The organism is Geodermatophilus sp. SYSU D00697, assembly GCF_054050175.1.
This window is the reverse complement of sequence record NZ_JBJGYV010000004.1, coordinates 1-57,671: the sequence shown is the minus strand read 5'-3', so window position 1 is coordinate 57,671 and position 57,671 is coordinate 1. Positions and strand designations below refer to the sequence as shown.

General features: G+C 75.4%; 43 protein-coding genes and 2 tRNA genes (1 of these 45 running past the window's edge). 32 read left to right on the top strand and 13 right to left on the bottom strand.

Going from position 1 to position 57,671, the window contains the following annotated elements; genetic code table 11:
• From ACI79C_RS05285 to ACI79C_RS05270, 4 genes are all read right to left on the bottom strand, one after another.
• A protein-coding gene (locus ACI79C_RS05285; protein WP_456944574.1) for a sugar transferase crosses the window boundary here: on the bottom strand, nt 1-576 show its 5' portion. Its footprint begins 102 nt before the window's first position; the window shows 576 of its 678 coding nt (coding positions 1-576); its start codon is at nt 574-576; the stop codon falls past the left edge of the window.
• A gap of 152 nt (nt 577-728) precedes the next feature.
• On the bottom strand, nt 729-1,844 hold the full coding sequence (locus tag ACI79C_RS05280) for a DegT/DnrJ/EryC1/StrS family aminotransferase (protein ID WP_456944573.1): 1,116 nt from the start codon (nt 1,842-1,844) through the stop codon (nt 729-731).
• Nucleotides 1,845-1,848: 4 nt separating this feature from the next.
• Nucleotides 1,849-2,925 (bottom strand): Gfo/Idh/MocA family protein, encoded by a 1,077-nt coding sequence (locus ACI79C_RS05275; RefSeq protein WP_456944572.1) that lies wholly within the window; start codon nt 2,923-2,925, stop codon nt 1,849-1,851.
• 245 nt (nt 2,926-3,170) lie between these two features.
• Nucleotides 3,171-6,443: a hypothetical protein gene (locus ACI79C_RS05270; protein WP_456944571.1), complete on the bottom strand. Its 3,273-nt coding sequence runs from the start codon at nt 6,441-6,443 to the stop codon at nt 3,171-3,173.
• A gap of 558 nt (nt 6,444-7,001) precedes the next feature.
• Between ACI79C_RS05270 and ACI79C_RS05265 the strand changes: the two genes are divergently transcribed.
• The 5 genes from ACI79C_RS05265 (at nt 7,002) to ACI79C_RS05245 (ending at nt 14,882) form a co-directional block, all read left to right on the top strand.
• Nucleotides 7,002-7,841, top strand: coding sequence for a hypothetical protein (locus ACI79C_RS05265; RefSeq protein ID WP_456944570.1), 840 nt, complete (start codon nt 7,002-7,004; stop codon nt 7,839-7,841).
• 272 nt (nt 7,842-8,113) lie between these two features.
• On the top strand, nt 8,114-9,892 hold the full coding sequence (locus ACI79C_RS05260) for a hypothetical protein (protein ID WP_456944569.1): 1,779 nt from the start codon (nt 8,114-8,116) through the stop codon (nt 9,890-9,892).
• Nucleotides 9,893-10,063: 171 nt separating this feature from the next.
• Nucleotides 10,064-12,397 carry a bifunctional polysaccharide deacetylase/glycosyltransferase family 2 protein gene (locus tag ACI79C_RS05255; RefSeq protein ID WP_456944568.1) on the top strand — a complete coding sequence of 778 codons (2,334 nt, stop codon included), beginning with the start codon at nt 10,064-10,066 and terminating at the stop codon, nt 12,395-12,397.
• Nucleotides 12,397-13,461 carry a glycosyl hydrolase family 18 protein gene (locus ACI79C_RS05250; RefSeq protein ID WP_456944567.1) on the top strand — a complete coding sequence of 355 codons (1,065 nt, stop codon included), beginning with the start codon at nt 12,397-12,399 and terminating at the stop codon, nt 13,459-13,461. The genes ACI79C_RS05255 and ACI79C_RS05250 overlap by 1 nt, the downstream gene beginning before the upstream one ends.
• Nucleotides 13,461-14,882, top strand: coding sequence for an acyltransferase family protein (locus tag ACI79C_RS05245; RefSeq protein ID WP_456944566.1), 1,422 nt, complete (start codon nt 13,461-13,463; stop codon nt 14,880-14,882). Before ACI79C_RS05250 ends, ACI79C_RS05245 begins: the two co-directional genes overlap by 1 nt.
• 62 nt (nt 14,883-14,944) lie before the next feature.
• On the opposite strand, the gene ACI79C_RS05240 is transcribed toward ACI79C_RS05245, so the two are convergent.
• On the bottom strand, nt 14,945-15,985 hold the full coding sequence (locus tag ACI79C_RS05240; RefSeq protein ID WP_456944769.1) for a PHP domain-containing protein: 1,041 nt from the start codon (nt 15,983-15,985) through the stop codon (nt 14,945-14,947).
• A gap of 8 nt (nt 15,986-15,993) precedes the next feature.
• Nucleotides 15,994-16,542 (bottom strand): DoxX family protein, encoded by a 549-nt coding sequence (locus ACI79C_RS05235; RefSeq protein WP_456944565.1) that lies wholly within the window; start codon nt 16,540-16,542, stop codon nt 15,994-15,996.
• A 143-nt stretch (nt 16,543-16,685) separates the two neighbouring features.
• On the opposite strand from ACI79C_RS05235, the gene ACI79C_RS05230 reads away from it, so the two are divergent.
• Nucleotides 16,686-17,312, top strand: a complete 627-nt coding sequence (locus ACI79C_RS05230; RefSeq protein ID WP_456944564.1) for a hypothetical protein — start codon at nt 16,686-16,688, stop codon at nt 17,310-17,312.
• Here the strand turns inward: ACI79C_RS05230 and ACI79C_RS05225 are convergent.
• Both ACI79C_RS05225 and ACI79C_RS05220 read right to left on the bottom strand, forming a co-directional pair.
• Nucleotides 17,291-18,727, bottom strand: coding sequence for a phosphatase PAP2 family protein (locus ACI79C_RS05225; RefSeq protein ID WP_456944563.1), 1,437 nt, complete (start codon nt 18,725-18,727; stop codon nt 17,291-17,293). The genes ACI79C_RS05230 and ACI79C_RS05225 overlap by 22 nt on opposite strands.
• Before the next feature lie 88 nt (nt 18,728-18,815).
• A complete protein-coding gene (locus ACI79C_RS05220; RefSeq protein ID WP_456944562.1) occupies nt 18,816-19,346 on the bottom strand; it encodes a CGNR zinc finger domain-containing protein in 531 nt (176 codons plus the stop codon).
• Nucleotides 19,347-19,484: 138 nt separating this feature from the next.
• On the opposite strand from ACI79C_RS05220, the gene ACI79C_RS05215 reads away from it, so the two are divergent.
• From ACI79C_RS05215 to ACI79C_RS05205, 3 genes are all read left to right on the top strand, one after another.
• Nucleotides 19,485-20,690, top strand: coding sequence for an MFS transporter (locus tag ACI79C_RS05215; protein WP_456944561.1), 1,206 nt, complete (start codon nt 19,485-19,487; stop codon nt 20,688-20,690).
• Nucleotides 20,691-20,785: 95 nt separating this feature from the next.
• A tRNA-Ser gene (locus ACI79C_RS05210) sits at nt 20,786-20,874 on the top strand.
• A 21-nt stretch (nt 20,875-20,895) separates the two neighbouring features.
• A tRNA-Arg gene (locus ACI79C_RS05205) sits at nt 20,896-20,968 on the top strand.
• Nucleotides 20,969-21,041: 73 nt separating this feature from the next.
• Here ACI79C_RS05205 and ACI79C_RS05200 read toward each other — a convergent pair.
• On the bottom strand, nt 21,042-22,118 hold the full coding sequence (locus tag ACI79C_RS05200; RefSeq protein WP_456944560.1) for a hypothetical protein: 1,077 nt from the start codon (nt 22,116-22,118) through the stop codon (nt 21,042-21,044).
• 77 nt (nt 22,119-22,195) lie between these two features.
• Nucleotides 22,196-24,619, bottom strand: coding sequence for a hypothetical protein (locus tag ACI79C_RS05195; protein WP_456944559.1), 2,424 nt, complete (start codon nt 24,617-24,619; stop codon nt 22,196-22,198).
• 462 nt (nt 24,620-25,081) lie between these two features.
• Here ACI79C_RS05195 and ACI79C_RS05190 point away from each other — a divergent pair, with 462 nt between their 5' ends.
• The 9 genes from ACI79C_RS05190 to ACI79C_RS05150 all read left to right on the top strand — a co-directional run bounded on the left by ACI79C_RS05190 (nt 25,082) and on the right by ACI79C_RS05150 (nt 39,126).
• Nucleotides 25,082-27,835: a hypothetical protein gene (locus ACI79C_RS05190; RefSeq protein ID WP_456944558.1), complete on the top strand. Its 2,754-nt coding sequence runs from the start codon at nt 25,082-25,084 to the stop codon at nt 27,833-27,835.
• A 1-nt stretch (nt 27,836) separates the two neighbouring features.
• Entirely contained in the window at nt 27,837-29,105 is a 1,269-nt protein-coding gene (locus ACI79C_RS05185) for an ABC transporter substrate-binding protein (RefSeq protein ID WP_456944557.1), read from the top strand.
• 11 nt (nt 29,106-29,116) lie between these two features.
• Nucleotides 29,117-31,138, top strand: a complete 2,022-nt coding sequence (locus tag ACI79C_RS05180; protein ID WP_456944556.1) for a protein kinase domain-containing protein — start codon at nt 29,117-29,119, stop codon at nt 31,136-31,138.
• Between the two features lie 18 nt (nt 31,139-31,156).
• A complete protein-coding gene (locus ACI79C_RS05175; protein ID WP_456944555.1) occupies nt 31,157-35,551 on the top strand; it encodes an FtsK/SpoIIIE domain-containing protein in 4,395 nt (1,464 codons plus the stop codon).
• A gap of 138 nt (nt 35,552-35,689) precedes the next feature.
• Nucleotides 35,690-35,992 (top strand): hypothetical protein, encoded by a 303-nt coding sequence (locus tag ACI79C_RS05170; RefSeq protein WP_456944554.1) that lies wholly within the window; start codon nt 35,690-35,692, stop codon nt 35,990-35,992.
• Nucleotides 35,989-37,407, top strand: coding sequence for a WXG100 family type VII secretion target (locus ACI79C_RS05165; protein ID WP_456944553.1), 1,419 nt, complete (start codon nt 35,989-35,991; stop codon nt 37,405-37,407). Before ACI79C_RS05170 ends, ACI79C_RS05165 begins: the two co-directional genes overlap by 4 nt.
• Nucleotides 37,404-38,015 carry a hypothetical protein gene (locus ACI79C_RS05160; RefSeq protein WP_456944552.1) on the top strand — a complete coding sequence of 204 codons (612 nt, stop codon included), beginning with the start codon at nt 37,404-37,406 and terminating at the stop codon, nt 38,013-38,015. Before ACI79C_RS05165 ends, ACI79C_RS05160 begins: the two co-directional genes overlap by 4 nt.
• Nucleotides 38,012-38,593, top strand: a complete 582-nt coding sequence (locus ACI79C_RS05155) for a hypothetical protein (protein ID WP_456944551.1) — start codon at nt 38,012-38,014, stop codon at nt 38,591-38,593. The genes ACI79C_RS05160 and ACI79C_RS05155 overlap by 4 nt, the downstream gene beginning before the upstream one ends.
• Nucleotides 38,590-39,126, top strand: a complete 537-nt coding sequence (locus ACI79C_RS05150) for a hypothetical protein (protein WP_456944550.1) — start codon at nt 38,590-38,592, stop codon at nt 39,124-39,126. The genes ACI79C_RS05155 and ACI79C_RS05150 overlap by 4 nt, the downstream gene beginning before the upstream one ends.
• 75 nt (nt 39,127-39,201) lie before the next feature.
• Here the strand turns inward: ACI79C_RS05150 and ACI79C_RS05145 are convergent, their stop codons facing one another.
• Complete coding sequence (locus tag ACI79C_RS05145; protein WP_456944549.1) at nt 39,202-39,498, bottom strand: WXG100 family type VII secretion target; 297 nt, start codon at nt 39,496-39,498, stop codon at nt 39,202-39,204.
• Between the two features lie 153 nt (nt 39,499-39,651).
• Entirely contained in the window at nt 39,652-40,197 is a 546-nt protein-coding gene (locus ACI79C_RS05140) for a hypothetical protein (RefSeq protein WP_456944548.1), read from the bottom strand.
• 99 nt (nt 40,198-40,296) lie between these two features.
• Between ACI79C_RS05140 and ACI79C_RS05135 the strand changes: the two genes are divergently transcribed.
• The 5 genes from ACI79C_RS05135 (at nt 40,297) to ACI79C_RS05115 (ending at nt 45,914) form a co-directional block, all read left to right on the top strand.
• On the top strand, nt 40,297-40,731 hold the full coding sequence (locus ACI79C_RS05135; RefSeq protein ID WP_456944547.1) for a MarR family winged helix-turn-helix transcriptional regulator: 435 nt from the start codon (nt 40,297-40,299) through the stop codon (nt 40,729-40,731).
• A gap of 305 nt (nt 40,732-41,036) precedes the next feature.
• Nucleotides 41,037-41,723, top strand: coding sequence for a hypothetical protein (locus ACI79C_RS05130; protein ID WP_456944546.1), 687 nt, complete (start codon nt 41,037-41,039; stop codon nt 41,721-41,723).
• Nucleotides 41,724-41,866: 143 nt separating this feature from the next.
• Nucleotides 41,867-43,306 (top strand): hypothetical protein, encoded by a 1,440-nt coding sequence (locus tag ACI79C_RS05125; protein WP_456944545.1) that lies wholly within the window; start codon nt 41,867-41,869, stop codon nt 43,304-43,306.
• Between the two features lie 219 nt (nt 43,307-43,525).
• Complete coding sequence (locus tag ACI79C_RS05120) at nt 43,526-44,668, top strand: glycoside hydrolase family 5 protein (protein ID WP_456944544.1); 1,143 nt, start codon at nt 43,526-43,528, stop codon at nt 44,666-44,668.
• A gap of 40 nt (nt 44,669-44,708) precedes the next feature.
• Nucleotides 44,709-45,914 carry a glycosyltransferase family 4 protein gene (locus ACI79C_RS05115; RefSeq protein WP_456944543.1) on the top strand — a complete coding sequence of 402 codons (1,206 nt, stop codon included), beginning with the start codon at nt 44,709-44,711 and terminating at the stop codon, nt 45,912-45,914.
• A 618-nt stretch (nt 45,915-46,532) separates the two neighbouring features.
• Here ACI79C_RS05115 and ACI79C_RS05110 read toward each other — a convergent pair.
• A complete protein-coding gene (locus ACI79C_RS05110) occupies nt 46,533-47,840 on the bottom strand; it encodes an alpha-hydroxy-acid oxidizing protein (RefSeq protein WP_456944542.1) in 1,308 nt (435 codons plus the stop codon).
• 287 nt (nt 47,841-48,127) lie between these two features.
• On the opposite strand from ACI79C_RS05110, the gene ACI79C_RS05105 reads away from it, so the two are divergent.
• From ACI79C_RS05105 to ACI79C_RS05065, 9 genes are all read left to right on the top strand, one after another.
• Complete coding sequence (locus tag ACI79C_RS05105; RefSeq protein ID WP_456944541.1) at nt 48,128-48,832, top strand: hypothetical protein; 705 nt, start codon at nt 48,128-48,130, stop codon at nt 48,830-48,832.
• Between the two features lie 25 nt (nt 48,833-48,857).
• Nucleotides 48,858-49,373 carry a MarR family winged helix-turn-helix transcriptional regulator gene (locus tag ACI79C_RS05100; RefSeq protein ID WP_456944540.1) on the top strand — a complete coding sequence of 172 codons (516 nt, stop codon included), beginning with the start codon at nt 48,858-48,860 and terminating at the stop codon, nt 49,371-49,373.
• Nucleotides 49,374-49,505: 132 nt separating this feature from the next.
• Nucleotides 49,506-51,005, top strand: a complete 1,500-nt coding sequence (locus tag ACI79C_RS05095; RefSeq protein ID WP_456944539.1) for an HAD-IIIA family hydrolase — start codon at nt 49,506-49,508, stop codon at nt 51,003-51,005.
• Complete coding sequence (locus ACI79C_RS05090; protein WP_456944538.1) at nt 51,002-52,024, top strand: glycosyltransferase family 9 protein; 1,023 nt, start codon at nt 51,002-51,004, stop codon at nt 52,022-52,024. Before ACI79C_RS05095 ends, ACI79C_RS05090 begins: the two co-directional genes overlap by 4 nt.
• Nucleotides 52,021-53,013, top strand: coding sequence for a glycosyltransferase (locus ACI79C_RS05085; protein WP_456944537.1), 993 nt, complete (start codon nt 52,021-52,023; stop codon nt 53,011-53,013). Before ACI79C_RS05090 ends, ACI79C_RS05085 begins: the two co-directional genes overlap by 4 nt.
• Nucleotides 53,010-54,269 carry a glycosyltransferase gene (locus ACI79C_RS05080; protein WP_456944536.1) on the top strand — a complete coding sequence of 420 codons (1,260 nt, stop codon included), beginning with the start codon at nt 53,010-53,012 and terminating at the stop codon, nt 54,267-54,269. Before ACI79C_RS05085 ends, ACI79C_RS05080 begins: the two co-directional genes overlap by 4 nt.
• Complete coding sequence (locus tag ACI79C_RS05075; RefSeq protein WP_456944535.1) at nt 54,266-54,946, top strand: D-sedoheptulose-7-phosphate isomerase; 681 nt, start codon at nt 54,266-54,268, stop codon at nt 54,944-54,946. Before ACI79C_RS05080 ends, ACI79C_RS05075 begins: the two co-directional genes overlap by 4 nt.
• Nucleotides 54,943-56,316, top strand: a complete 1,374-nt coding sequence (gene rfaE2, locus ACI79C_RS05070) for a D-glycero-beta-D-manno-heptose 1-phosphate adenylyltransferase (protein WP_456944534.1) — start codon at nt 54,943-54,945, stop codon at nt 56,314-56,316. The genes ACI79C_RS05075 and rfaE2 overlap by 4 nt, the downstream gene beginning before the upstream one ends.
• A 113-nt stretch (nt 56,317-56,429) precedes the next feature.
• Nucleotides 56,430-57,362: a glycosyltransferase family 9 protein gene (locus ACI79C_RS05065; protein WP_456944533.1), complete on the top strand. Its 933-nt coding sequence runs from the start codon at nt 56,430-56,432 to the stop codon at nt 57,360-57,362.
• Nucleotides 57,363-57,671 lie beyond the last annotated feature (309 nt).

Sequence of the window (57,671 nt, the reverse complement as noted above, 5' to 3'; positions counted from 1 at the left end):
CAGCATGTCCAGTGTCCCGACGGTGCTGCGTCCGCTGACCTGCCACAGCCCCGTGATCCCCGGCCGCACCATGAACCGCTCGGCGTGCTCGGCCCCGAACATGTCCGCCTCCCAGGGAAGGCACGGCCGCGGGCCGACGAGTGACATCTCGCCGCGGAGGACGTTGATGAGCTGGGGGATCTCGTCGAGGCTCGTCCTGCGGAGGAACCGTCCCGACGGTGTGATCCGCGCGTCACAGTTCAGCTTGGTGCTGCCGCCCTCGGCCGTGTCCTCGCCGCGCAGCTCGGCCTCGATCAGGAGCCGATGGGCGAGGTCGTCCCCTCCCATGCGCATCGAGCGGAACTTGTAGAAGGTGAACGGTCGGCGCCCGAGCCCGATCCGCTGCTGCCTGAGCAGCGCCGGTCCGGGACTGTCGTGCCTGACCCACAGTCCGATCCCGACCCACACCGGCATGAGCAACCCCAGGACGAGCGCGGACACGACGATGTCGAGCGCCCTGCGGGCGAAGCGCTCGCCAGCCGGTTCCGGGAGCGGCATGCCGTCGGCCGCGATGGCCCCGTGCGGACGAGACTCCACCGCGACCTCCCTCCGCCCCTCGGCACACGCCCCTTGCCGGGCCCGGCCCAGGTCCGCCCCGGGCCGTACCGGCTCCCGGGACGGGAGCGTCGTCTGAGGGGGCTGTGTCCCGAGGCGTTGGCTGGACACCGTGTGGGGCCTGCGGATGGTGGTCATGCGCTCTCCAGTGCGGACAGGACCTCGCAGACGCGGTCCACCTGTTCGAGGGTCAACGTGGGTGACATGGGCAGCGACACGATGTGCTCGGCCGCGCGTTCGGTCACCGGTAGCGGGGCGTCGGCGAACTCGGCGAACGCCGGCTGGCGGTGGCACGGCACCGGGTAGTGCAGGCCCCAGCCGATGCCGGCCGCATCCAGCGCCGTCGTCGTCGCCGAACGATCCGGCACCTGGACGACGGCGAGGTGGTGGACCGCCTCGGCCCGGGGGTGCTCCGCCAGAGGGACGCATGCGCGGGGGAGGCGTTCGCGATACCGCTGCATGAGTGCTCGCCGGCGGCCGTTGTCCTCGTCGAGACGGCACAGCTTGGTCGTGAGCAGGGCAGCCTGGATGGTGTCGAGCCGGCTGTTGCGACCGCGGACCGTGTGCAGGTATCGGCTGTCGCTCGCCCGGCCGTGGTCGGCCATCTGTCGGATCCGGGCCACCAGGGCTGCGTCGTCCGACACCACCGCCCCGCCGTCGCCCAGCGCCCCCAGGTTCTTGCCCGGGTAGAAGCTGAAGGCGGCGGCCACGCCCACGCTGCCGGCGCGGCGACCGCCGAACCGGGCTCCATGGGCCTGGGCGGCGTCCTCGATGAGCACGATGCCGTGCCGCCGCACCACCGGGAGGAGCCGGTCGACGTCGACCATCTGTCCGAACAGGTGCACGGCCATGACCGCCGCCGTCCGAGGTCCGGTCGCTGCGGCCACCGCGTCGGGGTCGACCTCCAGGGTGTCCGGCAGGACGTCGACGAAGCGCGGTCGTGCTCCGACCGCGCACACCGCCTCGACGGTGGCGACGAACGTGTTGGCGGGGATGATCACCTCGTCGCCCGGCCCGATGCCCAGAGCGGCGAGGATGAGCTCGAGTGCGTCTGTCCCGTTGCCGACGCCGACGCACTCCGCGGTCCCGCAGTAGTCCGCGAAGCGGGCCTCGAACCTCTCGACGTCCGGACCGCCGATGAACCGACCGTGGTCGACGACGCGCTCCCAGCACAGGCCGAGGTCCTCCCGGACGCGGTCGTTGAGGCCCTGGACGTCGAGGAACGGGATGGGGCGTGTGGTGGTCAGCATCTGGTCACCGCGTGGGGGAGAGCCGGTGCCGTGTCATCGGCGGCGGAACGGTGACCGGCGGACCGGGCGGGTCAGTGGACGCGCCGGCCCCCGCCACCACGTCCTCGCCCGCCACGTCCGCGAGCTGGTCCGTAGCGGCCAGGACGCGCACGACCTCCAGGCCGCGCTCGCCCGGGGTGTCGGGCCGGACTCCCGTCCGGATGCACTCGATGAAGTGCTGGTCCTGGAGGAGGAGCGGCTCGGCGAAGGGGATGTAGGGCGAGACGATGTCGCCGGTGCGATAGGTCACCGGGAGGGCGTGGGCCTCCGCCGGGGCGTCCATGTCCTGGACGTCGACGCCGATGTCGTACACGCGGATCCGCTCGGTGTCCGACATGTCGTCGTACACCGCCATCTTCTTCTCGCCGACGACGGTGACCTGCCGGACCTTGTTCGGGGTCAGCCAGCTGACGTGGACGTAGGCCCGCGTCTGCGACCGGGGGAAGTCGAAGCGGAGGTACGCCACGTCGGCGTGCTGCCTGCTGATGTGGCTGTGCGCCCACACCGTCGCGCAGGACGGCATCTCGTCGAGGATGTAGGACACGATCGAGATGTCGTGGGGAGCGAGATCCCAGATCACGTTCACGTCACTCTGGTAGCGGCCCAGGCTCAGCCGCGCCGTGTCGACGTAGAGGATCCGGCCGAGCGCGCCGGAGCGGACGAGCTCCCGGAGCTTCCGGACGGCGGCGTTGTACTCGAACGTGTGGCCGACCATCAGGTGCACGCCCTGGCGAGCCGCGGTCTTGACCAGGAGTTCGGCGTCCTCCACGGACGTGGTGAGCGGCTTCTCCACGAGCACGTGTTTGCCGGCGTCCAGCGCCTGCTGTGCGATCGGCGCGTGGGTCCTCGGTGGCGTCGCGATGACCACGGCCTCGACGTGGTCGAGCACGTCGTCCAGGCGGGTCGCGAGGTCGGCTGACGGGTAGTGGGCCGCCGCCTCCGCAAGGCGGCTCGCAGAACCGTCGACGATCGTGACGTCGACGCCCGGGGTGCTGCTGAGGACGCGGACGTGCTTCGAACCCCAGTAGCCGTAGCCGACCACGGCAATGCGGTCGCGGCGTGGCGGGGTGTCCTCCCCGGTGTTGTCCGTGTGGGTGGACCGGACGCATCCGGCGTCATGGGCGTGCTGGGGCGATCGGTGCAGGTCGTGCTGCATGGCATCCGTCCTTGGACGCAACTGTGCGGGTGCACAGGGAAGAGAGGGTGGATCCCGGCGGGGTGCTGGCCGGGTGCGCTTTGGTGCGGGGACGTCGGTCATCGCGGGCGCACTGCGCCCTTGCACCGGACTCAGTCGGGTCGAGATCCCGGGTCGTATGCCCGATGAGAGGTCCGGCCAGCCGCACGCGAGTCGGCGCGAGCCAGCGCCTGTGCCAGGGAGGCCTCGGGGTCGGTGGCGAGGACCGCGAGCAGGGTGCCGTCGTGGTAGCCGTGTCCGGAGCCGCAGGCGGACGCGTTGGCTGCCGAGCCGGAGGTCGGCGTCGCGGGGGCTGGGGGAGCCAGGGGAGTGGGTGCCCGGAACGGTGAGGGCGCCAGCGGCAGACCGACCGGCCCGCTGGAGGACGCGACCACGGTCTTCGCCGCTGCCCTCGCCTGCCTGTCGGCGCTCCGGAAGGCGGGCGCGGCGCCTCCTCGGCCGCTCGTCGGCCACGGCTCGTCGTCGTCGCAGGAGCCGATCACGAGCACCGGCGTCGCGAAGGCCACCGGACCGGTCGGAGCCGTCCGTGCCGGCGCCGAGTCCGGGCCGGCGCTGGCGCTGGCGCTGGGCGCCGGCGTCACCGGTAGGGCGGCAGTGGCGGCGGAGGACGTGTCGTTGACCTGGACCTCGAGGCGAGGGGAGACCTGGGGCGGAGCTCCCGGGGTGTCACTCGGCCGGACGTCCTTGGGCTCGTCACCAGTGGTGGTCGCGGTCGTCCCCCGGGCGCCGGTCCCCGGATCTCCGGCATCGGAGACGACGGTCGTGGTGCTCCGCGACCGGTCGGTGCTCGGCTGGGTCTGCGGGGTGGACCTCGGCGTGTTCGACGCGGGGGCCGGTGACTGGTCGGTCTGCGAGCGCTGGCCGGAGGAACCGTCGGACGGCGAGTCGTCCGTGGTGTCGACGGGGGCCTGAGGCCCGGGTCGGCCTCCGGTGGTTCCTGTGCTCTCGGTGGTTGCTGGCGACCGGTCGGCAGGAGATGGCGCTGCAGGGGACGTGTCGGTGGGGCGTGCCGGAGGAGTGCTCCCGGGGGCGTTGCCGGGGTCGGCGGGGCGTCCCGGCGAGGTGGTGTCGGGGGCGTTGCCGGGGTCGGCAGGACGTCCCGGCGGGGTGGCCTCGGGCCCGCGGCCGGCGTTCCCGGGTTCGGTGGGGCGTCCCGGCGAGGTGTCGTCGGGCTTGCTCTCGGCGGTGCCCGGCTGGGTGGGGCGGCCGGGCGGGGTGGTGTCGGGGGCGTTGCCCGGCTGGGTGGGGCGTCCCGGTGGGCTGGTGTCGGGCCCGGGCTCGGGGGCGGTGCCCGGCTGGGTGGGGCGTCCCGGCGAGGTGGTGTCGGGCTTGCTCTCGGCGGTGCCCGGCTGGGTGGGACGTCCCGGCGGGGTGGCCTCGGGCCCGCGGTCGGTGTTGCCGGGGTCGGTGGGGCGTCCCGGCGAGGTGGTGTCGGGCTTGCTCTCGGCGGTGCCCGGCTGGGTGGGGCGGCCGGGCGGGGTGGTGTCGGGGGCGTTGCCCGGCTGGGTGGGGCGTCCCGGTGGGCTGGTGTCGGGCCCGGGCTCGGGGGCGGTGCCCGGCTGGGTGGGGCGTCCCGGCGGGGTGGCCTCGGGCCCGCGGTCGGTGTTGCCGGGGTCGGCCGGGCGTCCGGGCGGGGCGCCGTCGGGTCCCCGGTCGGCGGTGCCGGGGTCGGTGGGGCGTCCGGGCGGGGTGGCCTCGGGCCCGCGGTCGGCGGTGCCGGGGTCGGTGGGGCGTCCGGGCGGGGTGGCCTCGGGCCCGCGGTCGGTGTTGCCGGGGTCGGTGGGGCGTCCGGGCGGGGTGCCGTCGGGCTTGCCCTCCGCTGTGCCCGGCGGGGTGGTGACGGGCCCGCGGTCGGTGCCGGGGTCGGTGGGGCGTCCGGGCGGGGCGCCGTCGGGTCCCCGGTCGGCGGTGCCGGGGTCGGTGGGGCGTCCGGGCGGGGTGGCCTCGGGCCCGCGGTCGGCGGTGCCGGGGTCGGTGGGGCGTCCGGGCGGGGTGGCCTCGGGCCCGCGGTCGGTGTTGCCGGGGTCGGTGGGGCGTCCGGGCGCAGTGGCCTCGGGCCCGCGGTCGGTGTTGCCGGGGTCGGTGGGGCGTCCGGGCGGGGTGCCGTCGGGCTTGCCCTCCGCTGTGCCCGGCGGGGTGGTGACGGGCCCGCGGTCGGTGCCGGGGTCGGTGGGGCGTCCCGGCGGGGTGGTGGCGGGCCCGCGGTCGGTGTTGCCGGTGTCGGCCGGGCGTCCGGGCGGGGTGGCGTCGGGTCCCCGGTCGGCGTTGCCGGGGTCGGCGGGGCGGCCGGGCGCAGTGGCCTCGGGCCCGCGGTCGGTGTTGCCGGGGTCAGCCGGACCATCCGGCGAGGTGTGCCTGTCAGCTGCACCGCGATCAGCGGCGTCAGCGGAGCCGTCGTCCGACGACCCGCCAGCGGAGCTGCTGTCCCGGGCGGGGGTGTCGTTGCCGGAGTCGGAGGCGGCGTTGTCCCTGGCCGGGGTGTCGTTCCCGGAGCCCCCTGGGGAGTCGGTGTCCTGCGCCCGCCCGGCGTTGCTGGACTGCTTGTCGGAGGAGGCGTTGTCCCGGGCCGGGGTGTCGTTGCCGGAGTCGGAGGCGGCGTTGTCCCTGGCCGGGGTGTCGTTGCCGGAGTCGGAGGAGGCGTTGTCCCGGGCCGGGGTGTCGTTGCCGGAGTCGGAGGAGGCGTTGTCCCGGGCCGGGGTGTCGTTGCCGGAGTCGGAGGAGGCGTTGTCCCGGGCCGGGGTGTCGTTGCCGGAGTCGGAGGCGGCGTTGTCCCTGGCCGGGGTGTCGTTCCCGGAGCCCCCTGGGGAGTCGGTGTCCTGCGCCCGCCCGGCGTTGCTGGACTGCTTGTCGGAGGAGGCGTTGTCCCGGGCCGGGGTGTCGTTGCCGGAGTCGGAGGCGGCGTTGTCCCTGGCCGGGGTGTCGTTGCCGGAGTCGGAGGAGGCGTTGTCCCGGGCCGGGGTGTCGTTGCCGGAGTCCGAGGCGGCGTTGTCCCTGGCCGGGGTGTCGTTCCCGGAGCCCCCTGGGGAGTCGGTGTCCTGCGCCCGCCCGGCGTTGCTGGACTGCTTGTCGGAGGAGTTGTCACCGCGGGACCCGCCGGAGGTGTCGCCGCCGCGGGACGACCCGTTGTCCCGGCTCTGGCTCGAGGACGACGTGCCTCCGGACGACCCGTCCTCCGGCGACGGCGGCGCTGCCTGGGCCACGCCGGCCAGCGAGCCGAGCACCAGCCATGCCCCGGCGAGGAGGAGGACGGCGACCAGGAGGCGGAGGCGCGCGGAGCACCCGCTGGACTGGCGACAGCCGCTCGTGGCGGTCGGATCCGGCGACTGCTTGCCGGACGACCGCGCGACGGCGCCGTCGACCACCACGGGCCTCTTCCTCCGTGACTCTGCCGCGGGATGAGGGGTCCCTGAGTTGGAACACCTCAGTAGCTGAGCGATGACCGGAGACACTTCGTGGCGCCACAGCCGAAGGGAAAGGCCGTTGGTCCCTGATAGGGAGACACCCCGGCGAGGGCTCACTGTGCGTGAGGTATTGAGCCGATGATGTGCCGGAACTTTCGAGTCTTGTCCCGTAGCGCGTTCGCCCCGGCTCGCCACAGTGCTGAGGCCACCCTCGGCACCATCGGCCTGGACGTCGCCACGGGGGATCCCAGCACAGATGCCACAGGTCTCCCTTCCCCGGCGGATGGACGAGGGGCGGGGCCGATCCGGACGGCGGAGTCGCTCGGGCCCCAGCCCTTCCGGGAGCTCCTCGCCCTGGTGGCGGCCGTGGTCGGTCGCCTGTCCGGAGGCCCGCCTGGACGAGGCCGGCAGCCCGGCTGCGCCTGCGAGCTCGCCACCGGTGTCCGCCGGGTCCCACGTCCCCCAGTGGTGTGACCGCCCATCAGGAAGTGCCGCCGACCTGCCGATGGTCCTGGTGTGTGGATGTGGGTCATCGGTGGGCTGCTCGCCTGGGTCCTGTTGGGGCTCGTCGTCGCCATGGTGCTGAGCCGTGGCGTGCGGATCGCCGACGAGCGGGCCGGCGCCGACCCGCTGACCGCTGAGGACCGACCCGTCGGCGGCCCGGCGCAGGCACGCCGCCGACGCATCCCCCTCCCGCCCGTCGGCGTCGGCCTGGCGGCCACGGCGGTGCTGCTCGAGACGGTCGGCTACGTCGGCCGGCTGACCGGCGCCTCCGGGCCCGCCGCCCGCGCCCTCTCGATGGACGCTCCCTTCTCGGCGCCGCGGATGTTCGTCGCGGCACTGTTCGTCGTCGCCGCCGTGGGAGCGCTCGCCGGGGCCGTGCGCCAGCCCGGCCGCCGTACGTGGTGGCTGGCCGTCGGCCTGGTCGCCGCCTCCATCGCCGTCCTCAAGGCGGGCAGCACCCTCCACGCCGAGGCGATGGCGGGCCTGACCGACCTCATCGGCGAGGCGGGGGCGGTCGTCGTCAGCGTCCTCGTCGTGTCCGCGGTCCTGGCCGTGCTCGCCTTCGTGAGCCGTGCCGAGCGCCGCGACCGCCGCCGCGTGCTCGGCTCCCTCGCGGCCTACGCCGGTGCCGCCGTAGGGCTCTCCGCGGTGTCGGCGGCCGCCACCGGGCCCTGGGCGGTCACGGCCACCTACCTCGAGGAGTCGGGGGAGGCGCTGGCCGCGGTCGCCGTCCTCGTCGCCGTCCTCGTCGGCGTGGCACCGCGCCTGGTACTGCCCGCCTCATGGCTCCTCCGGCGCGCGACCGACGCCGTGGCTCTGGATGCGGTCGATCGCCGGCCGGGTACCGCGCGGAGCTGACTGCGCACCAAGGGTCATATCTGCTGGCTCGAGCCTTTTCAACTTGCGGCCCTGAGACTCTTGCGCTATCCATCTCCCCCAGTTCCGCAGCGCTCGCGGCACGAGTGGTGACTCTCCGTAGCACAGCGCCGGAGAAAGTTGTGAGTCACACCCCAACAGGTTGACCCCCACCCGGATACGTCGAACAGTCGCCTGCGGGTGAGCGCGGGCCGGATGCCCCGTCACCAGCCGCATCGCCGTGCGCGCGGATGTGGAGCGGGGGGTTTCGATCCGTGTCGAGCGCAGGAACCAGCGAGGAAGGGACCGGTCACACCGCGTCACCTCTCCTCGCCGGTACCCGCACTCCGGGTCTGCCCCGCACCTGGCTGCGCCGGCTCTTCCTCGCAGCCCTGTTCCTCGTCGGCATGTGGGGCCTCATGGCCGCTGCCGGCGGCTCGGCGCAGGCCAGCCCCGGTCACGGTCCCGGCACGTGGCACGAGTCCCATGGCGACTGGACCTGCCCGGACCCGGACGACCCCTGGTGGGACGACGTCGACTGGGACGACATCGACTGGGAGGACCCCTGGTGGGTCGAGTGCCACGCCGCCTGGCGGTCGGCGCTCGACGAGGCGTCCCGCGACCAGCGCGCCGACGTCCCCGCCCTGGCCCAGGGTGCCGACCCGCAGGAGGTGCTCGCTGGTGCGGCGCCGGTCGCGGACGCAGGGACGCCGGTCGTCGTCGACAGCCTCGCCGGACAGCAGTCGGCTCCGGTGATCGCGCCCGCTCCCGCGCCGGCTCCGGTTCCCGCGCCGGCTCCGGTTCCCGCGCCGGCTCCGGTTCCCGCGCCGGCTCCGGTTCCCGCGCCGGCTCCCGCGCCGGCTCCGGTTCCCGCGCCGGCTCCCGCTCCCGCGCCGGCTCCCGCTCCCGCGCCGGCTCCCGCTCCCGCGCCGGCTCCGGCCCCCGAGCCCGCACCCGCGCCGCAGCCGTCCTCCCCGGTGGTCCAGCCGGCCCCCGCGCCGCAGCCGGCCCCGGTCCCCCTGCCGGTCCCGGTCGGGGACGTCCCCGTCCCTGGGAGCGGCTCCGTGGGCGGCAGCGTGGACCACGGCACGGACACCGGCGGGTCGACCGGCGGTGGGACCACCCCCGGCTCCGGCGGCAACGGCACGACCGGGTCCGCCGACGGCTTCACCGGCCGCGGCCCGGACGGCTCGGACTCCAGCGGCTCGGGCTCCGGCGGCTCGGGCTCCGGCGGCCCGGACGGTGCCTCGGACGACCCGGACGGTGTGTCGTCCGGGAACGGCTCCACCGGCGGGGCGTCGGGCGACGGCGCGGCCGCGCCGGCGCCCTCGGACGGCGCCACCAGCGACGGCACGACGACCGACGGCACCACGACCGACGGCACCACGACCGACGGCACGACGACCGACGGCACCGCGACCGACGGCGCCGTCGCGGACCCGACCGCGCCGGTCGCCGACCCGGTTCCCGGTCCGGCCGCAGCGCCCGTTCCCGACCCGGTGGCTCCCTCGGCCTCCGGGGTCACTCCCACGGTCCCGGTCGGGCCGGTCGTCGTCCCGGCGGCGACCACGCCCACCCAGGCCACGTCCACCCAGGCGACGCCCACCGGCGCGGCGCCCACCGTGGTGGCGGTGACGCCGCCGCAGGTCCGGGGTGCCCTGACGCTGCCCGCCGGCGACGACGTGAACATCCGCGGCAGTGCCGCGGTATCCGGGGGCGGCCCCGGGTCCACGACCCGCGGTGCCCGCGCGCCCACGACGGCCGTGCCCGCCGTGGCCAGTTCGAGCGACGTCCCCGTCACGCCCGTGACCCCGGCGCCGGTCCCGGTGCCGCCGGCCTCGCCCGCTCCGGCCGCGCCCAGCGCTCCGTCGGCGGGTGCGCACGGCTCATCCTCGGCGTCCGGCTCCAGCAGCCAGGACCAGCACGGCCTCCCGGCGGCCGTCCTGCCGGTCGCGTGGACCGCGCTGCCGCACGGTCACGCCGTCCTCCTGCTGACCGGCGCCGCCGGCCCGGTCGTGGCCGTCGCCGAGAACCCCGGTTCCAGGCCCGACTGACCTCTCTCTGACCGGCTGACCCGACTCGCCCCGCGCTCGGGCGTGTCGACCGGCTGCCGGCCCTCAGGCGTGCCCGTCACGGGTCCACGCCACCCCCGCCGGGGACTTCCCCGTCCCGCTCTCCGCCACGCCCTCCGCCTGCACGTACACGCACCCGAGGACTCGAAACCCATGAGGCGTTCCACCCGCTCCGGGCAGCCCGCTGCCCGTGGCGCGACCATCCCCGTCTTCGCCAACCCCTCCGGGCGGCGCTGGCGGTGGCTGCGCGCCGTCCTGCTGACGCTGCTCGTCCTGGCCGTCGGCTTCTGCGTCGTCGCCGTGCCCAAGGTCCTGGCGCCCCCGGCGCTGGCCGGCGCGGCGACCCCCGACGGCCCGACGCCCGAGGACGTCGGGAGCGACGCGCCCGTCATCGGCGAGGGGCCGCTGGTCCGCGTCGTCGAGCTGCTGCGCGTCAACGGCACCACCTACGCGCAGGAGCCGTTCACCGGCCAGGTGGTCTCCGAGGTCACCGGGGACGACCGCGCGACCGCGGGCGACGCGGAGTACGTGCTGCAGCGCTACGGCTACGGCCCGAACATCCACCGGACGATCTCGCTGACGTTCGACGACGGCCCCGACCCGGTCTGGACGCCGAAGCTGCTGGACCTGCTCAGCGAGAACGGCGTCCCCGCGACGTTCTTCGTTACCGGCGCGCAGACCGCCAAGTACCCCGAGATCATGCAGCGGATCGTCCGGGAGGGGCACGCGCTCGGGAACCACACGCTGACCCACATCGACGTCAGCGACGCCACGGCCTTCCGCGAGCAGCTCGAGGTGTCCCTGGCCGACCGCATCATGCGCGCGCAGACCGGTCAGGCCGCCGAGTTCTTCCGCCTGCCCTACGAGAGCGACGACGAGGAGGTCCTGCGCGAGGACACCACCGGGATCCTCCGCGCCCAGCAGATGGGGTACGTCATCGCCTCGCACGACTTCGACTCGCTCGACTGGGCGCACGCCGCAGGCTTCATGGACGGGCCGATCGAGCTGCCCCCGCTCGGCGAGCAGGACAACATCACGATGCTCCTGCACGACGCCGGCGGTGACCGGTCGATGACCCTGGCCTACGTCGAGCAGCTGGTGGCGGCCGCCCGGGACGCCGGTTACACGTTCACCACGATGCCGCAGTCCCAGCCCGACATCGACGAGGCCGGTGCCGGCGCGGTGACCCCCGCCCTCTGGGACCACCTGGCGCTGTGGACGGCGGAGGTCCTCTTCGTGCTCCCGCCCCAGCTGCTCTACGTGCTCTTCGTCCTCGCGCTGGTGACCATGCTCGGCTTCGGCCTGTTCAACGCGGTCCTCGCGGTGGTGCGGGCGAAGCGGCGGATCCGACCGGTCAACGTCGCGCGGCCGCCGGTCTCCGTGCTGATCGCCGCGTACAACGAGGAGAAGGTCATCGCCCGGACCCTCGAGTACCTGCTGCGCTCGACCCACCCGATCGGCGAGATCATCGTGGTCGACGACGGCAGCACCGACGGCACGGCTGCCGCGGTGCGGGCGGTCGGCGACCGGGACGAGCGCGTGCGGCTGATCCGTCAGCCCAACTCGGGCAAGTGGGCGGCCCTCAACAACGGGTTCGCCGCCGCCCGGCACGAGCACGTGGTCACGCTCGACGCCGACACGCTCTTCACCCCGCACACCATCGCCCGGCTCGTGGAGCAGTTCCACTCGCCGCGCGTGGGGGCCGTCGCCGGCGTCATCAAGGTCGGCAACTACTCGACCAACGTCGTCACCCGCTGGCAGGCGCTCGAGTACGTCACCCAGATCGGGCTCGAGCGGGCGGCCGGCGCGCTGATGAACGCGGTGATGATCGTGCCCGGCGCGTGCGCGGCCTGGCGGCGCACGGCGGTCCTCGAGGCCGGCGGCTACACCAACGCCACGATGGCCGAGGACTGCGAGCTGACCCTCGCGCTGCACCGCAACGGGTGGCGGGTCGAGCAGGCCGACGAGGCAGTGGCCTGGACCGAGGCCCCGGAGACCGTCGACGCCCTGCTCAAGCAGCGGGTGCGGTGGATGTACGGGACGATCCAGTCCGTCTGGCGGCACCGGGCGATGCTGTTCCGGCCCCGCTACGGCTGGCTCGGGATGCTCGTCATGCCGATGACGGTGCTGACCATCGTCGTCCCGCTGGTCTTCACCCCGCTGATCCTGCTGGGCATCGTCCAGACGCTGTTCGCGCAGGGCCCGCTGGCGCTGGGGCTGTACTTCGTGCTCTTCGCGGTGGTGTACGGCCTGCTCGCGGTGATCGCCGTCCGGCTCATGAACGAGCGCGCCGAGCACCTGCTGATGGTGCCGGTCTACCGGATCATCTACGAGCCGCTGCGGATCTACCTGCTCTACGCCTCGCTGGGGACGGCGATCCGCGGCGTGCGGCTGGGCTGGAACAAGCTGGCCCGCACCGCGCGGATGGACGAGGTCGCCACGACCACCGGCACCCCGGCGAAGCAGCCGGTGGGGGTGGGCTCGTGATGACCCGCCACCGCAAGGACCCGCTGCTGTGGTTGGGGGTCGCCGCCGCGGTCGTCGCGCTCGTGGTCGGGGCCGTCCTCCTGCGGCCGCGGCTGTTCCCCGCCGCGCAGCCGCTGGTCGCCGCCGCCTGGCTGCCGGTGTGGGACGAGCGAGCCCCGGCGTCGCTGCAGGCCGCGCTCGACGACGGCGGGGTGACCGAGGTCAGCCCCACCTGGGCCGCCCTGCGCCCCGACGGGACGCTCGCGCTCACCCCGCCGCCGGCGGACGTGCTCGACGAGCTGACCGGGGACGGCGTCGCGCTGCTCCCGACGGTGCAGAACTTCGCCGACGGCGAGTGGCAGGGTCAGGCCGTGGCCGACCTGCTCGCCGACGGCCGGCGGGCCGCCGAGCACCGCGCGCAGCTGGTCGAGCTCGCGACGCGCAACGACTGGGACGGGATCGACGTGGACTACGAGGCGCTGCCGGCGACGGCGGGCCCCCAGTTCACCGAGTTCCTGGAGGGCCTGCGCGACGACCTGCACGCCCAGGGCATGGAGCTGACCGTCGCCGTCCCGGCGCGGGTCAGCGACGAGGACCCCAGCGGGCTGGCCTACAGCTACCAGCTGATCGGGCGGATCGCCGACCAGGTGCGGGTCATGACCTACGACCACGCGTGGAGCGCCAGCGCCCCCGGGCCGGTCGCCCCGACCGACTGGGTACAGGACGTCGTCGACCACGCCGTCGCGGAGGTGCCCCGGGAGAAGCTGATGCTCGGGCTGCCCACCTACGGCTACGACTGGGTCGGCAGCGAGGGGCGCAACCTGTCGGCCACCGACGCGGTCGCGCTGGCCGAGCAGGTCGGCGCCACGCCGCGGTGGGACGACGACAGCGCGGCGTGGACCTTCACGTACACGCAGGACGACCAGGAGCACACCGTCTGGTACGAGGACGCGCGCTCGCTGGACCGCAAGCAGCAGATCGCCGTCCGGGAGCAGTTGCGCGGCGTGGCGATCTGGAGCCTCGGCGGGGAGGACCCGCAGGTGTGGACCACGGTGGAAACCGCTACGAGCAAGGGGGTGGAGTGATGAGACAGCGGGACCGGTACATCGACTTCCTCAGGGCCTTCGCGCTGATCCGCGTGATGACCTACCACACGTTCGGCTGGGCGTGGTTGCCCCTGGCCTTCCCGTCCATGGCGATCATGTTCGCGCTGGGCGGCGGGTTGGTCGCGTCCTCGCTGGACCGGGCCGGATCGGCACGCGCCTTCTGGCGCAAGCGGATCCGGCGGCTGCTGCCGCCCTTCTGGGTGTTCGGCGCGGTCGCGGTGGCGGCCATGTTCGCCCTCGGCTGGACGACGACCAGCGAGGCCGGCCAGCCGTGGAGCTGGAGCACCGCCTGGCTGTGGCTGGTGCCGCTGTCGGACCCGCCGTACTCCGCTGAGGGCCTCGACTGGGTGGTCCCGCTCTGGTACATCCGCGTGTACCTGTGGTTCATCCTGCTCAGCCCGGCGATGCTGTGGCTGTTCCGACGGTGGCCGGTGCGGATGCTGGCCATCCCGCCGGTGGTGCTGATCGTCGTCACGCTCGGCCTGGTCGAGCTCAGCGGCCGCAGCTACGACCTGGCCGTCCTGCTGTCGACCTACGCCTGCTGCTGGATGCTCGGGTTCGCCCACCACGACGGCACGCTGCGGCAGCTGCCGATCAAGCGGACGCTGCTCGCCGGCGTGGCGCTGCTGGGGATCGGGCTCTGGTACGCGTTCACGCGCCAGGACGTCTACGGCACGTACAACATCGACGACATCCCGCTGGCGAACATGCCCTACTGCCTGGGCGCCGTGGTGATCCTGCTGCGGATCTACCCGACGTTCGCCTGGATGGACCGGCTGCCCACGCTCGGCGCGATCGTCTCGCTGTTCAACAGCCGGGCGATGACGATCTACCTGTGGGGCAACCTGGCCATCTGGCTGTCCCCGGTGGTGCTCGCCGCCACCCCGCTGGCCCAGTTCGACACCGACGACGCGCGGGGGATGGCGCTCGAGTACGCGACGGCCTGGACGCTGATCTTCGTCGCCGTCCTGGCCGTGGGCTGGGTCGAGGACGTTGCGGCGGCGCGGCGCCCGCGGTTGCTGCCCTGGGACCGCGTCCCGGCGGTCCGCGCGGCGGTGCCGCAGCCGACCCGCGAGGTCGTGTTCGCCGACAACGTGGTCCAGGAGCAGCCGGCCCGCGAGGTCGCCTTCCGGGACAACGTCGCCGAGGAGCAGCCGGCGCTCGACCAGCCGGCGCTCGACCGGCCGGCTGCCGAGCAGCCGACTGGCGGCCGGCCCGTCCGCGACCGGCCCGTCCGCGACCGGCCGGCGCACGACCGGCCGGCCGAGCCGGTGCGGCGGCCGTCGGAGCCGGTGGGCCAGCCGGTCGGTGAGGTGCCCCTGCCGCGGCTGGTCCGCGCCTACGGGCGCCGCGTGCACCTGCCGGAGCCGGCCCTGCCCGAGCCCCGGGCCGGCGGCTGATCGTGTGGCTCAGCCGGTCACGGGGCGGCTGAGCCACCGGGGCCAGCGGGCCGCCCAGCTCCTCAGCCGGCCGTCCAGCCGAGGAGCTGGGCGGCCGGCCAGGTGTTGACCACCCGCTCGGGCGGGACGCCGCACTCGACCGCGCGCTCGCAGCCGTTGCCCTGCCAGTCCAGCTGACCGGGCGCGTGCGCGTCGGTGTCGATCGCGAACTCGCAGCCCAGGTCGACGGCGAGGGACAGCAGCCGCAGCGGCGGGTCGAGCCGCTCGGGGCGGGAGTTGATCTCGACGGCGGTGCCGTGTTCGACGCAGGCGGAGAACACCGCCTCGGCGTCGAAGGTGCTCTCCGGGCGCGGCCGTTGCCGGCGCCCCTCCCGTTGCTCCCGGGGGACGAGCAGCCGGCCGGTGCAGTGCCCGAGGACGTCGGTGTGCGGGTCGGCGACGGCGGCGAGCATCCGCTCGGTCATCGCCGCGCGGTCGGCCCGCAGGTCGGAGTGCACGCTCGCGACGACGACGTCGAGCCGGCCGAGCAGCTCGTCGGTCTGGTCGAGCGAGCCGTCGACGTTGATGTCGCACTCGATGCCGGTGAGGATCCGGAAGGGTGCCAGCTCCTCGTTGAGCTCGGCGACGACGGCGAGCTGGCGCTCCAGCCGCTCGGGGGACAGGCCGTTGGCGACGGTCAGCCGCGGGGAGTGGTCGGTGAGCGCCATGTACTCGTGGCCCAGCCCGATGGCCGCCTCGGCCATCTCCCGGATGGGGCTGCCGCCGTCGGACCAGTCCGAGTGCACGTGCAGGTCGCCGCGCAGCAGCGCCCGGAACTCGGCGACGTCGTCGGCGAGCGACACCAGCTCGCCGTGGGCCTCCTCCAGCCGGGCCAGGTACTCGGGCACCTCGCCGGCGTGCGCCTGCACGATGGCCGCACCGGTCTTCGGGCCGATGCCGCGCAGGTCGGTGAGCGTCCGGGTGCGGATCCGCCGGTCGAGCTCCTCGGGCCCCAGGGTGTCGACGACGGCGGCGGCGGTGCGGAACGCCGCGACGCGGTGCGTGGGCTCGCGGGCGCGCTCCAGGAGGAAGGCGATCCTCCGGAGCGCGGCCGCGGGCGTCAGCGGTGCAGTCAGCGGGAGGCCCTCTTCAGTTTCCGCTCGCTCTTCTTCTGCGCCTTGGCCGCGCGCTTCTGCGCCCTGCCCACGTTCTTCTCGGTGGCGTCGGCGGCCCGCTTCGCCGCCCGGCGGGCCCGGTAGCCGACCGACGGCCGGCCCTCGGTGTCGACCGCGGCGATGAGCAGCCCGCCGAGCAGGCCGAGGTTCTTGAGGAAGTGGGAGAGCTGGCCGAAGCGCTCCTTGGGATCGTCGTGCTCCCAGAAGCGGTGCCCGGCCAGCGTGGTCGGCACGATGCTGGCGGTGAGGGCCAGTGCGGACAGGCGGGGCAGCTTGCCGAGCGCCAGCAGGGAGCCGGCCACCACCTTGACCCCGGCGTCGATCTTCACCCACTGCTCGACGTCGCGGGGCACCTGTACCGGCAGCTGCTTGTCGGCCTGCTCGGTGATGGTGTCGACGACCGGCTGGGCGCCCGGCACCCGGGACTGTGGGTTGCGGAAGGTGTCGACGCCGCCGTAGACGAACGACGAGGCGAGCATGGGCCGGGCGATCCGGCGGACCAACATGGTGGGGACCTCTTCTCCTCGGGGACCTTCGGTTCTCCGGTGCCCCGGACCGCACCGGGACACCCCTGATCGGGACCGTAGTGAGGTCGCAGCCACTCTGCTGGGTCAATGACGACGGCCGGGCCGGCCGGGATGATCTCCTGGTGACACGCGCGCGCCCGGTCCCGCTGCGCTGGGCGCCCGCACTCGCCGCCGTCGCCGTCGTGCTGTTCGGCGCCGGCTTCCTCGTCCGGCTCCGCTGCCCGACCGCCGGCTGTGGGGAGTGGTCCGGCCTGCTGGACCTCGACGCCGTCGGTGGGCTGCCGCGGCTGTTCACGACGGTCCTGTTCGCGCTGGTCGCCGCCACGGCTCTGCGGACGGCGCGCCGGGTCCCCGGCGGCGCGGCCCGGTGGTGGACGGCGGTGGGCACGCTCGGCCTGGTGCTCGCGGCGGCCAAGGTCGTCAGCGTCCACGGCTCGCTCGGGGCCGGGGTGCCGCCGGCGCTGCAACTCGGCGCCGGGGTCCTGCTCGCCGTCCCCGCGCTGGCCGTGCTGTGGCTGGCCGGCCGGCAGGCGGGGGTGGCCGCGACCGGCCCGGTGGTGCTGGCGCTGGCCGGCTACGCGGCCGCGGCGCTGGGCCTCGACGTCCTCACCGACCTGGCGGCGCTCGTGCAGGAGCCCGTCGGCGCGCTCCCCCGGGCGCTGAGCACCCTGGTCGAGGAGCTCGGGGAGGGGCTGGCCGCGCTGGCGCTGCTGGTCGTCGTCCGCCGTCAGGACCCGCGGCAGCAGTAGACGGTCAGCGGCGCGCGCTTGCCGAAGGCGAACTCGGCGGCCTCCTCACCGGTCTCGCCGTCGTAGGCGATCTGCTGCGGGCCCGAGCGGGAGACCACCCGCACCGACCGGGCCTGGCACTCCGCGTAGCCGGAACTGTGGTCGCTGACGCCCAGCAGCGACCCGAGGACGGCGCGGGTCCGGCTGAAGCGGACGTCGGCGCGCAGGTACTGGACGTCGAGCAGCCCGTCGTCGAGCCGCGGTCGCCAGGCGGGGGCCAGTCCGCGCGGCGTGTAGCGGCAGTTGCCGACGAAGAGGATCCACACCAGCACCGGCCGGCCGTCCAGCAGCAGCGACACCGGCGTCCCGGAGCGGAGCGTCCGCGCGGCGGCGACCGCCATCGCCGCCCACTTGCCCATCCGGCCGGCCAGCGCGTCCCGGCGCCGCACCATCTCCGGGTAGCTGCCGATGCTGGCGGTGTTGAGGAACGGCGTCCCGTTGACGTCGGCCACGTCCACCTCGACCGCCTCGCCGGCCTCGACCGCCGCGGCGGCGTGCTCGAGCGTGTGCACCCCGAGGTCGCGGGCGAAGTGGTTGAGCGTGCCGGCCGGCAGCACGGCCAGCGGCAGACCGTGCTCGAGCGCCACCGCGGCGGCCGCCGCCACGCTGCCGTCACCGCCGGCCACGCCCAGCGCCCGCGCCCGGCCCGACCGCGCGGGCTCCTCCAGCAGGTCGGCCACGGAGGTGTCGGGGCCCAGCTCCAGGACCTCGGCGCGGGGGAGCAGCCGGCGGACGTCCTCGGCCGGGTCGTACCCCTCGGGGCCCGAGCGCGGGTTGACCGCGACCACCAAGCCCGCGCCCTCGGGCAGGACCGGCGCCGAGCGGGCCTCGCGCACCCGGGCCGGGGTGGTCGGCCGGACCGCCCACCACCGGCGGCTGGCCGCGGCGACCGTGGCGCCGACCACGAGGCCCGCGACGACGTCCCCCGGGTAGTGCACGCCCACGTGCACCCGGGAGTAGCCGACCGCCAGGCCCACCGGCGCCAGCGCCGCCCCGGCGAGCGGGCTCTCCAGCGCCACCCCGGTGACGAAGGCCCCCGCCGACGCGGCGTGGCCGCTGGGGAAGGAGTGGGTGGCCAGGGGCCGGTGCAGCAGCTTCTCGAGCGCGTGCCCGGCCAGGTCGGGACGTCGCCGGCCGAAGAGCTGCTTGAGGACGGCGTTGACCACGGTGCTCGACACCGCCATCGAGCCCAGTCCGCGGACCGCCCCGCGCCGCAGCGCTCCCCGGCGGGAGGCGAGCAGCAGGCCGACGGTCATCCACAGCACGCCGTGGTCGGCGGTGGTGGTGAGCCGGCGCAGCCAGCGGTCGGCCGGTGAGGTGGGCAGGCCGCCGACCAGGGAGTGCAGCCGGGCGTCCCAGTGGCCGGCGCTGCGCATGTCGCCGGACGTTAGCGGTCGTAGGGCTCTGCGGTCCCGTCCAGAGGCTCGCCGCGAGCTCGCGAGGGGTGGGGGACGGGGTCCCTGCTCAGGCCTTGCGGCGGGCCCGGTAGGCGGCCACGGTCGAGCGGCTGGCGCAGGTGTTCGAGCAGTAGCGGCGGCTGGCGTTGCGCGAGGTGTCGACGTAGACGTTGTCGCAGCCCTCCGCGGTGCACACGCCGATCCGCTGCCAGCCGTGCTGCACCACCACCTGCGACAGGCCCATGGCGACGGTCGTCGTCAGCTGCTCGATCACGGGCGCCTCGGGCCGGGCGTAGTGCAGGTGCAGCTCGCCGTCGTGGTCGGTGGCGTAGGGCTGCGGGGAGGCCAGGGCCAGCAGGGCGTTGAGCCGCTCGATCACCTCGGCCTGCGACCCGGCGACCGCGACCGCGCGGATGAGGCCGGCCGTCTCGGCGGCCTGGGTGGCCTGCCGGGCGGTGAGCTCGGCCGTGGTGCCCGGCTCGAACCACTCGTCGTGCGCGCGCAGGAACTCCGCGGCCCAGCCAGGCCGGCCGCGGTCGGTGTTGGCCAGGTCGATGGCGAGCTCGACGGCGCTCGACCCGTAGGTGTCGTAGTCCATGGAGCTCCCTACCTGCCGCGGGACACGTAGGTGGCGTATCTCATTTGACTCCCTACGGTCGCGTCCCTAGTCTGTAGGTGGTCAACGAGGTTTGACCCCCTACTCTTCCCGTTCCGTGCTCGTGAAGTGAGTTCTGTCGTGCGTGCGTACCTGTCCGTCTGGCACCTCCCGTCCGCTCCGGTGCTGCTGGTGGCCGGTTTCGCCGGTCGCCTCCCGTCGGCCATGGTCCCGCTGGCGCTGCTGCTCATGGTGCAGCAGCAGACCGCTTCCTACGCCGTCGCCGGCCTCGCGTCGGCCACCTACGGCGTCGCGATGGCGGCCATGGCACCGGTGCTGGGCCGGCTGGCCGACCGGCGCACCCCGCGCCCGGTCCTGCTCGGCCAGGCCGCGGCCTACCCGCTGCTGCTGACGCTGTTGGTCGCGGTCGTCCTGGGTGGCGCCCCGACGCCGGTGGTCGTCGCCACCTCGGCCGCCGCGGGCGCCGGGACGCCGCTGGTGTCGGGCGCCGTGCGCGCGCTGTGGTCCCGCGTCGACCCGCGGGTCCGCCCCACGGCCTTCGCGCTGGACGCCACCGCCACCGAGCTGGTCTTCGTCGCCGGCCCGACCGTGGTCGCCGCACTCGCGGTGCTCGCCGGCCCGGCGTGGGCCGTGGGCGTGGCCGGGGTGCTGGCCGTGGCCGGTGCGCTGGGCATCGCGACGTCGCGCGCGATGCGCGGCTGGCTCCCGGCCCCGGTCGCCGAGCGGACCTCCCCGCTGGCCACCGTCCTCGCGCCCGGCATGCCGCGGGTGCTGGTCAGCGGCTCGGCGCTGATGCTCGGCTTCGGCGCGCTCGAGGTCGCCGTCCCCGCGTTCGCCGACGCCGCGGGTTCGCCCGGGATGTCCGGCGTCCTGCTCGCGCTGTGGTCGCTGGGCTCGGTGGCCGGTGGCCTGTGGTTCGGTGCCCGGGTGGTGAGCGTCTCCCTGCCGCGGCAGTACCGCTGGCTGTTGCTCGGGGTGACCATCGGCCTGGCCCCGCTCACCGCGGCGTCGAACCCCTGGGTGCTCGGCGCGCTGCTCTTCCTGGGCGGGACGGCGATCGCGCCGACGCTCACCGTGCAGAACAGCCTGGTCGGGGCGCTGGCCCCCGCGCACGCCACCACGGAGGCGTTCACCTGGCTGTCGACGGTGGCCACCGGGGCCTCGGCGGTCGGTGCCGCGCTGGGTGGGGCGCTGATCGAGGGCCCGGCCGGCGTCAGCGGCAGCCTGGTGCTCGCCGTCGTCGGGGCGGCGCTCGCGGTGACCGCGACCCTGGTCCCCGGCCGCCGACGGGCCCGCCGTCCGGTTCCCGAGCCGGTCGCGGCCTGAGCGCGGCGACCTCCCCCCGGGGGACCCCGCGCGGATCGTCGTCCGGGGCGCTGGTAGTCTTTCTTCTCGGTGGTTCCGGGGGGACTCGGACCCCGGGAGGCTTCGCCTAGTCCGGTCTATGGCGCCGCACTGCTAATGCGGTTTGGGTTAACCCCCATCCCGGGTTCAAATCCCGGAGCCTCCGCGCAACACAACTGAACACCAGGCACCCGTAGCTCAACGGATAGAGCATCTGACTACGGATCAGAAGGTTAGGGGTTCGAATCCCTTCGGGTGCACGTCTGGTTGAGACAGCGTCGCGGCCCCGCCTCCCGATCGGGAGAGCGGGGCCGCGGTGTCTCCCGTCCCGGGTCAGGAGACGAAGTGCTCGCCGGTGAACGCGGTCACCACGCCGTCCTCGACGGTGAACTCGAAGAACCGCTCCGTGGTGGGCGAGTCGCTGACCACCACGTCGGCCACGGCCGACAGCCGGTCGGTCCGGTCCTCACCCGAGGGCCAGCCGATGTAGGTGATCGGGACGTCCTCCACCGTGGGCAGTGCGCGGACCAGGTCGTTGTCGTTCCGCACGTAGTAGTCGCTGCACCAGGCCATCTGCTCGTGGACCTGCAGACCGTCCTCCCGGCAGGCCTGCTCGGCCGCCGGCCCCTCGAACCACTCGACGAGGTCGACGAGGACCGTGTCGTCGTCCCCGCCGCGGATCAGGCCCACGTGCGACCCGTCGGCCAGGCCGGTGGGTGAGAACGGCTGGGAGGTGCGGGCCTCGAGGCGCTCGGCCAGGACGAAGCGTCCGTCGGCCCAGCGGTACACGGCGCGAGCCCAGTGCTCTCCGCAGCAGTAGGCGTCCTCGCCGGCGACGGTGACCCCCTCGAGGGTCACGGTCGCGCCGTCAGTGGTGACCTCCGGCCGCTCGAAGAACGCGTCCCCGGTCAGCACGCCGAGCGCGGTCGGCGCGCCGGTCGTGTCCTGGAACGCGACCACCCACGTGGCGCGGTTGGAGGTCGGGGCGGGACAGGTCGAGGTCACGAAGACCTCCGGCCGGTCGTCGCCGGTCACGTCGGCCTCGTGGGTCTCGATCGGCGTGTCGTCCCACGCCGCAGTGTCCCCGTGGTCGCTGCGCCACTCCTCGCGGGAGACGCAGTCGGCCGCGTCGAAGGCCAGGGGCCTCCAGTCGACCGGCACCGCCGGGGGAGTCGGTGCCGTGGTCGTGGGAGCGGTGCTGGTGCTGGTCGGGGCGGTGCTGGTCGGGGCCGTGCTGGTCGGGGCCGTGCTGGTCGGGGCCGTGCTGGCGGGGGCCGCGCTGGCCGATGCCGGCGGGGCGTTGCCGTCGTCGGCCGCGTGCTGGCCGGCGCACGCGCTCACCAGCGCGCTCAGGAGGACGCCGCCGGTGGCGGCGGCCAGCCGTGTGGCCCGGGTCGGTGTGGAGCTCATGTCCTACCTCTGGTGTCGGAGCGAGAGGGCGCCGTCCCGGTGGAGCGCCGCAGGCTCCACCGGGACGGCGTGGGAGGTCAGTCGAAGGTCACGTCCAGGTCGTCCCCGGACGCGGTGACCTCGCCGTTGACCCGGAAGCTGTAGGAGCTCTCGTAGGGACGCTCCTCCGGCTCGCTGAAGAAGAAGTCCACGGTCTCCGTACCGGTCAGCGTCACCTCGCCGAACTCCTCACCGACGATCACCAGCCCGCCGACCGACTCGTCGTACTCCAGCGAGTACTCCGGCTGCTCGGTGACGGTGATCTGCACGTCGGTCAGGTCGTCCAGCCAGCTGTGACCGGTGAGGAACGGGCAGTCCTCCAGCGGCAGCTCCGTGGCCTGTGCGCACGTCGTGATGGCCTCGTCCACGGCGTCCCGCGCCCGGTCGAGCACCTCGGGCCGGATCTCCGGGGAGAGCGACGGGCTGCCCGCCGAGTCGGTGGTCACGACGAAGGACGAGTCGTCCGAGGTGAGCAGCGCGTGGTCGGCCGCGTGGACCGTGTACCGGCCCGGCAGGGCGAGGTACGAGCCGGTCGCCGGGAACCCGACCCCGGCGATCTCCCGGCCCAGGCTGCTGTCGGAGTACGACTCGACGGTCGGCAGCGACTCGGCCACCTGCCAGTCCCGGAGGAACCCGAGGCGGTCGTCCCCGGCGGTGAGGCTGATGGTGTCGGCCACCTCCTCGCCGTCGAGCACGTAGGTGACGTCGACGGTGGCCGAGTCGCCGGACTCGCGCACCGACCCGATCGTCACGTCGCTGATGGGCGTGAAGTCGTCGCTCCCCAGCACCGCGTCGCTCAGGAACGCCTGGTCCTCCAGCTCCGGCACCTCGGCCAGCTGGGCGACCGCGACGGCGACGTCGCCGTCGGCGATCGCGTCCAGGTAGGCCTCGGCCGCGGCCCGGGGGGTGAAGACGGTGGCGTTGAGGACGGCGACGACCGCGGCGCCCACCGCGGCCAGGACCACGGCGGCGGCGGTGACGAGGGCGGCGAGCCGCACGGCCGGCGAGCGTCGGCCGGCCGGGGCCGGGGCCGTGCCCGCCAGGGCCGCGGCCCACTCCGGGCGGATGCCCCGACCGGCGAGCAGTCGGGTCACCCGCTCGGGCAGGGACAGCGCCAGCGTGGGCCCGAGGCGCATCGCCCACACGACGGCCGCGGCCCACGCCGCGCCGAGCAGCGGCGCCCACAGCAGGGACGGGTTGGCGTTCGCGCCCGCCGAGCCGCTGACCTCGATCACGAAACCGGGGTCACCTGCCGCGGAGACCTCGCCGGAGGCGGCCACGCGGACGAGCAGCGCCGCCGCGAGACCGGTCGCGGCGCCGATGCCGGCGGCCAGCTGCAGCGCCTGGGCGCTCACCACGGTGCCGGTCCCGCGCAGCGAGCGGCGGACGGCGGTGCCGAGCGCGATCGCGACCGGCACGAGCAGCACCAGCAGCAGCCAGGGGTTGTCGGTGAGACCGAAGGACCGGTCGGCGTTGGCGCCGATGCCGTCGTCCAGCATCTCCATCAGCTCCGCGCTGCCCTCGCTCCGGCCACTGAGGACCGCGGGCACGCCCAGGGCGCCGAGGGCCAGGACGACGACGGCGTTCACGCCGAGCGCCACCAGGCCGCCGAACACCGCCAGCCGGTCCCCGTCGAGGTCGTCGGTGAGGTAGGCCTGGTACAGGAAGGCGACGACCAGGCCCACCGCGGCCGCGGTGAGCAGGCCGATGGCGAAGGTGCCCAGGACGCGCAGCACGACGCGCAGGTCGGCGGTGCGCTCCGGGGTCCGGTACGCGGCGACGGCCGCCGGCAGGGGCATCCGGGACGCCGGGGAGGCCCAGACCCGGGCGAGCGCCGCCGTGGCGCCGACCAGGAGCACCACCCCGAGGAAGGTGCCGATCGCGCCGGCCCCGACCTCCACCGACCCGGGGACGTCGAACTCCTCGCCGAGGTCGAGACCGTAGGGGGTGGACGTGCTGCCGAGCAGCGCGAGCAGCCCGGCCACCACACCGGCGACGACGCCGGTCACCGCGGAGCGGGTGAGCAGCCGGCGTGGGCCCACCGAGGGGCTCTGCCGCTCGGCGCGCACCGTGGCGCGGGCGACGAGGCCGAGGACGACGAGGGTGACCACCAGTGGCACGACCCTCAGTGCGAGGGTGGCCTCCAGGGCGGCGTCGTCGACGGCCACCGAGCCGTCGACCACGAGGCGACCGCCGAGCGCGAGCGCCAGGACGACGATCGCCGTCTGCAGCCAGTCGGCGAGCGAGCCGCCGTGGTCGTCCGGCAGCACGACGGCTCCGAGCACGGCGACGACCACCGTGAGACCCGCCAGGACCGGTCCGAAGGCCCGGGCCACCACGCCTGCCGACGACCGGACGTCGTCCGCCGTGACGTCGAACCGGAACGGCGTCGGCGTGGGGGTGGGGGCCGGTGCCGCCGGGGAACCGGCGGACGCCGGACCTGCGGCAGGTCCGTGTGCCACCGGCGGTTCCATCACCATCTCCGGGAACCCGTCCCGTCTCTCCTGCTGTGTCATCTCGATCCCTTCCGTGGGAGCACGTCCGGCGGTCCTCCTGGAACGCCGCTCGAGCCGATGTGTCGGCACGGCCCGGATCAAGATCGAGGAATTCCGGCACGGAACCGCCCCCAAGTCCCTCCCAGGGGTGAGGGGGCCGTGCCCACAGGGGTGCACGGGACGCGCGGGACCAACGCTCACTCACCGTGGTCGGAACCGGCGAGATCGTCACGGACACGCGACGAACAGGTGATGGACCGACTTCCGGAACCGTCCGTACCCTGTCGCCGGAGTCGTCACTGTGCGCCACCGCACCGTGACGCATTGATCGTCGGGCCGGCCGAGTGCGCCGGGTCCCGACAGGGGGCGGCGCCTGGACGCGTCGCCGGCAGCGACACGGGGAGCGGCATGCGCGGGGCGCGGACACGGATGGGCACGTCGAGGTTCCGCTGGGGGGTGACCGCCGGCTGCACCGCGGTGCTGCTGGGGGCCTCGGCCAGCACGGCGCCGTTGGTCCTCGCCGAGGAGACGCCGCAGCAGGCGCTGCAGGCGGTCACCGTGGAGCTGGGCACGGACGGCGCGATCACCGCGCTGACCTCCGCGCTGGTCAGCCAGGACGAGGACGGGTCGCAGACCCGCACCCGGGAGCTGGACCCGGGGGAGGAGGCCGCGGACCTCCCGGTGCGGGTGACGACCTCCTGGCGGCATGACGGACGCGTCGGCACCGACCTGGCCGACCTGGCCGGTGTCAGCGGCCGCGTCGAGGTCAACGTGACCGTCCAGAACACCACCGTCCGCCCGGAGCGCTTCCAGTACGACTCCGGCGGTGTCCTCCGGGACCGCTACGAGCTGGTCACCACCCCGCTGACCGTCGTCGCCAGCGCCGTCCTCCCCGAGGGCAGCGGGGCGAGCCTGGTCCGACCGCAGCCGGGGGCCGCCGAGCCGGGGACCACGAACGGCGTGGTGAGCACCGACGGCACCGCCACCACCGTCCAGTGGGCCACGCTCCTCGCGCCGCCGCGCCTGTCGGCCAGCACCACCTTCACCCTCGTCCAGGACGCCGAGGACTTCCGGCTGCCCGAGATCGACGTGGCGGTCCAGCCGGGCCTGGCCACCGACACCTCGATCGCCAGCCTGGTGGGCAGCACCTTCGGCGGCTCCGCGGGGCGGGTCGCCTCGGAGAACAACACGATCGCGCTCATCGCCGGCGTCAACGCCACCCTGGCCGAGGTCGCCGACAGCCTGCAGCAGGTGCGCCAGACGCTGAGCACCAACGCCGGCGAGGTGGGCGCCGCCGCGACGGCGGCCCTCGACCGGACGGCGGACTCGGTCGACACCGCCGCACAGAGCGTGCTCGCCGACCTCCAGGCCCTCGACGACTCGGTCGGCTCGACCGTCGAGTCCACCAACTCCCAGGCGATGACCTCGCTGCGCGACAGCATCCGGGGCGTCCTCGACTACTTCGGCACCCCCGCCGCCGCCCCGCGGGGCCCGGCCTCGGCCGGCTGCGGTGCGCAGACCGCCGAGGAGGCGCCGGCCGTGACCCTGCTGGGCCAGCTGTCCACCGTCAGCCGCCAGCTGCGGGAGCTCGGCGCGGCCAGCGGCGACTGCGTCCAGGACCTCCGTGCCTCGCTGCGCGACAGCATCGGCGACGACGCCGACTGCGCCGACGCCACCGACACGCTCGTGTGCCGGCTGATCGGCGCGGGCTCCCAGCTGGTGGACGTCGCCGTGGACGTGCGGACCCGGGGTGCGCAGATCGCCGGCGTCCTCGACACCGCGGCGGTGGACCTCGTCGGCCAGCTCATCGAGGACCTCGTGACGGCGGTCCGCGACGTGCAGGCCGACGGCGCCGCCCTGCGGTCCCTGCTGGTGCCGGGCACCACCGTGACGCAGCTGCAGGCCCAGCTGGACGCCCTGGGCGAGGGGATCGGGGACGCGACCGCGGCCGTGGGCGCCGTCGAGACCGCGGCGGTCCGAGCCGAGCTGACGGAGATCACCGGCCTGGCCGACCAGCAGCTCGCCGAGCTGGAGGGCCCCGGGAGCGTCAGCGTCCAGCTCACGGCGCTGGCCGACGCGATCTGCGCCCTCGCCGTCGCCGACCCCGCCCAGCTCGACGAGTCCCTCGCGCTCCTCACCGGAGAGGACTGCGACGAGAACCCGCTGACCTCGACCGACTTCGACGAGCCGCTCACGAAGCGCATCGCCGACGACGTCACCGCGTGGCAGTCGGTGAAGACCTCCGCCGCGACCGCGCGGGACGAGCTCGACGACATCGCCCCGGAGCTCACCGCCGTGCAGACCCAGCTCACCGGTCTGGCCGCCCCGCTCGGGCAGCTGCAGACGCTGGTGGACGGCCCGGTGTCCGACCGGGACCTGCAGGACGGGGTGGCCGACCTGCTCGACGCCGTCGACGCCCTGTACGTGCACCCCGGCGGCCCGGCCTGGGAGTGCGGGGACCCGGCGGTCGAGTCCTCGCCCCTGAACGCCGTCGCCACCCACTTCGCCGCCGTCGACTGCTCGCAGGACCAGGTCCGGGCGAACCTGGAGGCGCTCCTGCAGCAGGCCGCCGACCGGGTCCGCGCCGCCGGCGAGGAGCAGGTCGCCGCCACCGCGGACGACGCCGCGGAGGCGGGGAGCGCGGCGGACGCGGCGCTGGCCGAGCTGTCCGAGGCGCTGCTGCAGCGCCTCGGGGAGACCGCCGACCGGCAGACCGAGCAGGGCCGCGCGGTCGTCGCCGCCCAGCAGGCCCAGCTCGCGGCGACGCAGGCCGCGGCCGAGCAGGACCTCGACGCGTCCGCCCAGGACGCCGTCGCCCGGCTCGCCGAGCAGGTGTCGGCCGCCAACCAGTCCCAGTCCGCGGCCGCCGCCCAGCTGCAGGCCCAGCTGGCCAAGGTCCTGGTCGACCTCGGCTCGGCCCGCGACGGCCGGGGCCTGCTGGGCGTCATGCAGGACAGCGCCGGCCAGGCCGGCGTCCGGACCGAGCAGGTCCAGCAGACCAGCCAGACGGCCGCCAGCTTCGGCGGGGTCCGGATGACCGAGCTGGCCGACGCTCAGCTGGAGCAGCAGCAGCTGGTCCGCGCGCTGCAGTCCGCGGACACCTACGACGCGTTCGCCGAGGACCTGCCCGACGGGTCCACCTCCGCGACCGTCTTCACCTTCCGTCTCCCCGGGGAGCAGTGACGTGCGACGACTGATCGGCGGGATGGTGCTGACGGCCGTCGCCGTCTCCGGCTGCACCTCGACGGCGGCCGGCGAGGACGAGGCGGCCGGCTTCCGCCCGGCGGCGGCCCCGGCCGTCGCGCTCCTCCTGCTCCCCGACGAGGCGCCGCCGGTGCGGGTCGGCGTCGTGGTCACCGGCGCGGCGGCCCGCGGGCAGGGGACCGAGTTCGCCGCTCCGGCCGCCGGCGCCCGGGTCGCCGAGTTCCGCCTGGACCAGGGCGGCGACCGGGTGGCCCTCGAGGTCGTCGACGACCGCGGGACGCCGGAGGGCGCGGTCGCCGCCGTCCGCCGGCTGGTGGACGCCGGCGTCGCGGGGATCGTCTACGCCTCGGCCGGCAGCCACCTCGACCCCGCGCTGCGGGTCGCCGCCGACGCCGGCACCGCGGTGCTCCTCCCGTACGACACCCGCGACGAGCTCGCGGGGGACACCGCCTGGCGCACCGGTCCCAGCGACGAGCAGGTCGCCGACCGGCTGTCGGCGCTGCTGGCCGAACGCGGTCAGCGGGCCCCGCTCGTGTTCACCGCCGACGGGCTCGGCGACGGGGTCGCCGCCCTCGGCGCCCGCACGGCGGTGACCCCGGGCGACGCGCTGCCCGGCCAGGTCGCGGCCGCGGCGGCCGCGCTCCCCGACGGGCGGGCCGACGGCGTGGTCGTGGACGCCTCGGCCGAGACCGCCGCGGAGGTGGTCGCCGCGCTTCAGGGGGCGGCCGCCACCGTCCCGGTGGTGCTCGGCCCGTCCGCGCTCAGCCCGGCCTTCGCCGCCCGGCTGGCCGACCTGGGCACCACCGGCGCGGCCACCACCGCGGGCCAGTTCTCCTCCGTCGGCCCGGCCGCGTCCGAGGCCTCGACCGACGCGGGCACGGCCGGCTTCCTCGCGGCGGTCCGGCTGGCCGCGCAGGACGCCGAGCTGCCCGCCGTGGGAGGTGCCGACAGCTTCGCGGTCTCGGGGGCCGGCACCGCCGACGTCCGCAGCCACGACGCAGTGGTCGCGATCGCGGCCGCGGCCGCGGAGGCCGGGTCCGGCGACGCCGCGGCCGTGCTCGACGCGCTGCAGGGGCTCACCCTCGACGCGGACTCCGGGCTGGCCGGCCCCGCGCTGGACTTCGGCGATCGGCAGGCGCTGCGCCTGGAGGACGTCGCCGTCCTCCAGGCGACCACCCGGGGTCCGGGCCGCGGCGTGGGGACCGGCGAACCCGCGCTGTCCTGGTTCGTGCTGCCCGTCGGTCGCTGAGCGGGGGCCGCGTGCAGACGACGGGACGGGCCCTCGGCAGCCGGTACCTCCTGGAGCGGGTGCTCGGCTCCGGGGCGATGGGCCAGGTGTGGGAGGCGCTCGACCAGCGCAGCGGGGAGCGGGTCGCCGCCAAGCTCCTGCGCCCCGAGTTCGCCCGCGACGCGGAGATCCTCACCCGGTTCGTGCAGGAGCGGTCGATCCTGCTCGACCTGGTGCACCCGAACATCGTCCGCGTCCGCGACCTGGTCATCGAGGGCGAGGACCTCGCCATCGTCATGGACCTGGTGGCGGGCGCCGACCTGCGGGCCCGCCTGCGGGCCGCGGGCACCCTGCCCCCGGCCGAGGCGGCCCGGCTCACCGGGGACGTGCTCGTGGCCCTGGCCGAGGCACACGGCAAGGGCGTCCTCCACCGGGACGTCAAGCCGGACAACGTGCTGCTGACCGCGGCCGAACCCTCCGGGGTCCTCCTGAGCGACTTCGGCATCGCCCGGCTGGCGCAGGAGACCACCGTGCGCATGACCGGGGTCCTCGGCACCGCCGACTACATGGCCCCGGAGATCTTCACCGCCGAGACGGTGAGCGCCGCGTCCGACGTCTACGCGACCGGCATCCTGCTCTACGAGCTGCTGGCCGGGCGCACGCCCTTCGCCGGCGGCGGCACCGGCTACGCGATCGCCAATCGGCACGTGACCGCCCGGCCGCCCGCCGTGCCCGGCCTGCCCGCCGAGCTGGACGCCGTCCTGCAGGCGATGCTGGCCAAGGACCCCGCGCGGCGGCCGCCCGCGGCGGCGGCGGCCGAGGCGCTGCGGGACCTGCAGCCCTCGCTGGCCGCGCTCGGGGCCCTCCCCGTCGTGCCGGAGCCCGGCGCCTGGGAACCGGCGGTCGCCGGCCCCGCACCGGCCTTCGGCGTGCTCGGCCACCGGCCGGTCGAGGAGCTCGACCCGGGCCGCACCAACGTCAAGGGCGGCGCGGCGACCCCGGCCGCCGGCCCGCGGGCCGCGGACGACGGTGGACCGTGGGTGACGCCCTCCGGGCTGGACCCCGACGCGGCCGCGGGGGAGACGCAGCTGCGTGCGCCCCGGCCCACGTCGGCCGGCCCGGCGCCGGTCCCGGCGTCGCCGACGCCCGGCGAGCGGGCGGGTGCCCGGCGACGCTGGGCGGTGACCGGCGGTGCGCTGGTCGCGGCCGCCGCCGTCGTCGGCGTCATCGTGCTCGTCGCGGGCCGGGGCGGGGACGACGAAACGGTCGCCGCCGCGACCGGGAGGGGCAGCGGGGCCGCCGAGGTCAGCGTCCTCGGGCCCACGGAGCGGCTGAGGTCGGGGCTCACCACGGTCCGCGAGGCGGCCTTCGACCCCGGGTCGGGCAGGCTCACCACGACGGTGACCTGGTCGTCGGACACCGCGTTCGCCGGTCCGCTGTTCGAGGCGGTCCCGGCCGCCGCGGGGCAGCCCTGCCCCGAGGTCGACTGGCAGGTGGCCGGCGTGGTGCGGGACGCGACGCCGGGGATCCCGGTGACCGCCTGCGGGTGGCAGGTCCCGGTCGACGTCCCCGCGGGGACGTCGACCACCGCCATCTACAGCGTGCCGTTCGACGCCGGGGACGAGGACCCCGCGACCGCGGTGCGGGAGCGACTGGCCGAGCTCGGCACCGCGACCGGCGACGCGCTCGACGGCCTGGTGGCCACCCCGGTCTACCCCGGCCAGCGGCTCGACGACCTGGAGGTCCAGATCGGCGGCACGGTGCGCGTCGGGTCGACCGTCGACGTCATCGTCCTGCCGGTGTGGCGCGGGACGGACGCCGCGGACAACGTCTCGGTGCTCTTCAGCAGCCGCAACCCGCAGCCGACCCTGCTCCTGCAGCAGCTCGGCGGCGAGCTCGAGGTGCGGACCGACGACTGCACCGGTGCCCTGGCCTTCACCGACCGGGTCCCCTACGCCAACACGGTCGGCAGCGGCTGCACCGTGTCGGTCCGGCTCGGCGAGGTCGAGGCCGACAGCCGGACCTTCGACGTCCTGCAGAACAGCGTCGACTGACGGCGCGGAGGAGGACAGGTGCGCGTACAGGTCGGTCTCGGACTGCCCGACCGGAGGGTGCTCGACGTCGCCGTCGACCTCGACGACGACACCCCGGTCGGTCAGGTCGCTGCGGCGTTCGGCCGGGTGGCCGGGGTGTCCGCCGAGGGGCTGTTCGTCGACGGGCAGCGGCTCGCCGACGACGAGCCGGTGGGCCGCAGCGCCCTGGTCGACGGCGCGGTCGTGCACCTCTCCGCGACCGCCGCGGCAGCCCACCTGCCACCGCCCCCGGCCCGGGGCTGGCAGCTGCACGCGGTCAGCGGGCCGGCCAGCGGGCTGGTCGCCGAGCTGCCGGTCGGCACGCACGAGCTCGGCCGCAGCAGCCCCCTCGGCTTCAGCGACCCGTCCATGTCCCGCCGGCACGCCGTGCTGCGCGTCGGCCCCGACGGCGCGACGTTGGCCGACCTCGGCTCGGCCAACGGGACCAGCGTGGAGGGTGCGCCGGTCGGCGAGGAGCCGACCCCGGTCGAGCCGGGACAGGTCTTCGGACTCGGCGACACCCAGCTCACGATCGTCCCGGCCTCCGGCTCGGACGCCGCGGTCGAGCCCGCCGGCCCCGGCACGCGGGCGTTCGTCCGCGCACCCCGGCTGCTGCCCTCGCAGCGGGTCGTCCGCATCCAGCTGCCCGAGGAGCCCCGCGCCCGGGAGGCCCGGCGCTTCCCGCTGGTCATGGTGCTGGCGCCGCTGCTGATCGGCGTCGTCCTCGCCGTGATCCTGCGCTCGCCGATGTACCTCGTCTTCGCCGTGGCCAGCCCGGTGATGATGGTCAGCAACACCGTCGCCGACCGGCGGCACTCCGCCCGCGAGGACCGCCGGGCGCGCGAGGAGTACGAGCAGGAGCTCGCCGACGCCCACCGCCGGATCGACGAGGCGCTGGCCGCGGAGACCGTCCGCCGCCGCGCGGCGCACCCCGACGCCGCGGCCGTCCTGCTCACCGCGATCCAGCCGCGCAAGCGGTTGTGGGAGCGCCGCCGCACCGACCCCGACGCGCTGAGCCTGCGGCTGGGCGCCGGCGACCTCCCCGCCGAGGTCCAGGTGACCCGGCGGACCGCGCCCGAGGACGGCGGCGAGCAGCGGATCGTGCGCGCCGTCCCGGCGGCGGTGCCGCTGCGCGAGGCCGGCGTCCTCGGTCTGGCCGGCCCGGCCGAGCCGCTGGCCGGGCTGCTGCGATGGGTGGTCCTGCAGCTGGCCGTCCACCACCCGCCGCGCGACCTGGCCCTGACCGTCCTGGCCCCGCGCGCCCGGTCGGAGTGGAACTGGGTCCGCTGGCTGCCGCACGCCCGCACCCCGGACGGCGAGGGCGCGGTCGCCTTCGTGGGCAACGACCAGCAGACCGTCACCGCCCGCGTCGCCGAGCTCACCGCGCTGCTCAAGGCCCGCCGCGAGGAGGCCACGGCCCGTGGCGGCCGGCTCGAGCCGGAGTCCTTCCCCGCCCACGTGCTCGTCGTCCACGGCTTCCGCGCCCTCCGCGCGACCCCGGGCCTGGCCCCGTTGCTGCAGGACGGCCCGGCGTACGGCATCTACGCGGTGTGCGCCGACGAGGAGGAGCGGTTCCTGCCCGAGGCCGCCACCGCCACCGCGGTCTTCGACGCCGACGACGACGCACTGCTCGACGTCCGGCGCAGCGGCCACGACCCGGTGGCCGGAATGCTCGCCGAGGGCGTGTCCGCGGAGCTCACCGACGCCGCGGCCCGGGCGCTGGCCCCGCTGCGCGACGTCAGCGTGGAGGACGACGACGCCGTCCTGCCCGACAGCGCCCGGCTGCTGGACCTGCTCGGTCTCGAGCCGCCCACGGTGGAGGCGCTGCGCGCGCGGTGGCAGCTCGAGGGCCGGACGACGCGGATGGTGGTCGGCGCCGGCCTGGACGGGCCCTTCACGCTCGACCTGCGCACGGACGGTCCGCACGGCCTGGTCGCGGGCACCACCGGCGCCGGCAAGTCCGAGCTGCTGCAGACGATGATCGCCTCGCTCGCGGTCGCCAACCGGCCGGACGCCCTCACCTTCGTCCTCGTCGACTACAAGGGCGGCAGCGCCTTCAAGGACTGCGTGCACCTGCCGCACACCGTCGGCATGGTCACCGACCTCGACGCGCACCTGGTCGAGCGGGCGCTGACGTCGCTGGGCGCCGAGCTGAGGTTCCGCGAGCACTGGCTCGCCGACGCGGGCGTGAAGGACATCGACGACTACATCGAGCTGCAGACCCGGGAACCGCAGCGCCCGCCACTGCCGCGGCTGCTCATCGTCATCGACGAGTTCGCCTCCATGGCCCGCGAGCTGCCCGACTTCGTCACCGGTCTGGTGAACATCGCCCAGCGCGGCCGGTCGCTGGGCATCCACCTGGTGCTCGCCACCCAGCGGCCCAGCGGCGTCGTCTCACCGGAGATCCGGGCCAACACCAACCTGCGCATCTCGCTGCGGGTCACCGACGGCCAGGACAGCAGCGACGTCCTCGACGCGCCCGATGCCGCGCGCATCCCCAAGTCGGCCCCCGGCCGTGGTCTCGCCCGGCTCGGCCACGGTGGCCTGGTCCCCTTCCAGGCCGGCCGGATCGGCGGGCGGCGCCCGGGGCAGGGCGCGGTCGCGGCGGTCGAGCCGTTCGTCGTCCCGCTGGGCTGGCACCAGCTGGGCTACGGCGCGCCGCAGCGACCGGCCACCGCGGCGCGGACCTCGGACGTCGAGGTCACCGACCTGTCGGTCCTCGTCGAGGCGATCCGCGGAGCGGCCGAGGCCGAGGGCGTGCCCGCCCAGCGCAGCCCGTGGCTCGACGCCCTGCCCGAGCGGGTGCTCGCCGCCGACCTCGACGCGGTCGCCGGCCCGGCCACCGCCTCGGCCACCAGGCTGCCGTTCGGCCTGCAGGACCTCCCGGCCGCCCAGCAGCGGCGGGGAGCCGCGTTCGACCCGGCCACCGACGGGCACCTGCTGGTCATCGGCTCGCCGAAGAGCGGCCGGTCCCAGCTGCTGCGGACCCTCGGCGGCGCGGTGGGCGAACGCTGCTCGACGGCCGACGTCCACCTGTACGGGCTCGACTGCGGCAACGGCGCGCTGCTGCCCCTGGCCGACCTCCCGCACTGCGGGGCCGTGGTGACCCGCACCCAGACCGAGCGGGCCGTCCGCCTGCTCGACCGGCTGGCCCGCGAGGTCGAGCGGCGCCAGCAGCTGCTCGCCGACGGGGGCCACGCCGACGTCTCCGAGCAGCGCCGGGCCGCCGTCCCGGAGGAGCGGCTGCCGCACGTGGTCCTGCTGCTGGACCGGTGGGAGGGCTTCACCCCCACCCTCGGCGAGGTCGACGGCGGGCGGCTCACCGACATCCTCATGGGCATCGTCCGCGAGGGCGCCTCGGTCGGGGTCTCCGTGGTGGTCACCGGTGACCGGTCCCTGGGCACCGCGCGCCTGGCTTCGCTCACCGACAACAAGCTGGTCATGCGGCTGGCCGACCGCGGCGACTACCCGCTCATCGGGATCGGCACCCGGCAGGTGCCCGACCAGCTGCCGCCGGGCCGCGGGCTCACCGTCGACGGTGCGGTCGAGACCCAGGTGGCGCTCCTGTCCGACGACGACAGCGGCCAGGGGCAGGCCGCCGCGCTGGCCGAGATCGCCAAGGCCGCGCACGTCCGCGACGCGCTGGTCCCCCGCGCGGCCCGGCCCTTCCGGGTCGACGTCCTGCCCGCGCGGCTGACCTTCGACGAGGCCTGGGCGATGCGGCCGGCCGGGACGACGTCGCCGGTCGCGCTGGTCGGCGTGGGTGGGGACGAGCTGACCGCGGCCGGTCTGGACCTCGTCCACGGCAACGGCCCCGCCTTCGTCGTCGCGGGCCCCGGCCGGTCGGGCAAGAGCACCGTGCTCGCGGTCATGGCCGAGTCGCTGCTCCGCCAGGGGGTGCCGGTGCTGGTGGGTGCCCCCAAGGCCTCACCGCTGCGCGCGCTGGCCGGGCGGGACGGTGTCCTCGCGGTCGTGGAGGACGCCGCCGCGCCGGCCGACCACTGGCGCGAGCTGCTGGCCGGGGCACCGGCCGGGCCGCTGGTCGTGCTCCTGGACGACGGCGACGTGCTCCGCGACTGCCCGGCGGCGGAGGTCTTCCGCGACGTGGTGAAGGGGCTGGCCGGGCCGGGCCGGTCGCTGGTGCTCGCCGGCAACGCCGACAGCATCTGCACCGGGTTGTCCGGCTGGCAGGTGGAGGCCAAGCGCTCGCGGCAGGGCCTGCTCCTGTCGCCGCAGGGCAGCACGGACGGCGACCTGGTCGGCGTCCGCCTGCCGCGCAGCGCCGTCGGCCAGTCGGTGCAGCCCGGCCGTGGCCTGCTGCACACCGGCGACGGCACCCTGCTGACCGTCGCGGTCCCGTCCGCGCCCGCCGGTGGGACGGGAGGGGTCGCGTGAGGCGCACGGCGGTGCCCCGATGGGGTGGTCACCCCGGAGGTGCCCCACTTCTCCGCGGTCGCCCGGTTACGCTGCGTAGAAATCGAGACGGTGCGGTCCGGACGTCGACCGGCGTCCGCACGGGGGGAGTGGGAGAGCGTGGCTGACCTCGAGGTGGATCTCGACCTGCTCGGCGAGACGGCCGGCAGCCTCGGCATGCTGGTGCACGAGTTCACGCGCGCCGCGGACATCGTCGAGGACGCCGAGGCCGCCATCGGCCGCAACGCGCTGCTCGACGAGATGCATGCCTTCGTCGACGAGTGGAAGCACAACCGCCAGAAGCTGATCGACTCGATCGACGCCGTGTACACGATGGCCGACGAGAGCCGGAAGGCCTACATCGACGCGGACAACCAGCTCGCCGCGTCCATCCAGGACGCGACCCGGGAGTGCCCGCGATGAGCTGGAGCCCCACCCCGCCGTCCTCGTTCGCGCCGCTCGACGGCCGCAACGGCGTCCCCGGTGACGCGGGCGCCCTCACCACCCTCGCCCGTCGCTACGAGAACACGGCGGCGGAGATCGAGGCGCAGGCGGCCAACCTCCGCCGCCTCACCTCCCAGGCCCGGGGCGGCTGGAAGGGCGAGGCGGGGGAGAAGTTCGTCGAGCGGGCCGGCGACCTCTCCGACCGCATCGTCAAGGCCCGCGGCCGGTACGAGGCCGCCGCGCGGGCCCTGCGCCAGTTCGCCGAGGACCTCGGTGAGGTGCAGACCCGGGCGTACGGCGCCGTCCACCGCGCCCAGGAGGCCCAGGCCGACCGCAGGACCCTGGAGGCCAACCGGCCGGCGCGGGCAGCCGCCACCGCGACGCCGGAGGAGGCCACCGCGGCCGCTGCCGACCTGCGCGACCACCAGCACGCCGTGGAGGAGGCGGCCACCCGGCTCTCGACCGCCCGGCGCGACTACGACCGCGCGGTGGGCGACTACGACCGCGCGGCCCGGTCCGCGGCGGCGACCCTGCGCGACGCGCGCGGGCGCGAGGAGCTGCGGGACGGCTGGTGGGACCGCAACGCCGGCTGGATCACGACGGCGCTCAAGTGGATCGGCGTCGCGGTGTTCGTCATCGCCATCGCGGCGCTCATCATCGCGTTCGCCGCACCGACCCTGATGATCGCGGGGACGGCGATCTCGGTGATCGGCGCGCTGAACGCTGCGGGCGCCGCGCTGACCGTGGTCATGCTGGGCGCCCACGTCGGGCTCGCGGTCACCGACAACGGGGAGTGGAGCGACGTCGCCTGGGACCTCGTCGGCCTGGCCACCTTCAAGCTGGGCTCCGTCATCAAGGGCGCCGCGCAGAGCGTCGGCGCGACGGCGACGCGGATCGGACAGCGCGTCGGTGGGGTGAGGGCCGGGCGTGCAGCGTTCAGCAACCGCCACCTCCCGGGCTTCCTGTACGACCTGGGTCGGCTGCCGGCGGTGCGTCCCGTCCTCAGCGTCTCGCGGCGCCTGCGCGGCGCCTTCACCACGGCGGACCAGGAGGTCGCGGCGCAGCGCGCGTTCATCGGGGCGCTGGTGGGCAACCCGTCGTCCATGGGCGCCCGCTTCCGGGCGATGGGTGACGTGGACATGGCGCAGCTGGCGACGCTGGTCGGCAAGATCGACGACGCCGTGCCTGGCGTCATCCGGCTGGAGGCGATCCGGGCGACCACCACGGCGACGTCAGTCGTGTGGGGGTGGGGTGTCCAGGGCACCCAGACGGCCAAGGCCGTGTGGGACGTCGTGGACGACTTCGCGATCGAGTCGCCTCAGGAAGCGCGGGACGCGGTCCACCGGGCCGAGACGGTGGAGCAGTGGTCGATGCCGCTGTGCCAGGTCCGATGACCCGCGCGGTGCCCGCCGCCGTGCGCGACTTCACGCTCCTGCTGCCGCCCGGGTGGGCGCGGATCCCGCTCGACGACCGGGTGCCCCTGCGGGTCAAGCAGCTGGTGGGCGAGCGGCTGTCCACCGTGCCCGCGGAGCACCGCGAGGCGCTGCGCGCGGGGCTGACCCGCGACCTCGGGGAGACGCTCGCCGCCGCGCGCAGCCGGGGCGGTCTGGACGTCCTGCTCAGCCTCGACCCGGTCGCCGGCATGCCGGTGCCGGCGTCGGCCCTGGTGACCCACCTGCAGGGGGACGGCGCCGATCTCGCCGGTCTGCTCGAGACGCTGTCGTCCGGCGGCGACGACGTCGTCGTTCAGGAGCTCGACCTCGCCGAGGTCGCCGGTGCCCGGGCCGTGCGCCGGCTCGGCACCCGGGAGGAGCACGTCCCGGCGGCCGGTGACCTCCCCGGCGGCGTGCTGCGCGTGACCCGCCTCGACTACTACGTCCCCATCCCCGGGAGTGACGGCATCCTCGTGCTCGCCTTCTCGACCCCCGTCGAACAGCTCGGCCCGGCGCTGGTGGGCCTGTTCGACGTCATGGCCACCAGCCTCCGGTGGGTGACGGCGTGACCGCCGCCCCGCCGGACATCACGGTCGACTACTCCGCGCTGTGGGCGCACTCGACGTCGGCCGACGACCTCACGGTCTGGGCCCCGCAGGCGGCGCGGCAGCTGTGGACGGCATCTGGTCAACCGCACAGTCGGCTCGACGTCGATCGGCTGGCGGCCAAGCTGGAGGTGCTGGCCACGGCAGCGTTTCGCACGGAGTGCTTCGGTGCCTTCTTCCTGTGTCCCGAGCCGGCCCGGGGGCCGCGATCCGTGGTGCGGCTCGACGGGCTGAGGTACCCCGCCGGGACACCGGTGGACGCAGTCGTCGACGAGGTGCTCCTCCCGGTCGAGCTGCAGCTGCTCGAACCGCACGTGGAACACCTCGCCGGCCCGGGCGCGCACCGGATCCGTGTCCGGCAGCGCGCATTCCGGGAGGACACCCGGACGGTGTCCGACCACGTCACCTACGTGTTCCCGTTCACCGAGGCGGCGTGGTTGCTCTCCGTGGCGTTCCCGGATCCGCGCGACACGGAGCAGTGGCTGCCGGAGCTGGATGCGCTGGCCTCGGGGGTCCAGGTCGATGAGGGAGGTGTGGCATGACGGCAGTCGAGGTCCGGCCCGTGGTGCCGGAGATGGGCGGGGTCAAGGTCGTCCCCGACCCGCGGCCCCGCATCGAGCGGTGCCGCCTGGTGGTGGACCGGTCGGCCGGCACCGCGACGTGGCTGAGCGACGGCGGGAAGCAGGAGCGGCGCGACCTCCGCATCGGGGACGGGCCCGGTGAGCTGGCCGGTCTGGTGCGGGCGGTCTACCCGCCGATGATGCCCAACGCCTGGGAGACCGTGCTGGCCGGGCGGGTCCTCCTCGTCGACGCCGGCGGCCGGGTGCTGGCCCGCAGCGGGATGCTGACCCAGGTCCTCTTCGACCAGGCGTGGCCGATGGGGCTGCTCAAGTCGACGGGCCTGCCGGTGCGCGAGGAGCGGTTCCGCAACACCCGGCTGGCCCAGAAGGCGCATCCCGGCGCTGCCCCGTTGTGGCCGCTCACCGCCGGGTTCTACTGGTTCCTGCTGACCGTCGCGACGATCGTCGCGCTGCTCTTCGGCGCGGTGGCCGCCGTGGTGGCCGTCACCGGCTGACCCTGCCGAGTCCCGAGACCAGTCAGGGGCCGTCCCGCTCCCGCGGGACGGCCCCTGACTCGTGGAGCGGGGAGGTCAGCGACCGAGGGCGCTGGCCAGCTGCGTGTCGGCGTCGCGGAAGGTGGCGGCCGCCTGGGTGAGGTACTGGGCCATCCCCTCGAGGCCGGCGATCGTGTTCTTCGCGCCGGTGGTGAACTCGTCGTAGGAGGACTGGAAGCTGCGGCTGGAGCTGTCGGTGACGTAGCCGTCGGAGACCAGCTGGTCGACCAGGCTCTTCAGCTGCCCCAGCAGGCCGTCGATCTCGGTGCGGCCGTTGTTGAGGCGCCCGGCCGCCTCCTCCATCTGCTGGTACGTGACGTTGACGTTCGCCATGGATGGACCCCCATGTGTCGGCTCTCCGAGGCGCGGTCGTCGTCTCGGAGCGTAGTCGTTCAGTGACTGAGGAGTACCGTAACAGTGCGGGCGCCCCCGACGGTGCAGCCGCGCAGGGGTTCCCCCGCGGGGGGGACGCCGTCGCGCGCGCCCTCAGCGCTCGCCCCGGCCGGCGCGCCGCCGCGTCGGACCCCAGGGCTTCCAGATCCCGAGCGCCGCGGCGACGACCAGTGCGGTCCCCGAGACGAACGCCGGGAACAGCAGGTTGAGCGGGCCGCGGCCGAGCTGGTCGGCGAGCACGGGGTCGGTCGACCGGACGAGGGCCGCGGCCTCGGTCACCTGTGGCTGCAGCAGGACGGGCACGAGAGCCACCAGAACCACGTTGAGCACCAGCTTGACCAGCACCCACCGGGTCCGGACGACGCCCCACCGGCTGCCCAGTCCCAGCAGCACGCCGCTGGCGAGGCTGCCCAGCCCCAGCGCGAGCAGCACCGGGACGGCGAAGGTGTGCAGCGCCGTGTAGCTCGACGCCACCAGGAACGGGTCGTCGGAGGTGAACCCGGTGACCGCCAGCACGCCCAGGACGACGTCGGCACCCAGCCACCCCAGCGAGCAGGCCAGGTGCAGGAGCAGGACGAGCCGGCGGGTGTCGCGGCCCAGGCGCAGCCGGACGGCGGAGGTGGGGGCGGTCGCGGTCATCGCGCCCTCCTCGGCGGGGGGATCGGCCGCCCTCGACCGTACGCCGGATCGTGAGGTACCGAAAGATCAGAGACCTGACTGTTGCGCTAGTGTGGCCGCGTGCCCCGGCCCCCCGGCGGCCCGCCCATCGGGCTGCTCCTGGCCCGCGTCGCGCGGGAGGTCAGCCGCGCCTTCGACGCCCGGCTCGTGGCGGCGGGAGGGTCGCGCACGGTGTGGCTGGTCCTGCTCTCCCTGCGCGCCGGCCCGGTGGCCACCCAGCGGGAGCTCGCCGACGCCCTCGGCGTGCGCGCGGCCACGCTCACCCAGCAGCTCGACGCCATGGAGGCGGCGGGACTGGTCGCCCGCGTCGCCGACCCGGGCAACCGGCGGGTGCGCCGGGTGGAGCTCACCGAGGCGGGCCTGCGGCTGTTCGACCGCCTGCGGGATGCGGCACGCGCGCACGACGAGCAGTTGCGCGCCGGGCTGGACGGGGAGGACCTCGCCCGCGTCGCCGCCGTCCTGGAGCGGATGCGCCGCAACGTGGCCGGCGACTGATCGTCAATCGCGGGGGGTTCACACGAAGGGCAAATGGATACGAACAGTTCTCGTTCCGTTGCGAATAGTGGCGTACGGAGCGCAATTCCTGCCTTGCGCCTCGGGTATTCGCGGGGTCCTTATCTCAGCGGGATCGCTGAGGTAGCGTCCGCCACCTCGCTGAGCCGAGGAGAGGCGTGAGCCGATGAGCGTGGGCGTCCGCTACAGCAGTCCTCAGAGCGCTGCGGTGCGCACCCGCAGGCACGCCCCTCCGCCGTCCCCACGCTGTTGTCGGCGGTCCTGATGCCGAGGCGCGGAGCGCGGCGATGAGCCAACTGACGCCTCCTCCCGCGACGGGTGAGGCGGATCGGCACTCCGTCCACGTGGCGACGGGCGAGGACACCACGCAGGTCGACCGCGCTCCACGGACGGCCCGCGGCCGGGTCGGCACCCGCCGAGCCCTGGTGGTCCTGCTCGTCGCGGCCCTGTTGGTGCTGCCCGCCCTGGGGGCGGCCCTGGAGAGCGCCTCTCAGCCGCCGGTCTACGCCATCCAGGTCGAGTTCCTCCACGAGCCCAGCGACACGGCCACGGTGGACAGCATCACGAGGCAGCTCGCCACCCACGCGGTGCTGATCACCCGCCGCGACTTCCTCCAGGGCGCGGCCGATGCCGTGGGCCGCGCCCCCCAGGAGCTGTTCGACTCCGTCAGCGCAGAGCCTGTCGAGGACAGCAGCGTCCTGCGGGTGCAGGTCCTCGACCCGCTGCGGGCTCGCGGTCTGGCAACTGCGGACTACCTGGTCAGTAGATACGCTGCGCAGTCGACACGGATCGCCTCTTTCGCCAACCACGGGACCGTGACCCCTCTCGGGTCCCCCGAGGTCCTCCCGGACCCGGTGTCGCCGCAGCCGCTGCGCGCCGCGGCTGGCGGTCTGCTGGTCGGGATCCTCCTGACGGTGGCGTTGCTCACGCTGCTCCGGATGCGTCGTCAGCGAAGCGGGTATCCCGGTTCGTGACAGCTCTGAGCCCCCCCTCCGTCGGCGCCGTCGGGCGGCGCGTCTCCGCTGCGCTCAGCCGGTGGCGGGAGCCGGCGGTCGGAGCCGGTGAACGGCCCGGACCGCCGGCTCGGGAGCAGGCGGCGGTCGCGGACGTCGTCATCGTGGTGGGCTTCGTGGTCGTCGCGGTGCTGCTCGTCCCGGTCGTTGCCGCGGCGCCGACGTCCGTCGTCGTGCTCAGCGCGGCAGCGCTGCTGGTCGTCCTGACCGCGCTCCGGCCGGTCGGTGCGGTCGTCGCCTTCATCACGCTGAACCCGCTGCTCGCCGGCGTGAGCCGGGGAACGGTCATCCCCTACCTCCGCCTCAACGAAGGCCTGTTGGCGCTCGTCCTGTGCGGCCTGGTGCCCGTCGTCCTCCGGCGGTGGGCCCGATCGGGGTGGGCGGTGCCGCGTGGCGGGCATCGGCTCGACCTCATGGTCTTCGCGTTCGCCTTCACCAGTTCGATCACCACGCTCCTGTGGATGTACGCGCGTGCACGCGACATCACCATGGACGACCTGCTCTACGCCCTCACGCCGTGGAAGCTCGCGCTCCTCTACGCGGTGGTGCGCCTCATCCTCCGCGACCTCCGCGCCGTCCGGTGGGCTCTGGGTGGGGTCCTGGTCTCCGCCGTGATCATGGGTGTGCTCGGGGTCCTGCAGGCCGTGGGCGTCGGACCGGTCATCAACGCGCTGACGGCGCTGGTCCCGCCCGAGGAGAACGGGTACGACCTCGCCAGCAACCGGGCCACGGCGACGCTCGGCAATCCCATCGCCTATGGCGACGTGATGATCTATGCGGCAGTGATCGCTGCGGCGCTCGCCCTGCGTCTGTCCGGCCGGGGCCGCCTGTGGTGGCTGGCGGCAGCGGTCCTGGGACTGTTCGCCCTCGCCTCCGGTCAGGCGTCCGTCGCGGTGGGAGTGGTGATTGCCGGCATCGCCTTCGCGGTGGTGACCGGGACCATCCCGCAAGCTGTGCTGGCGGGCGTCGCCTTCCTCGCCGTCGGGATCCAGGTGCTGCAGCCGGTCCTGGCCGCCCGACTCGACGTCACAGATCCGCAAACGGGTCTGCCCGACTCGTGGACCGGTCCGTACGGCCGCCTGGCGAACCTGGAGCGGTATTTCTGGCCCCCGATCAGCAGTGACTACAACTGGCTGTTCGGGGTGCAGACGGCCGGCCGGGTCCCGGATCTGGTGTTCCGGGGGGACTTCGTCTACATCGAGAGCGGTTACACGTGGGCGCTGTGGAGCGGAGGACTGCCACTCCTGGCCTCGGTGTTGGCACTGCTGGTCGTGTCGGCTCGCACGGGGAGGCGGCTGGCATCGGTACGCCAGCCGGTGATCGGTGCCATCGGGATCACCGTGACGACGGTGGTCTGGGCGGTCGGGGTCCTGATGTTCTTCGATCCCCACCTGACACTTCGAGGCGGCGGGGAGCTCCTGTTCCTCCTCCTCGCCATCGGCGCGACCCTGGACGCAGCCCATCGGCGCGGTCCTGGATCCGAGCCGGGTGCCGGGACGCCGTCGGGTGCGTCGACGCCGCGCGAGGCCACGGTGCAGAGATGACGTCCAGGGTGGGGGGCGCAACCGCGTGCCGGCGCCGGGGTTCCCCGACCCGACTGCTCCTCTCCGGTGGAGGCTCGCGTGACCGTTCCAGCGCCTGAGACGGGCAACCGAGCGCCCGACAGGTGGGCGGCGTGTCCCGAACCCGGGACCGGCTCCTGTCCGTCAGGTGGGCCGCGCCAGCCTCGGCGGCGGCGACCCGTCCTCGTGCTCCTGGTCGTAGTGGCGGTCCTGCTGTCCACGCTGGTGTGGGGCGTCCCGGCAGTCCGCCGCGTCCTGTCGATCGCGGGCACGGCCGATGGCGCCCCGATGGGAGAGGACCCGCTGCAGCGCCGGGTCCTGGCAGAGCTCGCCAGCTTCACGCAGTGGCTCGAGGACAACCGAGCCGAGGGCTACATAGGTGAGATCGGCATTCCCAACGACGGGGATGACCGGTGGATCGACCTGGCTCGGAAGTGGTTCCAGAGCGCCGAGCAGGCGGGGCTCTGGGTGGACGCATGGTCGGTCGGTGACTGGTGGGGGAGCGACTACGACTACTGCCCCTTCGTCGGGACCGGGGAGGGTGCGCCGGCCCCCACGGCCCGACCCGCAGGCCGCCTGCTGACGGAAGTGGCCCGATCGGCGAGCGTGCCCGTGGGCGTCAACGTCAGTGGGGGCGAATTCGGTGCGCCGGGGGGTGGCAACCAGGTCACGGAGTTCTCCAATGCGAACCCCGGCACCTACGGCCGTGACTACAAGTACGCCGACGAGGCGACGTTCCGGTATCTCGCCGCGCAGGGGTTGGACACGGTTCGCCTGCCCTTCCGGTGGGAGCGGATCCAGCCGACGCTCGGGGACGAGTTGAACCGGGCGGAACTCGATCGGCTGCGGGCCGCGGTCCAGCGTGCCCACGAGGCAGGGCTGGGTGCGATCCTCGACGTCCACAACTTCGCCGCGTACCACCTCGACGAGGGTGGCCGTGGGGTGCGGCGGGCCATCGGCAGCCCCCAGGTCGGCCGGGCGGACTTCGTGGACCTGTGGCGACGGTTGAGCGACGCGTTCGCTGACGACCCGGCGGTCGTCGCCTACGACCTCATGAACGAGCCGATCGACCCGGCGTCGACCAACAGGACGTCGGCAGCGCGGTTGTGGGAGGCGGTGAGCCAAGAGGCGCTGACCGCCATCCGCGCCTCCGGCGACCGGAAGCTCGTCATGGTGCCCGGCTACGGCTGGTCACACCTGGGCGGGTGGACCGAAGAGCACCTGAAGGGCTGGATCGTCGATCCCGCCGACAACTTCCGCTACACCGCCCATCACTACTGGCGTCATGACTACGGGACGTCCTACGACACGGAGGTGACCGATGCGGCTGAGGCCGGTTACTAGGCGGTCGACGAGGAGAGGCCCAGCCGACCGTGTCTGCCTCGTGCGCCAACGCGAGTACTACGAGTTGTCGTTGCGACGGGAGGCCGAAGCCCTGCGGGACGCCGGTTTCGACGTCGACATCGTCTGCCTGCGCGAGCCTGGCACCCCGGCCGTCGAGATCGACAACGGCGTGACCCTGCACCGGCTCCCGCTGACGCGCCGGCGGGGCGGTCCCCTGAGTTACCTGTGGGACTACCTGGCGTTCTTCGTGGCGGCGACAGTCACGGTGGCCCGACTCCATGTGCAGCGGCCGTTCCGGGCCGTGCAGGCCAACTCCATGCCCGACGTTCTGGCCTTCACTGCGCTCGTGCCCCACCTGCTCGGGGCCAAGGTCGTGGTCTTCCTCAAGGAGCCCACACCTGAACTCGGTGAGACGAAGTACGGCTCGGTCCGGCTGGCACGGGTGCTCCGGGTCGTCGAACGGGCGGCGATCCGATACGCGGACGTGGTCCTCACGGTGACGGAGGACCTCAAGGAGAGGTACGTGAGCCGGGGGGCGGACCCGGACAAGATCGTCGTGGTGTTGAACGGCCCCGAGGCCCGGCACCTGCTCGAGCACCGTCGCGACGTTCGACCCGATCCGGCGTGGTTCACCGCGGTGTGCCACGGTCTCGTCGATGACCGTTACGGCCACGACACGATGGTCCGCGCGGTGGCGCTGGCCCGGGACCGGATCCCCAACCTGCGCCTCCGGATCACGGGGACCGGGGACTACGTGCCCGAACTCCAGCGGCTCATCGAGCGCGAGGGCCTCCAGGGCCGGGTCCAGTACCTCGGCTGGCTCGACATGCCCCAATTGGTTGCGGAACTCAGCGCGGCCGACGTGGGGATCGTCGCCCAGAAGTCATCGCCGTACTCCAATCTCGTCCACACCAATAAGATGTACGAGTACATGCTCCTCGACATCCCCGTGGTGGCCAGCCGGTTGCGGTCGACGGCCCGGTACTTCGGGGACGACGCCGTGGAGTACTTCGAGCCGGGTTCGGCGGAGAGTCTCGCCGACGCGCTCGTCCGACTGCACGGGGACCCGGACCGGCGGCAGTCCCTGGTCGCTACTGCGCGGGAACGCTGCCGCGAGTTCGGCTGGTCCGCGCAGAAGGAGATCTACCTGTCCGCCTACGCCAGCCTCGGGTTGGGCGGTGATCGGGAGAGGGAACCGCTCGACGTCCGGCCCGCGGTTGCCGAGGACGCCCGAGAAGCGGGGTGAAGGCGAGCCTCCAACCGGCCGACGCGACGCCTGGGACCTCCCGACCCTGCTCGCGCAGCCGGAACCGCGATTCCGGCCTGTTCCGAGCCGTCCGGACCACCCGCCGCCAAGTCAGCGGAAGGGGGGCATCGCGGTCCTGGGCGCCGGGCGCCGTCCTCAGGTGAGCGGAAGGCCCCGCACCGCGTCTCCTGGTCCACGAAGGTGACGGTGAGGTCCGCGGTCGCCTCGCGAGGGCAGGACCGTGCCGTCCGGGCGGTTCAGCGACGTGAGCACCGACAGGCGAGCCAGGCCCGTCACCGGCCCGTAGGAGAGCGGGAAGCGCCACCGTGGTCAGGACGACCGTTCGCGTCCGCGCGCCGAACCCACGGTCGGGAGGTCGAGGGGCGGGGGGCCGGTCCTGACGGTCTGGCCGCGTTGGTCGGTCCACCCAGCAGTGGGTGGCCACTCGTAGCCGGCTTCCCCCGCCCGTCCCTACTGTGACTCCGGTCACACCGAGGGGTCAAGGGCGGTCCGGCGTGTCGTCCGCGACCCCGCAACCCGGCGTGTCAGCCCACGCCATGTCACTGGTCGGCCTCCGCCCCCGGTCCGCTCCTCGCTCGCTGCGATGCTCCGTGGGCGTCAGCCGACGCGGCGCAGCAGGCCGGGGTCCAGCTGGTCCACCGACGTGTGCCCGGTGAGCCCCAGCGTCAGGTCGAACTCGCCCAGGACGTCGGACACGACCTGGCGCACGCCGTCCTCGCCGGCCAGGCCCAGCCCCCACGCGAACGGCCGGCCGAGCAGCACGGCGCGGGCGCCGAGCGCCACCGCGGTGAAGACGTCCGCGCCGCTGCGCACCCCGCTGTCGAGCAGTACCGGGGCGCGGTCGGCGACGGCCGCCACGACGTCCGGCAACGCGTCGAGCGCGGGCACCGACCGGTCCACCTGCCGCCCGCCGTGCGTGCTGACCACGACGCCGTCCACGCCCTCGTCCAGGGCCCGCCGCGCGTCGTCGGGGTGCAGCACGCCCTTGAGGAGGATCGGCAGCCGGGTGCGGCTGCGCAGCCAGGCCAGGTCGGCCCAGGTGATGGACGGCCGCGAGTAGATCGCCAGGAACGTCTCGACGGCGGCCCGCGGCAGCGGCGAGCGCAGGTTCTCCACCAGCGGGCCCGGCCACGCCCGCGCCATCCCGACCAGCGCGCGCAGGGCGGCCATCGTCGGCCGCGGCTGGCGGTCGCGCTGCGCCGCGGCGCCGGCCTCGGTGGCGGCGGGGGCCGTCGCGCGCTCCTCGACCAGCCGCCGGAACACCGGGTCGGAGGTGTACTGCGCGATGCCCTTGCCCAGCGCGAACGGCAGGTGCCCCAGGTCCAGGTCGCGCGGCCGCCAGCCCAGCATCGTGGTGTCGAGGGTGACCACCAGGGCCTCGCAGCCACTCGCCTCGGCCCGCGCCACCAGGCTCTCGACGAGCTCGTCGGACGTCGACCAGTACAGCTGGAACCAGCGCGGCGAGGAGCCCATCACCGCGGCGCACTCCTCCATCGGCACCGAGGCCTGGTTGGAGAAGACCATCGGCACGCCCAGGTCGGCCGCCGCGCGCGCCACCGCGAGGTCGGCCTCGGGGTGCACGAGCTCGAGCGCGCCGACCGGGCCGAGCAGCAGCGGAGCGGGCAGCCGCCGTCCGAACAGCTCCACCGAGGTGTCGCGGACGCTCACGTCGCGCAGCACCCGGGGGACGACCGCCCACCGGTCGAAGGCCGCCTGGTTGGCCCGCTGGGTGGCCTCGTCCCCGGCGCCGCCGGCCACGTAGGCGTAGGCCCGGGCGCTCAGGCGCTCCCGCGCCCGGCGCTGCAGGGCGCGCGCCGCGGTGGGCACCCGCGGGCGCCGGCCGTACACGCCGGCGCGGTAGACCTCGTCCTGCCGACGCCGACCGGTGCCCGCCGCAGAGTCCACCCGGCCACCGTAGTGAGTGCCGCGTCACAGGTTCCGGTCCGGTCCCGGACCGGTTTTCTCCCGACACGCCGCCGCGACACGCGCAACCGGCCGGTAACCCCCGTCCGGCGGGGCTCCGCGCAGGTCATCATGGGAGCGCGCACGGCGCATCCGGAGATGCGGCGGCGTGCAGGAGTTCCAGGGGGAAAGTGCGCGTGCCGGTCCTCACTCGGCCAGGTCCGCGGGCCGGACGCAGCGCCCCGCCGCGCCCCGCGCTCGTCCCGACTGCCACGAGGACGCTGGGCCTGGTGGCCCTCTTCCTGTGTGCCGGCATCGCCGGCGCCGGGCCCGCGGTCGCGGTCGACGACCCCACTCGGCCCGACGCCCGCGTCACCCACGGCCCCAGCTGCCGTCCCGGCGGGGTCGTCGTCGAGGTCACCGGCGGCGCCGTCGCCTACGCCGTCACCCTGGCCACCACCCGCCGGCCCGCAGGGGAGGCCGTCGCGGAGGTGGCCCCCGGCGCGGTGGTCGTGCTGAGCACCGGTGACGTCGACTGGGGCGAGACGATCGACCCCCTGCTGCACTACGCGGCGCTCGACGGCTCGGGTGCCACCTACGTCGACGAGCTCGAGGGCTACAGCTTCACCCGGCCGTCGGCCGAGGACTGCGCCGCCATCGCCGCGCCGCCCGGCGCCGGTACGGTGCCGTCGCCGGGGACCCTCCCCGGGACCCCGCCGGTCGGGCTCCCGGCGCCGGCCGACGAGGCGGTGCCGATGCCGGTGCCCGGCCTGCCCACGCCCGGCGACGTGGCGCCGGCGGCGGTGGACGCGGTGCCGCAGGAGGCGGCGACCCAGGTGCCGCTCCCGGACGACGACGGGGTGCCCTGGCCGGCGCTCGCCGCCGGGGTCGCGCTGCTGGCCGCCGGGGGCGGGCTGGCCGCGGTCTCCGGGCGCCGGGGCTCCCGGCCACAGGCGGCCCCACCGGGCGGTCCGCTGCCTCCCGGGAGCGCCTGAGCGCTCCGTCGGTGACCATGGAGGGGTGCCGCGCCCCGAGGACGCACTCGCGCCGGACCTCTCTCCCGACGACGTCCCGCCCGATGTCGCCCACCTGCCCGGGGTCGCGCCACGCCCGGCCGAGACCTGGCTGCGCATCGTGCAGGTCCACGACCGCATCACCCGGCGCGTCGACTCGGCCCTCCACCGCCAGCACGACATCTCCCTCACCGGCTTCGAGGCGCTCCGGCGGATCGCCGACGCCCCCGAGGAGCGGGCGACCATGGGGGAGGTCGCCGAGGCGATCGGGCTCTCCCGCGCGGCGGTGACCAGCACGGTCAGCCGGCTGGTCGCCGACGGCCTCGTCGTCCGGGAGCGCACGGCCGGGGACCGGCGCCTGCTGCACGCCCGGCTCACGCCGGCCGGGCGGGCCAGGGTCGAGGAGGCCACGCCGACCCACGACGGGCTGGTCGCCCACCTGCTCACTCTCCTGGGTGACGACGCGGCCGTCGTCACCGATGCACTCGCACGGGTGTCTGCGGCGGCCAAGACACGCCGCTGACGAGGGACCCCCCTGCCCCGACCCCCCGCATGCTCGCGGCGGGCCCTGCGGGAGGGCCGTGTCCGGCCCCGATCGGGGGACACTTCAAGCCCGTAGTGTTTCCCGCGTCCCCGACGAGGGCAGGACGCAAACATGCAGGTGGGGATCGAGGAGTGCTCCGTGGTCGTGCCGACGGTCGGCCGGCCCTCCCTCGACGTGCTGCTCGACGCCCTCGCGCAGGCTCCCGGCCCCCGTCCGGCCGAGCTCGTCCTGGTCGACGACCGCCCCTCCGGAGCGCCGCTGCGGCCTGAGCGGCCCGGGCTGCCGCCCGTCCGCGTGGTCCGCACCGGCGGCGGGGGCCCCGCTCGCGCCCGCAACCTCGGCTGGCGCACCGCCCGCACGGAGTGGATCGCCTTCCTCGACGACGACGTCGTCCCCGACCCCGACTGGTACGAGCGGCTCGCTGCCGATCTCACGGCCCTCGGCGCGGATGTGGCCGGCAGCCAGGGCCGGGTCCGCGTGCCGCTGCCCGAGGGGCGGCGCCCCACCGACTGGGAGCGCGGCACCGCGGGCCTGGCCACCAGCTCCTGGATCACCGCGGACCTGGCCTACCGGCGGTCCGCGCTGGCGGCGGTGGGCGGCTTCGACGAGCGCTTCCCCCGTGCCTTCCGCGAGGACTCCGACCTCGCCCTGCGGGTCATGGACACCGGTGCGCGGCTCACCCGCGGGCAGCGGTGGATCACCCACCCGGTGCGGCCGGTCGACCGCTGGGTGAGCCTGCGGGTGCAGGCCGGCAACACCGACGACGTCCTCATGCGCCGCCTGCACGGGGCGGACTGGCGGGAGCGCGCCGACGCCCCGCTCGGCCGCCGTCCGCAGCACCTCGCCGTCACCGCCGCGGGGGTGGCCGCGCTGGGCCTGGCCGCCGCCCGCCGTCCGCGGGCCGCCGCCGTGGCCGCGCTGGCCTGGGCCGCCGGCACCGCCGAGTTCGCCTGGGCGCGGATCGCCCCCGGCCCGCGGGACCGCGCCGAGGTGGGCACCATGCTGGCCACCAGCGCGCTCATCCCGCCGCTGGCCACCTGGCACGTCCTGCGTGGCGTCGTGCAGCACCGGCGCGTGCGGCCCTGGCGGGGGCTGCCCGACCTGGTCCTGTTCGACCGTGACGGCACCCTCGTCCGCGACTACCCCTACAACGGCGACCCGGACCTGGTGAAGCCGGTGCCCGGGGCGAGGGAGGCGGTCGACGCGCTGCGCGCCCGCGGGGTGCGGGTCGGCGTGGTGAGCAACCAGTCCGGTGTCGCTCGCGGGCTGATCACCCGCGAGCAGGTGGACGCCTGCATGGCCCGGCTGGCCGAGCTGCTGGGCCCGTTCGACACCGTCCAGGTCTGCCCGCACGGGCCCGACGACGGCTGCACCTGCCGCAAGCCCGCACCCGGCATGGTCAAGGCCGCCTGCGCCGAGCTCGACGTCGACCCGGCCCGGTGCGTGGTCATCGGGGACATCGGTGCCGACGTCGACGCGGCGGCCGCCGCCGGGGCCTCGGGGATCCTGGTCCCCACCCCGGTCACCCGCAAGACCGAGGTCGCCGCGGCCCGGCGCCGGGCGGACACCCTGACCGCGGCGGTCGACGACGTCCTGGCGGGTGAGTGGTGAGGGGCACCGTGCTCGTCGCCCGGCTCGACTCGGCCGGTGACGTCCTCGTGCAGGGCCCGCTGGTCCGCGCCGTGGCCGCCGGCGCCGACCGGGTCGTGTTCCTCGCCGGGCCTGCCGGGGCGGAGGCCGCCGGGCTGCTGCCCGGGGTCGACGAGGTCTGGACCTGGTCCTGCCCGTGGATCCTCGGCGACCCGCCGCCGGTCGACCCCGCCGACCTCGCCGCGCTCACCGACCGCGTCCGCGCCCTCGCGCCGGACGAGGCGGTCGTCTCCACGTCCTTCCACCAGTCGCCCCTGCCCCTGGCGCTGGTGCTCCGCACGGCCGGCGTGCCGCGGATCTCCGCGATCAGCGTCGACTACCCCGGCTCGCTGCTCGACGTCCGCCACCGGGTGGACGACGACCTGCCCGAGCCGGAGCGGGCCCTGTCCCTCGCCCGGGCCGCCGGGTTCGACCTGCCGCCCGGCGACGACGGCCGACTGGAGGTGCGCCGACCCCTGCCCCCGGTGGCGCATGAGCCCGGGGGCCCCGATCTGTCGCCCGGGTACGTCGTCGTGCACCCCGGCGCGAGCGTCCCGGCCCGCGCCTGGCCGGCGCAGCGCTGCGCGGAGGCCGTCGAGGCGCTGGCCGACGCCGGGCACCGGGTGCTGGTCACCGGGGGGCCGGGGGAGCGGGAGCTGACCGCCGCCGTCGCCGGCACCCGCGGCGTCGACCTCGGCGGGGCGCTGAGCCTGGCCGAGCTGGCCACCGTGCTGGACGGCGCCGCAGCGGTCGTCGTCGGCAACACCGGCCCGGCGCACCTGGCCGCCGCCGTCGGGACGCCGGTCGTCTCGCTGTTCTCCCCGGTCGTGCCGGCCGCGCGGTGGGCGCCCTACGGCGTGCCCGCGCTGCTGCTCGGCGACCAGGACGCTCCCTGCCGCGGCACCCGCGCCCGCGAGTGCCCGGTGCCGGGGCACCCCTGCCTCACGTCCGTGACCGCGGCCGACGTCGTCGCGGCTGTCGAGAAGGTGGTCGCGTCGTGAAGGTCCTGCTCTGGCACGTGCACGGGTCGTGGACGACGGCCTTCGTGCAGGGGGCGCACGAGTACCTGCTGCCGGTGGTGGACGGCCCCGGGGGGAGTCGTGGCCCCGACGGGCTGGGCCGGGCCCGCACCTGGGACTGGCCGGCCTCCGCCCGCGAGGTGACCCCGGAGCAGCTGCGGGAGGAGGACGTCGACGTGGTCGTCCTCCAGCGGGTGCGCGACCTGGAGCTGGTGCGCGAGTGGCTGGGCCGCGAGCCGGGCCGCGACCTCCCAGCGGTGTTCCTCGAGCACAACGCCCCGGGCCTGGAGCCCGACAACGGGCCGGTCCCGCTCACCCGGCACCCGCTGGCCGACCGGTCGGACATCCCGATCGCCCACGTCACGCACTTCAACCGGCTCTTCTACGACAACGGCCGCGCCCCGACGACGGTGATCGAGCACGGCATCGTCGACCCCGGCGAGCGCTGGACGGGGGAGCTGGCCCGCGCCGCCGTCGTCACCAACGAGCCGGTCCGCCGCGGCCGCACGGTCGGCGCCGACCTGCTGCCGGGACTGGCCGCGGTCGCCCCGGTCGACGTCTTCGGGATGGGCCTGTCCGGCCTGCACGAGCGCTACGGCCTCGACCCCGGCCGGGTCGCGCTGCACGACGACCCGCCGCAGGCCGCCATGCACGCCGAGCTGGCCCGCCGCCGGGTGTACGTGCACCCGGTCCGCTGGACCTCCCTCGGGCTCTCGCTGCTCGAGGCGATGCACCTGGGCATGCCCGTCGTCGGCCTGGCCACGACCGAGGCGGTGGAGGCGGTGCCGCGCGAGGCCGGCGTGCTCTCGACCGACCCCGAGCGTCTCTGGGGTGCGGTCCGCAGGTACCTGGACGACGAGGACGCCGCCCGGCTGGCCGGCAAGGCCGCCCGCGCGGCGGCGCTGGAGCGCTACGGGCTCCAGCGGTTCCTGACCGACTGGGACCGGCTGCTGGAGGAGGTGACCCGATGAGGACCGACCGGCTGGGCGCGTGGCCCATGAAGATCGACCTCGTCTCCGAGCACGCGAGCCCGCTCGCCGCCATCGGCGGGGTCGACGCCGGAGGGCAGAACGTGCACGTCGCGGCACTTGCCGCGGGCCTGGCCCGGCGCGGCCACGAGATCACCGTGCACACCCGCCGGGAGGACCCCGACCAGCCCGACCGCGTGACCACCGACGACGGGTACGACGTCGCGCACGTGACTGCGGGGCCGGCGCGGGTGCTGCCCAAGGACGACCTGCTGCGGCACATGCCCGAGTTCGCCTCGGGCCTGCGCCGGACCTGGGCCCAGGCGCCGCCGGACCTGGTGCACGCGCACTTCTGGATGAGCGGGCTGGCCTCCGTCGCCGCCGCCGGGGAGATCCCGGTCGTGCAGACCTTCCACGCCCTCGGCTCGGTCAAGCGCCGTCACCAGGGCGCCGCCGACACCTCGCCGCCGCAGCGGGTCGAGCTCGAACGGGCGCTGTGCCGCAACGTCACCCACGTCGTGGCGACCTGCACCGACGAGGTCTTCGAGCTGCGCCGGCTCGGCCTGGACCGCGACCGCGCCTCGATCGTGCCCTGCGGCGTGGACACCGCGGTGTTCACCCCGAAGGGACCGGTCGCCCCCCGCACCCCCGACCGGCAGCGGCTGCTCGTCCTCGGCCGGCTGGTGGAGCGCAAGGGACAGGACGACGCGGTCCGGGCGCTGGCCGCGGTGCCGGGCGCCGAGCTGGTGGTGGTCGGCGGCCCACCGGCCGACGGGCTGGACGCCGACCCGGAGGTGCGCCGGCTGCGCGCGGTGGCCGCGGAGGCCGGGGTCGCCGACCGGCTGGTGTTCACCGGCGCGGTGGCCCGGGCCGACGTCCCGGCGTGGGTCCGTTCGGCCGACGTCGTCCTGGCCGTGCCCTGGTACGAGCCGTTCGGCATCACCCCGCTGGAGGCCATGGCCTGCGGCCGCCCGGTGGTCGCCACCGCCGTCGGCGGGCTCCAGGACAGCGTCGCCGACGGCGTGACCGGGGACCTCGTCCCGCCCCGGGACCCCGAGCGGCTCGGAGCGGTGCTCGCCGCCCTGCTCGCCGACGACGCCCGCCGGGCCGCCTACGGGGCGGCCGGGGTCCGCCGGGCCCGCACCCGTTACCGGTGGGCCCGCGTGGTCGCCGACACCGAGACCGTCTACCGGCAGGTCCTGGACGGTCCCGTACGCAGCGAGAAGAGCCAGACGAGCCCCGTGGAGGTCGCCCGATGAGCGTCGCCCCGATCGGCGGAGCACCGCACTCCGCCGCCGAGGTCGTGTCCCCCGACGTCTGCACCCACCTGACCGGTGCCGACCACGTCGCCTCCCTCATGGCGGCGCTGCGCTCGCTGGAGGGACAGCTCGAGGCCCTGGACCGCTGGGGACGGATGATCGCCGACGTCCTCTGCGGGGAGTCCCGAGGGCGGCTGCTGGCCGCCGGCAACGGGGGCAGCGCGGCGCAGGCCCAGCACCTGACCGCCGAGCTGGTGGGCCGCTACCGGGCCGACCGCCCGCCGTTCTCGGCCATCTGCCTGACCGCGGAGACCTCGTCCCTGACCGCCATCGTCAACGACTACCCGGCCGACGAGCTGTTCGCCCGTCAGGTCGAGGCGCACGGCCGGGCCGGCGACGTCCTGGTGCTGCTGTCGACCTCCGGCCGCAGCCCCAACGCGGTCGCCGCCGCCCGCCGCGCCCGCGAGTGCGGCATCACCGTGCTGGCGATGACCGGCCCGGCGCCCAACCCGCTGGCCGCCGCCGCCGACGACGCGGTCTGCATCGACTCCCCGTGGACGGCGAGCGTCCAGGAGTGCCACCTGGTCGCGCTGCACCTGGTGTGCGCCGCCTTCGACGCCGCGGTGCTCGCCGAGCCCGCGCGGATCCCCGAGGCGCGGCTCGGGGTCGCCCGGTGAGCGGGGGGCCGCTGGTCGTCGTCGGGGACGCGCTGCTCGACGTCGACCTGGTCGGGACGGCGTCCCGGCTGACCCCCGACGCGCCGGTCCCGGTGGTCGAGGACGTCGAGACCCGCGAGCGCCCCGGCGGCGCGGCGCTGGCCGCGGTCGTCGCGGCCCGGAGCACCGGCCGTGAGGTGGTGCTCGTGACCCCCATGGCCGCCGACGAAGGCGCCGGCCGGCTGCGGGCGCTGCTGGCCGGCCGGGTGCGGCTGGTCGGGATCCCGGCGACGGGCGGGACGGCCGTGAAGCGCCGGGTCCGCGTCGGCGACCACTCGCTGGTGCGGATCGACAGCGGTTCCCCGGCAGCCGGCCTCGGCGCGCTGCCGCCCGAGGCGGCCGACGCGATCCGCTCCGCGGCCGCGGTGCTGGTGGCCGACTACGGCCGGGGGACGACGGCCGCGGCCGACGTCCGGGCCGCGCTCGCGCAGGCCGGCGGGCCGGTCGTCTGGGACCCGCACCCGCGGGGTGCCGACCCGGCGCCCTCGGCCCGCCTGGTGACCCCGAACGGCGCGGAGGCCGCGCGGGTGGCGGCGGCCGTGGGGGTGTCCGCCGACGGCGACGGGCTGGCCGCGGTCGGGACGCGGGCTGAGGCGCTGATCCGGCACTGGGGCGTCGGTGCGGTCGCGGTGACCCTGGGCGCCCGCGGTGCGCTGCTCTCCTACGGCGAGGGCGCGCCGATGGTGGTGCCCGCGGTGCCGGTGACCGGCGGCGACCCGTGCGGCGCCGGGGACTCGTTCGCCGCGGCGGCGGCGCTGGCCCTGGCCGACGGGGCGGTGACCGGCGAGGCGGTGGCCACGGCGGTGGCCGCCGCGGGGGTGTTCGTCGCGCGTGGCGGCGCATCGGCGTGGGACGCCTCCCCGGCGCCGGTGGGAGCCGCCGCGCCGGGTGCCGACGGCGTGATCGCCCGGGTCCGGGCCGCCGGCGGCACCGTGGTGGCCACCGGCGGTTGCTTCGACCTGCTGCACCCGGGCCACGTCGCGACCCTGCGCGCGGCGCGCGGGCTGGGCGACTGCCTGGTGGTGTGCATCAACTCCGACGACTCGGTGCGCCGGCTCAAGGGCCCCTCCCGCCCGCTGGTGACCGCGGCCGACCGCGCGCGGGTGCTGGAGGCGCTGGAGTTCGTCGACGCCGTCGTCGTCTTCGAGGAGGACACCCCGGCCGAGGTGCTCGACCGGCTCCGCCCGGACGTGTGGGCCAAGGGCGGCGACTACGCCGGGGCCGACCTGCCCGAGGCGGCGGTGCTGCGGCGCTGGGGTGGCCAGGCCGTCGTCCTGCCCTACCTCGACGGGCACTCCACGACCGCCCTGGTTGAGCGCTCGCGCGTGTGAGCACGGCGCACTCCGCCTCCCGGGGAGGACCCCGTCCCCCTCACCGCTGGCAGGGTCGGGGCGGGTCGCGGCACCGAGGCCGTCCCGGCGATCCGCAGGACCGCCCCGTCGCGGTGGTGCTGCGGCCGCTCGGCCTCGGTGACCTGCTCACCGGCGTGCCCGCGATCCGGGCGGTGCGCGCCGCGGTGCCGGAGCACCGCCTGGTGCTCGCGACGACGACCGCGCTGGAACCGCTCGCCGGGCTGGTCGACGCGGTCGACGAGGTGCTGCCCGCCCGCGAGCTCGAGCGGCTGGACTGGGCCGGTCCGCCCCCCGAGCTCGCCGTCGACCTGCACGGCAAGGGCCCGGCCTCGCACGTCGTGGTCGACGCCCTCCACCCCGACCGGCTGCTCACCTTCGCCAGCCCCGGCTACCCCGGCCCTGCCTGGTACCCCGACGAGCACGAGGTCCGCCGCTGGTGCCGGCTGGTCGCCGAGGGCCTGGGCGTGGCGGCCGACCCCGACGCGCTCGACCTCGCCGTCCCCTCCGTGCCCTCCCCGGCGCCCCGCGGCGTGGCGCTGGTGCACCCCGGCGCAGCCTTCCCGGGACGTCGCTGGCCGCCGGACCGGTTCGCCGCGGTCGCCCGGCACCTGGCCGCGTCCGGCCTGGACGTGCGCGTCACCGGCGGCCCGGCCGAGGTCCCGCTCGCCCGGGCGGTCGCCGAGGGCGCCGGTCTGGGCGAGGACGCCGTCCTGGCCGGCCGGACGTCGACGCTGGAGCTGGCCGCCGTCGTCGCCGGCGCCCGGGTCGTGGTCAGCGGCGACACCGGGATGGCGCACCTCGCGACGGCCTACCGCCGTCCGTCGGTGGTGCTCTTCGGGCCGGTGTCCCCGGCGCTGTGGGGCCCTCCCCCGCGGGTCGGGCGGGACGGAGGGGCACTGCACGTCGTCCTGTGGCACGGGGACGGCACGGGCGACCCGTGGGGCACCGAGCTCGACCCCGCGCTCGGCGCGATCACCGTCGCCGAGGTCACGGCGGCGCTGGACGGCCTGCTCGCCTGGACCTGAGCTCCGCCCGGGCCGGTACCCGGTCCGGGGTCACTCGTGCGCTGTCCACCCTGGCGAGGCGCACCTGTACCTCTCCGCATGCTCGTGCTCTGCCTGCCTCGCGCACGCAGAGCACGAGCGCGCCGGCGGCACGTGGTGCCGTGGCTGCGTCGTGCTCTGCCTCCCTGGCGCAGGCAGAGCACGAGCGCGCCGGCGGCACGTGGTGCCGTGGCTGCGTCGGGGGGGGGCCGGCGCGGGGGGGGGCGGGCCGCCGCCTCCCCCGGGGGCGGGGGGTGGGGCGGGCGAGAGTGGTTGGGGCCCGCGGGGGGG

Coding starts and splice junctions, on each gene's coding strand:
- ACI79C_RS05130 (WP_456944546.1), top strand. CDS start 41,037: ATGAGCCAACTGACGCCTCCTCCCGCGACGGGTGAGGCGGATCGGCAC.
- ACI79C_RS05255 (WP_456944568.1), top strand. CDS start 10,064: ATGAGGCGTTCCACCCGCTCCGGGCAGCCCGCTGCCCGTGGCGCGACC.
- ACI79C_RS05225 (WP_456944563.1), bottom strand. CDS start 18,727: ATGCGCAGCGCCGGCCACTGGGACGCCCGGCTGCACTCCCTGGTCGGC.
- ACI79C_RS05095 (WP_456944539.1), top strand. CDS start 49,506: ATGCAGGTGGGGATCGAGGAGTGCTCCGTGGTCGTGCCGACGGTCGGC.
- ACI79C_RS05245 (WP_456944566.1), top strand. CDS start 13,461: ATGAGACAGCGGGACCGGTACATCGACTTCCTCAGGGCCTTCGCGCTG.
- ACI79C_RS05280 (WP_456944573.1), bottom strand. CDS start 1,844: ATGCTGACCACCACACGCCCCATCCCGTTCCTCGACGTCCAGGGCCTC.
- ACI79C_RS05190 (WP_456944558.1), top strand. CDS start 25,082: ATGGGCACGTCGAGGTTCCGCTGGGGGGTGACCGCCGGCTGCACCGCG.
- ACI79C_RS05200 (WP_456944560.1), bottom strand. CDS start 22,118: ATGAGCTCCACACCGACCCGGGCCACACGGCTGGCCGCCGCCACCGGC.
- ACI79C_RS05150 (WP_456944550.1), top strand. CDS start 38,590: ATGACGGCAGTCGAGGTCCGGCCCGTGGTGCCGGAGATGGGCGGGGTC.
- ACI79C_RS05145 (WP_456944549.1), bottom strand. CDS start 39,498: ATGGCGAACGTCAACGTCACGTACCAGCAGATGGAGGAGGCGGCCGGG.
- ACI79C_RS05165 (WP_456944553.1), top strand. CDS start 35,989: ATGAGCTGGAGCCCCACCCCGCCGTCCTCGTTCGCGCCGCTCGACGGC.
- ACI79C_RS05250 (WP_456944567.1), top strand. CDS start 12,397: ATGACCCGCCACCGCAAGGACCCGCTGCTGTGGTTGGGGGTCGCCGCC.
- ACI79C_RS05265 (WP_456944570.1), top strand. CDS start 7,002: ATGTGGGTCATCGGTGGGCTGCTCGCCTGGGTCCTGTTGGGGCTCGTC.
- ACI79C_RS05235 (WP_456944565.1), bottom strand. CDS start 16,542: ATGTTGGTCCGCCGGATCGCCCGGCCCATGCTCGCCTCGTCGTTCGTC.
- ACI79C_RS05080 (WP_456944536.1), top strand. CDS start 53,010: ATGAGGACCGACCGGCTGGGCGCGTGGCCCATGAAGATCGACCTCGTC.
- ACI79C_RS05160 (WP_456944552.1), top strand. CDS start 37,404: ATGACCCGCGCGGTGCCCGCCGCCGTGCGCGACTTCACGCTCCTGCTG.
- ACI79C_RS05220 (WP_456944562.1), bottom strand. CDS start 19,346: ATGGACTACGACACCTACGGGTCGAGCGCCGTCGAGCTCGCCATCGAC.
- ACI79C_RS05075 (WP_456944535.1), top strand. CDS start 54,266: ATGAGCGTCGCCCCGATCGGCGGAGCACCGCACTCCGCCGCCGAGGTC.
- ACI79C_RS05140 (WP_456944548.1), bottom strand. CDS start 40,197: ATGACCGCGACCGCCCCCACCTCCGCCGTCCGGCTGCGCCTGGGCCGC.